This window comes from Frankia sp. AvcI1, assembly GCF_001420875.1.
Taxonomy (GTDB): Bacteria; Actinomycetota; Actinomycetes; order Frankiales; family Frankiaceae; genus Frankia; species Frankia alni.
Window position 1 is genome coordinate 1 of record NZ_LJFZ01000018.1, and the last position, 53,617, is coordinate 53,617.

General features: G+C 71.7%; 32 protein-coding genes, 1 tRNA gene and 47 pseudogenes. 44 read left to right on the top strand and 36 right to left on the bottom strand.

Annotated features, from left to right (window positions below; all coding sequences use genetic code 11):
* Positions 1-247 (top strand): transposase (locus UK94_RS18505; protein ID WP_235488586.1); only part of this gene is annotated, 247 nt, incomplete at both ends.
* A gap of 575 nt (positions 248-822) precedes the next feature.
* Here UK94_RS18505 and UK94_RS76225 read toward each other — a convergent pair.
* The 7 genes and pseudogenes from UK94_RS76225 to UK94_RS57165 form a co-directional block, all read right to left on the bottom strand.
* Positions 823-1,250: LLM class flavin-dependent oxidoreductase (locus UK94_RS76225; protein ID WP_313949544.1), on the bottom strand; the 428-nt coding region annotated here is incomplete at its 5' end.
* 1 nt (position 1,251) lies between these two features.
* Positions 1,252-1,403 (bottom strand): annotated as a pseudogene (locus UK94_RS76230) (LLM class flavin-dependent oxidoreductase); the annotation flags it as partial.
* Position 1,404: 1 nt separating this feature from the next.
* Positions 1,405-1,671, bottom strand: a pseudogene (locus UK94_RS76235) (LLM class flavin-dependent oxidoreductase); the annotation flags it as partial.
* A gap of 75 nt (positions 1,672-1,746) precedes the next feature.
* A partial coding sequence (locus UK94_RS57150) for an SDR family oxidoreductase (RefSeq protein ID WP_235488588.1) occupies positions 1,747-1,992 on the bottom strand: 246 nt, incomplete at its 5' end.
* A gap of 1 nt (position 1,993) precedes the next feature.
* Positions 1,994-2,229: pseudogene (locus UK94_RS57155) on the bottom strand (SDR family NAD(P)-dependent oxidoreductase); the annotation flags it as partial.
* 1 nt (position 2,230) lies between these two features.
* Positions 2,231-2,622, bottom strand: a pseudogene (locus UK94_RS57160) (SDR family NAD(P)-dependent oxidoreductase); the annotation flags it as partial.
* 1,630 nt (positions 2,623-4,252) lie between these two features.
* The coding region (locus UK94_RS57165; RefSeq protein ID WP_235488590.1) for a hypothetical protein at positions 4,253-4,438 on the bottom strand (186 nt) is incomplete at its 5' end.
* A gap of 1,335 nt (positions 4,439-5,773) precedes the next feature.
* Here UK94_RS57165 and UK94_RS18535 point away from each other — a divergent pair.
* Positions 5,774-6,019, top strand: a pseudogene (locus UK94_RS18535) (hypothetical protein); the annotation flags it as partial.
* A gap of 109 nt (positions 6,020-6,128) precedes the next feature.
* The gene (locus tag UK94_RS18540; RefSeq protein ID WP_011603653.1) at positions 6,129-6,806 is read left to right on the top strand and encodes an IS6-like element ISFal2 family transposase; all 678 of its coding nucleotides are present in this window, start codon (positions 6,129-6,131) and stop codon (positions 6,804-6,806) included.
* Between the two features lie 140 nt (positions 6,807-6,946).
* Here UK94_RS18540 and UK94_RS18545 read toward each other — a convergent pair.
* Together UK94_RS18545 and UK94_RS18550 are read right to left on the bottom strand one after the other, a co-directional pair.
* A tRNA-Leu gene (locus UK94_RS18545) sits at positions 6,947-7,031 on the bottom strand.
* Between the two features lie 88 nt (positions 7,032-7,119).
* Positions 7,120-7,686 (bottom strand): phosphatase PAP2 family protein, encoded by a 567-nt coding sequence (locus tag UK94_RS18550; RefSeq protein WP_083866758.1) that lies wholly within the window; start codon positions 7,684-7,686, stop codon positions 7,120-7,122.
* Positions 7,687-8,042: 356 nt separating this feature from the next.
* Between UK94_RS18550 and UK94_RS18560 the strand changes: the two genes are divergently transcribed.
* The 8 genes and pseudogenes from UK94_RS18560 (at position 8,043) to UK94_RS57200 (ending at position 12,766) form a co-directional block, all read left to right on the top strand.
* Complete coding sequence (locus UK94_RS18560; protein ID WP_041940395.1) at positions 8,043-8,684, top strand: TetR family transcriptional regulator; 642 nt, start codon at positions 8,043-8,045, stop codon at positions 8,682-8,684.
* Positions 8,685-8,808: 124 nt separating this feature from the next.
* Positions 8,809-9,038, top strand: a pseudogene (locus UK94_RS57170) (squalene--hopene cyclase); the annotation flags it as partial.
* A gap of 1 nt (position 9,039) precedes the next feature.
* Positions 9,040-9,352 (top strand): annotated as a pseudogene (locus UK94_RS57175) (squalene--hopene cyclase); the annotation flags it as partial.
* A 1-nt stretch (position 9,353) separates the two neighbouring features.
* Positions 9,354-10,402, top strand: a pseudogene (locus UK94_RS57180) (squalene--hopene cyclase); the annotation flags it as partial.
* Between the two features lies 1 nt (position 10,403).
* Positions 10,404-10,920, top strand: a pseudogene (locus tag UK94_RS57185) (prenyltransferase/squalene oxidase repeat-containing protein); the annotation flags it as partial.
* Positions 10,921-11,053: 133 nt separating this feature from the next.
* A partial coding sequence (locus tag UK94_RS57190) for a PAS domain-containing protein (RefSeq protein ID WP_235488655.1) occupies positions 11,054-11,215 on the top strand: 162 nt, incomplete at its 3' end.
* 1 nt (position 11,216) lies between these two features.
* A pseudogene (locus UK94_RS57195) lies at positions 11,217-11,608 on the top strand (sensor domain-containing diguanylate cyclase); the annotation flags it as partial.
* Positions 11,609-12,151: 543 nt separating this feature from the next.
* Positions 12,152-12,766 (top strand): GGDEF domain-containing protein, encoded by a 615-nt coding sequence (locus UK94_RS57200; protein ID WP_235488657.1) that lies wholly within the window; start codon positions 12,152-12,154, stop codon positions 12,764-12,766.
* Here UK94_RS57200 and UK94_RS57205 read toward each other — a convergent pair.
* The 7 genes and pseudogenes from UK94_RS57205 to UK94_RS74275 all read right to left on the bottom strand — a co-directional run.
* Positions 12,700-13,065, bottom strand: a pseudogene (locus tag UK94_RS57205) (hypothetical protein); the annotation flags it as partial. The gene UK94_RS57200 and the pseudogene UK94_RS57205 sit on opposite strands and share 67 nt — an antisense overlap.
* A 1,033-nt stretch (positions 13,066-14,098) precedes the next feature.
* Positions 14,099-14,666, bottom strand: a pseudogene (locus tag UK94_RS18580) (HD domain-containing protein); the annotation flags it as partial.
* A 125-nt stretch (positions 14,667-14,791) separates the two neighbouring features.
* On the bottom strand, positions 14,792-15,155 hold a 364-nt coding region (locus tag UK94_RS57210; protein ID WP_235488593.1), incomplete at its 5' end, for a zinc-binding dehydrogenase.
* A gap of 1 nt (position 15,156) precedes the next feature.
* A pseudogene (locus tag UK94_RS57215) lies at positions 15,157-15,204 on the bottom strand (hypothetical protein); the annotation flags it as partial.
* 1 nt (position 15,205) lies between these two features.
* A pseudogene (locus UK94_RS57220) lies at positions 15,206-15,877 on the bottom strand (alcohol dehydrogenase catalytic domain-containing protein); the annotation flags it as partial.
* A gap of 67 nt (positions 15,878-15,944) precedes the next feature.
* A partial coding sequence (locus UK94_RS18590; RefSeq protein WP_235488595.1) for a class I SAM-dependent methyltransferase occupies positions 15,945-16,492 on the bottom strand: 548 nt, incomplete at its 5' end.
* A 1-nt stretch (position 16,493) separates the two neighbouring features.
* A pseudogene (locus UK94_RS74275) lies at positions 16,494-16,778 on the bottom strand (class I SAM-dependent methyltransferase); the annotation flags it as partial.
* 130 nt (positions 16,779-16,908) lie between these two features.
* Here UK94_RS74275 and UK94_RS74280 point away from each other — a divergent pair.
* Both UK94_RS74280 and UK94_RS57230 read left to right on the top strand, forming a co-directional pair.
* Positions 16,909-16,991: pseudogene (locus UK94_RS74280) on the top strand (TetR/AcrR family transcriptional regulator); the annotation flags it as partial.
* A 1-nt stretch (position 16,992) separates the two neighbouring features.
* A pseudogene (locus UK94_RS57230) lies at positions 16,993-17,362 on the top strand (TetR/AcrR family transcriptional regulator); the annotation flags it as partial.
* A gap of 132 nt (positions 17,363-17,494) precedes the next feature.
* On the opposite strand, the gene UK94_RS18600 reads toward UK94_RS57230, so the two are convergent.
* Positions 17,495-18,052 carry an AAA family ATPase gene (locus UK94_RS18600; protein WP_055750849.1) on the bottom strand — a complete coding sequence of 186 codons (558 nt, stop codon included), beginning with the start codon at positions 18,050-18,052 and terminating at the stop codon, positions 17,495-17,497.
* Between the two features lie 1,160 nt (positions 18,053-19,212).
* Here UK94_RS18600 and UK94_RS57235 point away from each other — a divergent pair.
* From UK94_RS57235 to UK94_RS18625, 9 genes and pseudogenes are all read left to right on the top strand, one after another.
* On the top strand, positions 19,213-19,478 hold a 266-nt coding region (locus UK94_RS57235), incomplete at its 3' end, for an LLM class flavin-dependent oxidoreductase (RefSeq protein WP_235488597.1).
* Between the two features lies 1 nt (position 19,479).
* Positions 19,480-20,412, top strand: a pseudogene (locus UK94_RS18605) (LLM class flavin-dependent oxidoreductase); the annotation flags it as partial.
* Positions 20,413-20,622: 210 nt separating this feature from the next.
* Entirely contained in the window at positions 20,623-22,437 is a 1,815-nt protein-coding gene (locus tag UK94_RS18610) for an ABC transporter ATP-binding protein (RefSeq protein ID WP_050997079.1), read from the top strand.
* Positions 22,430-22,665 (top strand): annotated as a pseudogene (locus UK94_RS57240) (ABC transporter ATP-binding protein); the annotation flags it as partial. The gene UK94_RS18610 and the pseudogene UK94_RS57240, both read left to right, overlap by 8 nt.
* A gap of 1 nt (position 22,666) precedes the next feature.
* Positions 22,667-22,764: pseudogene (locus UK94_RS57245) on the top strand (hypothetical protein); the annotation flags it as partial.
* A gap of 1 nt (position 22,765) precedes the next feature.
* Positions 22,766-23,256 (top strand): annotated as a pseudogene (locus UK94_RS57250) (ABC transporter transmembrane domain-containing protein); the annotation flags it as partial.
* A gap of 1 nt (position 23,257) precedes the next feature.
* Positions 23,258-24,191 (top strand): annotated as a pseudogene (locus tag UK94_RS57255) (ABC transporter ATP-binding protein); the annotation flags it as partial.
* 178 nt (positions 24,192-24,369) lie between these two features.
* Positions 24,370-25,473 (top strand): LLM class flavin-dependent oxidoreductase, encoded by a 1,104-nt coding sequence (locus tag UK94_RS18620; RefSeq protein ID WP_011603636.1) that lies wholly within the window; start codon positions 24,370-24,372, stop codon positions 25,471-25,473.
* Between the two features lie 134 nt (positions 25,474-25,607).
* Positions 25,608-26,267 carry a class I SAM-dependent methyltransferase gene (locus UK94_RS18625; protein ID WP_235488659.1) on the top strand — a complete coding sequence of 220 codons (660 nt, stop codon included), beginning with the start codon at positions 25,608-25,610 and terminating at the stop codon, positions 26,265-26,267.
* A 57-nt stretch (positions 26,268-26,324) separates the two neighbouring features.
* Here the strand turns inward: UK94_RS18625 and UK94_RS18630 are convergent, their stop codons facing one another.
* The 6 genes and pseudogenes from UK94_RS18630 to UK94_RS76240 form a co-directional block, all read right to left on the bottom strand.
* A complete protein-coding gene (locus UK94_RS18630; protein WP_041939138.1) occupies positions 26,325-26,729 on the bottom strand; it encodes a PPOX class F420-dependent oxidoreductase in 405 nt (134 codons plus the stop codon).
* A 1,069-nt stretch (positions 26,730-27,798) separates the two neighbouring features.
* A pseudogene (locus UK94_RS57260) lies at positions 27,799-27,897 on the bottom strand (group 1 truncated hemoglobin); the annotation flags it as partial.
* Between the two features lies 1 nt (position 27,898).
* Positions 27,899-28,016, bottom strand: a pseudogene (locus UK94_RS57265) (group 1 truncated hemoglobin); the annotation flags it as partial.
* A 1-nt stretch (position 28,017) separates the two neighbouring features.
* A pseudogene (locus tag UK94_RS57270) lies at positions 28,018-28,155 on the bottom strand (group 1 truncated hemoglobin); the annotation flags it as partial.
* 241 nt (positions 28,156-28,396) lie between these two features.
* A partial coding sequence (locus UK94_RS57275) for a winged helix-turn-helix transcriptional regulator (protein WP_235488599.1) occupies positions 28,397-28,618 on the bottom strand: 222 nt, incomplete at its 5' end.
* 1 nt (position 28,619) lies between these two features.
* A pseudogene (locus UK94_RS76240) lies at positions 28,620-28,876 on the bottom strand (hypothetical protein); the annotation flags it as partial.
* Between UK94_RS76240 and UK94_RS74285 the strand changes: the two are divergent.
* On the top strand, positions 28,860-28,912 hold a 53-nt coding region (locus UK94_RS74285; protein ID WP_268761488.1), incomplete at its 3' end, for a hypothetical protein. The pseudogene UK94_RS76240 and the gene UK94_RS74285 sit on opposite strands and share 17 nt — an antisense overlap.
* A 1-nt stretch (position 28,913) precedes the next feature.
* Positions 28,914-29,630, top strand: a pseudogene (locus tag UK94_RS18650) (antibiotic biosynthesis monooxygenase); the annotation flags it as partial.
* Between the two features lie 128 nt (positions 29,631-29,758).
* Here UK94_RS18650 and UK94_RS18655 read toward each other — a convergent pair.
* Both UK94_RS18655 and UK94_RS74290 read right to left on the bottom strand, forming a co-directional pair.
* A pseudogene (locus UK94_RS18655) lies at positions 29,759-30,128 on the bottom strand (DUF488 domain-containing protein); the annotation flags it as partial.
* 1 nt (position 30,129) lies between these two features.
* A pseudogene (locus tag UK94_RS74290) lies at positions 30,130-30,242 on the bottom strand (DNA repair protein); the annotation flags it as partial.
* A 154-nt stretch (positions 30,243-30,396) separates the two neighbouring features.
* Between UK94_RS74290 and UK94_RS74295 the strand changes: the two are divergent.
* Both UK94_RS74295 and UK94_RS18660 read left to right on the top strand, forming a co-directional pair.
* Positions 30,397-30,500: pseudogene (locus UK94_RS74295) on the top strand (NAD(P)-dependent oxidoreductase); the annotation flags it as partial.
* A gap of 12 nt (positions 30,501-30,512) precedes the next feature.
* A pseudogene (locus UK94_RS18660) lies at positions 30,513-31,251 on the top strand (NAD(P)-binding domain-containing protein); the annotation flags it as partial.
* Positions 31,252-31,320: 69 nt separating this feature from the next.
* Here the strand turns inward: UK94_RS18660 and UK94_RS57285 are convergent.
* The 4 genes and pseudogenes from UK94_RS57285 to UK94_RS18680 all read right to left on the bottom strand — a co-directional run.
* Positions 31,321-31,743, bottom strand: a pseudogene (locus UK94_RS57285) (hypothetical protein); the annotation flags it as partial.
* 676 nt (positions 31,744-32,419) lie between these two features.
* Positions 32,420-33,526, bottom strand: coding sequence for a hypothetical protein (locus UK94_RS18670; RefSeq protein WP_011603626.1), 1,107 nt, complete (start codon positions 33,524-33,526; stop codon positions 32,420-32,422).
* 130 nt (positions 33,527-33,656) lie between these two features.
* Positions 33,657-34,685, bottom strand: a complete 1,029-nt coding sequence (locus UK94_RS18675; protein ID WP_055750858.1) for an alpha/beta hydrolase — start codon at positions 34,683-34,685, stop codon at positions 33,657-33,659.
* A 161-nt stretch (positions 34,686-34,846) separates the two neighbouring features.
* Entirely contained in the window at positions 34,847-35,275 is a 429-nt protein-coding gene (locus UK94_RS18680) for a MarR family transcriptional regulator (protein ID WP_011603624.1), read from the bottom strand.
* 232 nt (positions 35,276-35,507) lie between these two features.
* Here UK94_RS18680 and UK94_RS57290 point away from each other — a divergent pair.
* The 3 pseudogenes from UK94_RS57290 to UK94_RS74300 all read left to right on the top strand — a co-directional run.
* Positions 35,508-35,625, top strand: a pseudogene (locus UK94_RS57290) (short-chain dehydrogenase); the annotation flags it as partial.
* 1 nt (position 35,626) lies between these two features.
* Positions 35,627-35,985, top strand: a pseudogene (locus UK94_RS57295) (SDR family NAD(P)-dependent oxidoreductase); the annotation flags it as partial.
* A gap of 1 nt (position 35,986) precedes the next feature.
* Positions 35,987-36,182, top strand: a pseudogene (locus UK94_RS74300) (short-chain dehydrogenase); the annotation flags it as partial.
* Positions 36,183-36,881: 699 nt separating this feature from the next.
* Here the strand turns inward: UK94_RS74300 and UK94_RS57300 are convergent.
* On the bottom strand, positions 36,882-37,336 hold a 455-nt coding region (locus UK94_RS57300), incomplete at its 5' end, for an ABC transporter substrate-binding protein (RefSeq protein ID WP_235488601.1).
* 1 nt (position 37,337) lies between these two features.
* Positions 37,338-38,198 (bottom strand): annotated as a pseudogene (locus UK94_RS57305) (ABC transporter substrate-binding protein); the annotation flags it as partial.
* A gap of 316 nt (positions 38,199-38,514) precedes the next feature.
* Here UK94_RS57305 and UK94_RS18700 point away from each other — a divergent pair.
* Both UK94_RS18700 and UK94_RS18705 read left to right on the top strand, forming a co-directional pair.
* Positions 38,515-39,024 (top strand): NUDIX domain-containing protein, encoded by a 510-nt coding sequence (locus tag UK94_RS18700; protein WP_055750862.1) that lies wholly within the window; start codon positions 38,515-38,517, stop codon positions 39,022-39,024.
* An 85-nt stretch (positions 39,025-39,109) separates the two neighbouring features.
* Positions 39,110-39,634 (top strand): DUF1707 domain-containing protein, encoded by a 525-nt coding sequence (locus tag UK94_RS18705; protein WP_063822628.1) that lies wholly within the window; start codon positions 39,110-39,112, stop codon positions 39,632-39,634.
* Between the two features lie 83 nt (positions 39,635-39,717).
* On the opposite strand, the pseudogene UK94_RS74305 reads toward UK94_RS18705, so the two are convergent.
* From UK94_RS74305 to UK94_RS57315, 4 genes and pseudogenes are all read right to left on the bottom strand, one after another.
* Positions 39,718-39,843 (bottom strand): annotated as a pseudogene (locus UK94_RS74305) (GNAT family N-acetyltransferase); the annotation flags it as partial.
* 23 nt (positions 39,844-39,866) lie between these two features.
* A pseudogene (locus UK94_RS57310) lies at positions 39,867-40,254 on the bottom strand (GNAT family protein); the annotation flags it as partial.
* A 77-nt stretch (positions 40,255-40,331) separates the two neighbouring features.
* Positions 40,332-40,781 (bottom strand): TetR/AcrR family transcriptional regulator C-terminal domain-containing protein (locus tag UK94_RS18715; protein WP_235488603.1); only part of this gene is annotated, 450 nt, incomplete at its 5' end.
* A gap of 1 nt (position 40,782) precedes the next feature.
* Positions 40,783-40,928: pseudogene (locus UK94_RS57315) on the bottom strand (helix-turn-helix domain-containing protein); the annotation flags it as partial.
* 255 nt (positions 40,929-41,183) lie between these two features.
* Here UK94_RS57315 and UK94_RS57320 point away from each other — a divergent pair.
* From UK94_RS57320 to UK94_RS57355, 11 genes and pseudogenes are all read left to right on the top strand, one after another.
* Positions 41,184-42,007: pseudogene (locus UK94_RS57320) on the top strand (FAD-dependent oxidoreductase); the annotation flags it as partial.
* A gap of 1 nt (position 42,008) precedes the next feature.
* Positions 42,009-42,198, top strand: a pseudogene (locus UK94_RS57325) (FAD-dependent oxidoreductase); the annotation flags it as partial.
* A gap of 1 nt (position 42,199) precedes the next feature.
* A pseudogene (locus tag UK94_RS57330) lies at positions 42,200-42,246 on the top strand (hypothetical protein); the annotation flags it as partial.
* A 1-nt stretch (position 42,247) separates the two neighbouring features.
* A pseudogene (locus tag UK94_RS57335) lies at positions 42,248-42,474 on the top strand (FAD-dependent oxidoreductase); the annotation flags it as partial.
* Between the two features lies 1 nt (position 42,475).
* Positions 42,476-42,546, top strand: a pseudogene (locus UK94_RS57340) (hypothetical protein); the annotation flags it as partial.
* Between the two features lies 1 nt (position 42,547).
* A pseudogene (locus tag UK94_RS74310) lies at positions 42,548-42,598 on the top strand (hypothetical protein); the annotation flags it as partial.
* A gap of 246 nt (positions 42,599-42,844) precedes the next feature.
* A complete protein-coding gene (locus UK94_RS18725; protein WP_235488661.1) occupies positions 42,845-43,333 on the top strand; it encodes a TetR/AcrR family transcriptional regulator in 489 nt (162 codons plus the stop codon).
* Between the two features lie 84 nt (positions 43,334-43,417).
* A partial coding sequence (locus UK94_RS57345; protein WP_235488605.1) for an SDR family NAD(P)-dependent oxidoreductase occupies positions 43,418-43,777 on the top strand: 360 nt, incomplete at its 3' end.
* Position 43,778: 1 nt separating this feature from the next.
* Positions 43,779-44,164, top strand: a pseudogene (locus UK94_RS57350) (SDR family NAD(P)-dependent oxidoreductase); the annotation flags it as partial.
* Between the two features lies 1 nt (position 44,165).
* Positions 44,166-44,235, top strand: a pseudogene (locus UK94_RS74315) (hypothetical protein); the annotation flags it as partial.
* 193 nt (positions 44,236-44,428) lie between these two features.
* The coding region (locus tag UK94_RS57355) for a hypothetical protein (RefSeq protein WP_235488607.1) at positions 44,429-44,638 on the top strand (210 nt) is incomplete at its 3' end.
* A gap of 6,202 nt (positions 44,639-50,840) precedes the next feature.
* Here the strand turns inward: UK94_RS57355 and UK94_RS18750 are convergent.
* Positions 50,841-51,374, bottom strand: a 534-nt coding sequence (locus UK94_RS18750; protein WP_235488608.1) for a TetR/AcrR family transcriptional regulator, incomplete at its 5' end; no start/stop codon positions are given.
* A gap of 363 nt (positions 51,375-51,737) precedes the next feature.
* Here UK94_RS18750 and UK94_RS18755 point away from each other — a divergent pair.
* On the top strand, positions 51,738-52,481 hold a 744-nt coding region (locus UK94_RS18755; RefSeq protein WP_268761489.1), incomplete at its 3' end, for an alpha/beta hydrolase.
* A gap of 690 nt (positions 52,482-53,171) precedes the next feature.
* Entirely contained in the window at positions 53,172-53,402 is a 231-nt protein-coding gene (locus UK94_RS18760; RefSeq protein ID WP_011603608.1) for a hypothetical protein, read from the top strand.
* Positions 53,403-53,617: the final 215 nt, after the last annotated feature.

Here is a 53,617-nt window from a genome sequence, read left to right on the forward strand (position 1 = left end):
TCACTACTTCGATCACTGGCAGTGCCGTCATTTGTTCGCGGACGGTGGATTCGCCGGACGTTTCGTCGACTGGGCCGGTGAGGTCATGAAGACCAGCGTCGACATCGTCCGGAAGAACCCCGGGCAGCGCGGTTTCGAGGCTCTCCCGAAACGTTGGGTCGTGGAACGAACCTTCTCGTGGATCACCGCGCACCGCCGGCTCGCGCGCGACTATGAAAGAAAACCCGCCACCTCCGAGACCTTCATCNGCCTCGCCATGATCCGAACCATGGTGAGGCGTCTTCNGCGCCAGCTCGCGCACAGCGGCCAGACCACACCATCAACTACAGAGGGTAGCCTGAACAAGATCTAAAACAGCTTCTCAGACGTGAGGGAGTATTTTTACACAACCCCCAAGCTGGTACGGACAGATCGGCGGTAGGCAAATGAACTCACGTGATGAATCGAGCATGGTCGATGGGNACTGGTGGCTTCCTTCGACACCGCGATGGCGGGCGTTGGGCAGGGCCCTTGTTGGTCAGGGCGTGATTCGACTACTGCTGGATGGACCATTGCGAGAGTACGTAATTCCTGAACGCGGCTGGGACGCGGTCGCGTTGCAGACGACAGAGAGTTCTTTGGTTCATGGCCGTACCCACGACGGNCGGGACGCCCCGGTAGGNGTCGCCGCAGGTCACGGGCTCGCTGCGATGCCGTAGGGCTGGCGATTGCCGCACCGCGGTGAGCAGGTCATGTGCAGCAGCACGCGATCACACGATCGTCGGTCGACGGCGGCTACGCCGCCACGTGGCTTGCGTAGAGCGTCGTGAAGGAGTCGGGGGATCAGCTGACGAGGTCGGCGAGGCGGTCGATCTGGTCGGTATCGGGGGACCAGCAGTAGATGATCGTCTCGTCGGCGCCGAGGTCCTCGTAGCCCGTGAGGGCGTCGCGGATCTGCCGTGGGGTGGTGAGCCACGCATCCAGGACGTGCTCGGTGTACTGGCTGGTGCCGTAGTAGCGGGCGATGGCCGCGCGTCCTTCCGCAAGCACCGGATCCGGCCCGAGCGCGGCGTTGACCTGCCCGACCAGCCGGGGCCGCCCGGCGCGGCCGGCCTGTTCCCAATCCTTCTCCACGGTGCGCAGCAGGTCGTCGGCTGCGGCCGGCGGTGAGGCGCACAGGAAGCCGTCACCACAGCGGGCGACCCGCGCGAGCGCGACGGCGGTGAACCCGCCGAACAGCACCTGCGGGCCGCCACGGCGAGCCGGTGCCGNCCCGACCGCCCCCAGGCCCGGGCCCACGGGCTCGCCCGACCAGACAGCCCGCAGCATCGACATCTGCTCGTCGAGCCGCCGGCCGCGCCGGTGGATGTCCACCCCCACGGCCCGGTAGTCGTCCTCCCAGCCACCCAGCCCGATACCTAGGGNGAACCGGCCGTCGGAGAGGCGGTCCAGGGTCGCCGTCTGCTTCGCCAGCAGGATCGGTTCCCGCAAGGGCGCGATCAGCACCTCGGTCTGGACCCGGATCCGCACCGTCGCCCCGACGACCGCCGCGAGCGTGACCAGCGGCTCCGGGTTGTCGTACACCACCCGGTCGAGCAACCCTAGGGTGCTGAAGGGGCCAGCATCGGCGCGTCGAGCCCAGCCCACCAGCGACCCGGGATCCGCAATGGGTAGACCGAGACCTACGTACACGAGTGATACCTCCCGAAACGGCAGNGGCGACCCGCGGTGCGGCGAGGCAGGCGTGAGGTGGCCAGCGGTGGCCTGTCACAGACCGCCGGAGACGGTGATATCGGCACCCGTGACGTAGGACGCTGCCGGCGAGATCAACCACGACACGGTCGTCGCGACCTCCTGGGGTCGGCCCATGCGGCCCAGCGGGCTGTGCACGCCGGTCTCTTTCGCCTCCGGGAAGACCATGCCCGTGGCGATGACGCCTGGGGAGACGCTGTTAACCCGGATCCCTTCGGAAGCGACCTCGTTCGACAGGCCATGGGTAAACGTCACCAGGGCNCCCTTCGTCGCCGCGTAGGGCACGTCTCCTGCCAGGCTGCCGATCCGGGCGGCAACCGAGGCGACGTTGACGATGGATCCGCCCTTGCCGCCGTGCGTGGTCGACATCGTGTGCACGGCGTACTTGGCGCAGACCATGGGGCCCACGACGTTGACCCGCATCAGCCGGGTCAGCTCGTCGGCGTCCCGCTCGTCGATGCGCGCCCGCTCGCCGAGCGTCCCGGCGTTGTTGACCAGNGCGGCCAGCGGACCCATCTCCTGCCCCGCACGGTCGAACATGCCCGCGACCTCGCCCGCGTCTGCCACGTCAGCGCGCACGGCCATGGCTCGACCGCCACCGCGACGAATCGTGGAAACTACCGATTCGGCGCCGTCCGCGTCCGCCGTGTAGTTGACGACGACGCCGTATCCGTCCTCGGCCAGTTTCTCGGCGATCGCGGCGCCGATACCCCGACTGGCACCGGTAACGATCACAGTGCTCTGTCCCTGCTCAGCCATCGTCATGTCATCCAGCCTCGCCGTTAGATCGCATTTCGGGGCAGGCCCTAGGAGGTGACCTCGTCGCGCCACTCGACCAGGAACCGTCGCGTCGACCGATCGCATCACGATGACTACCCGTAGGTGTCGCATCGAACCCTACACAATCCATGCAGGAATCCGGCATCGCACCTCGGATGGAAACAGGCAAACCGCCCAAAGCAACGGCATTGAGGCTACCGGACCTCTTCATCGGTCTCATAAATCGGGCTTGGGGCGTTCGCCACCGGACCTGCGGCTCGCGGCGTTCTTCAACGCGTCGAGGACGGCGGGCGGGACNGGCGGCGTCGGCCTGTCGGCGGCATGGTCACGCTTTGGTCTCGCCCCTGCGGTCGACGCCGGCGTTCCCGGTCCTCTCAGGTTCGGTCCGCAACAGACCCTGGACCTCACCGATCACCAGATCGCGGTGCTGCTGACCGGACGTGACGATCAGCGGGGTACGGCTGCGGTAGGCCGCCGCGCGAGGATTCCGCAGGCCTCGTACCCGGCAGCGCATCAGGCGCACGACAGCCCTTACGGGCATCTCTCCCGGCTCAGGCATCACCTGCCTCCTGCCCGCACGGCCTGCCGGCAAACCGGGAAATACCGCTTCNGTGGACAGCGAACCTGGGTTTCCCTGGCCACGGGGATCAAACCGCCCGAAGATTTCTCGGGAGCACGAGGTCGGGGTGATAAGGGCGGCACGAGACCGGAGGTCGTTCGGTGTGCCACTCATTCATCCGCGGGTGGGTGGCGGATCTCCGGCCGGCATTTAGAGTCGGTTGAGGTCGATAGATGGCCCCATATCATGGTAATGGGGATGCTGGTGCGGCGGCCGCCGTCGTTGGTCAACCTGCGTGAGCCGAGAAGCCGNGTTAGCGTAACTGCCGTGTGATTGTGCAGGAAGACAGCGGAAGGGTGAGCACTATGGCCCGTTTGTCCGAGCAACTGGCCTACCTGTCAGGGCGCGCCAAGGCAGCCGAGGATGCCGCGGGCACGGCCGAGGCCGAGACCCGCGAGGAGTTGGNGGCCAAAGTCGAGCAGGCTCGTGCCAACGCCGAGCAGCGCGCGGGCGAGCTTCGTGAGAAGGCGGCGGACGTTACGCAGGAGGCTTCCAGTCGGTGGAGCGAGATCCAGGACCGCTGGAAGGACCATGTGAGCGAGGTGCGTGCCGAGGTCCAACAGAAGCAGGCGGAGCGCGACGCCAACCGTGCCGAGCGGCGTGCGGAGTACGCGGAGGACGACGCCGCCTGCGCGATCTCTTTCGCCATCTCCGCCGTGGAAGAAGCCGAGTACGCCGTCCTGGACGCCACCTTGGCCCGCGCCGACGCTGCGGCCGCCCGCGCCTGATCCTCCTCTCATTTCCCGGATCCGGTTGGTGACGTCGGGGTGAACGGAAGGGGCGACCCGGGCGTCGGAATAGCAGGACGGTGGATTCCTCAAAGGCGCCGGGGTTCGGCAGCCGTGGGAAAGACGCTTGCGTAACCTGTTCGTCGATGCGGCGTTGANATCATCCGGCGCCCGCCCAGCCGGTGTGGCCGGCCGGCCCGCTCGCTCGCCGACGCGGACGCGCACCGGAGTGCCCCGGCCAAGACTCCACGCTGGCCCGCTGGCTGGAGTCCGGCCGGGGCGGGATGCACCGGATTGGGAAGCCCAGTTCTCCCCGGGCATTCCCCAGATGCTCATCGTGGCCGCGCTGCGGACCGCCAGCGCCACCGTTCGCCTAACGAGGTGGGTGGCCGAGTCAGCGGCGGCGCCAGTGTTCCGGATGGACGTCTGATCCGGAGCCGCCACCCAAACAGGCGGTCCGCCAAACGAGCGGAGGTGCCTGCTCCGCGGGCCCGATGAGAACAACGTGAAGGATCAGCCCCTCGAAGAGGGACCAGCCCCGGTTCGGCTCATACCCAAACGCATCGCGCTGCGGATGTTCNCCGGGCTGGCAAGGCGTCGACNCCGGCTGATCGCCCGTCACGGCGACGACCGCGCCTACCGGCCGGCGTGTGCGCGCCGGCGGGCGTTGATCAATAGGAACGATGCGGGTATCCGTGGGAGGAACGATGACCGAGCAGAGCACAGTGCAGACGCAGGTGTGGCCGCGGTTGCGGCTGCGGGACTGGAGCGACACGAAGGACACGCTGCACATGTGGACCCAGATCGTCGGCAAGATCCGCATGGCGCATGCGCCGATGATCAACCACTGGTGGCATGTCACCCTATACGTCAACCCGCACGGGTTGACCACCTCGACCATCCCGTACCGCAATGGGGATTTCGACATCGAGTTCGACTTCCTCGACCATCAGCTACATATCCGTACCAGCGACGGCCNCCGCCAGCAGGTGGCACTGGCGCCTAAACCGGTGGCCCAGTTCTACACCGAAACCATGCAGGCTCTGGATGACCTGGGCATCCAAACCCATATCTATGCCAGGCCCAACGAGGTCGATCNGGCCATCCCGTTCGCCGACGACTACCAGCACGCCTCCTACGACCCGCACGCGGTCGAGCTATTCTGGCGCCAGCTCCTGCGGGCCAACCGGGTCATCACGGTGTTCCGGTCTCGGTTCATCGGCAAGGCCAGCCCGGTGCATTTCTTCTGGGGCGGCATGGACATGGCCTGCACCCGGTTCTCCGGACGCACCGCCCCACCCAACCCCGGCGGAGTCCCGAATCTCCCCGTGTGGGTGACGCGNGAGGGCTACTCCCACGAGTTGGCCAGTTGCGGATTCTGGCCCGGCGGCGAGGAAGGCGCGTTCTACGCCTACGCCTACCCCGAACCGGCCGGCTACGCCGTCCATCCGGTCCGCCCGGACGCCGCCTACTACGGCCCCAGCGGCGAGTTCCTGCTCCCGTATGAAGCCGTGGCCGCCGCCGCGAACCCCGACCAGGTCCTCGCCGACTTCCTGGACACCACCTACGCCGCAGCCGCCGACCTGGCCGGCTGGGATCGAGCCGCGCTGGAGGCCGACCTCCACCGTTGCGACCACCGGCGCCAGCAATGAACACCGCGCAGGCCGCCCTGGGCTGGCCCTGAAATCACTGTTCGGCCGGTCGCTACCCGGGCCTTGGCCAGGGATGATGTCCAGTGATGGCGCCGGTCGTTAGATCATCTGCCGAATCGAACGGGCGTTCCGTAGACCTGGTAGTCGGCACCGCGACCGCCCGCGGCTTGGTCACCCAGCTCAGGGGGGACTCGAACCATTACCCCACCACCGGTCACCCTCTCCGGTAACCTCATTCTCGCAGGCCACGCGGGAATTGACCAGTGAACGACGCACCCGCCACTCCACCCGCGAGGCAGGACGCGCGACCGTTCGCGCTTCGCGCGGTCACCACACTGATCGTAAGCGTCGTCGCACTGAGCTTCCTGTTCGGGCTCGGCAACGTCTGGGCACTGGGCATCCGCCTTGGCGTTCCCGCCTACATCGCCCCACTCGTCGCGCCCGCCGTTGATCTCTCTGTCGTTGCCCTGCTCGTCGCCACCCGCCAGCTGGCCCTTGCCGGCGCCAGCCGAGAGCAGATGCGACGGCTCTGTTGCATCGGCGGAGTCCGCTGTCCAGCGGCCGTCGATCGGTCATGATCGAGGGATGCGTCGACGTCGTGGCTGTCCGCCGGTTCCGGTGTCGGAGTTCGCGGGGTTCCGGTTCCCGCCGGAGGCGATCGTCCTGGCGGTGCGGTGGTATCTGCGGTTCGCGTTGTCGTACCGGGATGTCGAGGAGCTGCTCGCGGAACGCGGCCTCGAAGTTGATCACGTGACTGTCTACCGGTGGGTGCAGCGCTTCGTACCCCTGCTTGCCGAGGCGGCCAGGCCGTGTCGGCATCGGCCGGACGACAGGTGGTTCGTGGATGAGACGTATGTGAAGGTCGCCGGCCGCTGGACCTACCTGTACCGTGCCGTTGACCAGCACGGACAGGTCATCGACGTCTTCGCCAGCGAACGACGCGACCAAACCGCCGCCCGCCGCTTCTTCACCCGGGCGCTGTCTCATGGCCGTCGACCGGTCGAGGTCACCACCGACAAGGCCGCCGTTTACCCGCGGGTCCTCGACGAGCTGCTCCCGGAGGCCTGCCACGTCGACGCCGCCCGGGAGAACAACCGGATCGAAGCCGACCACGGCCGGTTGAAAGCACGGCTGCGGCCTATGCGCGGGCTGAAACGGCTGCGCTCGGTCCAGACCGTCAGCGCCGGACACGCCCTGATCCAGAACATCCGCCGCGGCCACTATGAACTCGCCATCGACGCCCACCCGCCGCTGCGACTGGCAGCCGCGTTCACCGAACTCGCCGCAGCCGTTTGACCGGCGCTCGCCCCAGCCGCTGGCATGTTCAGCTTCCCCGTAATGCAACAGTGTCGCTCGGACTCCAGCTCACCTACCAGCCAGGAGCCCACAGAGTGATCGCCGAGACCCAACCTCAAGCGATCATGTACGAACGAGAGTGTCCGAGGGGGGACTTGAACCCCCACGCCCGATAAAGGGCACTAGCACCTCAAGCTAGCGCGTCTGCCATTCCGCCACCCGGACAGGTGGTCGCGGGGTGTCTCACCCGCGCACGTCTGCGATGTTACACGGTCAGAGCGGGTGCCTGTCGCTACCCCCGACCACCGGCAGATCAAGGCAGCGGGGGACGCGGAACGCGCGACGCGGGAACGAGGCGCCGGGTCGCGAGACCACCGACGGCTCCGATCACGACGCTGCCGGCGATGTCGGTCGGCCAGTGGCGGACGGCCGCGACCCGGGCGAGTCCGATGGCGGCGGCCATGCTCGCGAGGGCGGCGGCGAGCAGGGGGTGGCGCAGCTCGTCGGTGACCGCGGCGGTGAAGGCGACCGCCGTGATGGTGTGGCCGGACGGGAACGAGGCGCTGTGGGGAGGGTCGCCGGACGGGGCGCGACCGGCGGAGTCCGACGTCTGGGGGCGGCGCCGGTCGACCAGGTTCTTGAGCACTCCGTTGACCGCCCCCGCGGCGGCGACGGCCATCAGCCCGCGCGCCGCGGCCCGACGTTCACCGAGCACCAGCAGGACCACGGTCGCGGCCAGCCACGGCTTCTGGTGGTTACTCAGGGAGCTGACCACGACCGGCGCGCGCCTGCCGGTGGAAGCGACCACGGCGCGCAGCACGCCGCGGTCGATCAGGGTCGGCACACCATCGGGCGGGTTCCTGGTGGAGGTGCATGACACTGGGGCTCGTCCTCTCGACGCGGGTACAGGTGATCGGCGCGGACAGCGCGCAGGAAGCGGCCTATGCCAGGAGGCCCGGCCACGGCGCCCGACTCCGGTCCGATCGGGCCTTGAGCGGCGAAATACCCCAGGTCAGCATGCATGACGGCGTACCCGATCCGCCTGCGCACATGCCTGCCCGCCGGCTCGCCGGGGCGTAGGGCGCCCGCTGCCGGCCGCGCCTCGCGGCGCCGAGGGAGCGCCGACAGCCGGCAACTGTCACACGGACGCAGTAGGCACCCTTTGCCAAGTGACAGTTCGTGCCATAAGTTCCGGATGTCGCTTTAGTCCAGCAAGGTCTTCGGGTGGTGCGCGGGATGTCCGAGAAGCAGGCAGAGAGCCTGCGGGAACGCAAGAAGCGCCGCACGCGCCAGTCGATCATCGACGTGGCGCACGCCCTGTTCCACGAGGACGGCTACGACACGACCACGGTCGAGGCGATCGCGGCCGGCGCCGACGTGTCCGTCCGCACCTTCTTCCGCTACTTCGCGAACAAGGAAGAGGTGGCCCTCGCGCCGTTGGACGAGATGGGCGAGCTCACCCTGACGGCCCTGCGCCGGCGTCCGGCCGACGAGCCGCCGCTCACCGCCCTGCGCGCCGCGGTCCTCGACGCCTGGACGATCATGAGCCCGGACGGCGAGTCGCTGCGGCACTACACCGATCATCTGCTGCCGATCGGCAACGCCTCCGCGCTCGCCGGGGCGGTCCAGAACCGGATCGTCGCCCTGGGCGACCGGTTCGCGCTGGAGTTCGTCGAGGGCGACGACCACGACGGCCCACAGCCGCGACGCACGGACCTCGACGCCTCGCTGGCCGCGTTCGCGTTCCTCGCCGCCGTGCAGGTCGCCGTGCGCGCCTGGTGCGCCTCGGCCAGCACCGATCCCGCGGATCTCGTCGCCACCGCCCTGATCTGCCTGGACAGCCTCGTCATCGAAAGGAACCCCGCACACCGTGCCTGACCTCGAGCTTCGCGATGTCGACCGCGCGGATGGCAGGCACCACGCCCCGAACCTCGGGCGCACGGACACCCTGTCGCCCAGCGCGCCCACCGGTGAGCCCGCACCGGCCTCCACCCCCGCAGCGGTGGCGACCCCGACCCCGACCCCGACTACGGCACCGGCACCGGCACTGGCACCGGAGAATGCACTGCGGGAGACGGTCCAGCGGGCCGCCGAGCACCTGCTGCGACTGCAGGACCCGCGCGGCTGGTGGAAGTTCGACCTCGAGACCAATCCGACGATGGACGCCGAGGACCTCCTCCTGCGGGAGTACCTCGGCATCCGCACCGTCGAGCAGACCGAGGCCACCGCGAANCACATCCGTTCCCGGCGCCTCGACGACGGCTCCTGGCCGACCTATTTCGGCGGCCCCGGGGAACTGTCCACCACGGTCGAGTGCTACATCGCCCTACGGCTCGCCGGTGACTCACCCGACGACGAACCGCTGCGACGCAGCGCCGCGTGGATTCGCGAGCGCGGCGGCATCCCGGCGACCAGGGTGTTCACCCGGATCTGGCTGGCGCTGTTCGGCTGGTGGCGCTGGGAGGACCTGCCGGTCCTGCCGCCCGAGATCATGTTCCTTCCCCCGCGGGCGCCGCTGAGCATCTACTCGTTCGCCTCCTGGGCCCNCCAGACCATCGTCCCCCTGACGATCGTCTCGGCCGCCCGCCCCCAGTGCCCGGCGCCGTTCGACCTGGCCGAGTTGGACCCCGACGAGGTCCCCGCCGCCCAGTCCCACGGCGCCGCCCAGTCCCCCGACACTCGGTCCCCCGCCGGCGGACGGACGCTGCGGGGCGCGATGCGGCGGCTGGGGGGCGACCGGCCGAACACGGCCAAGGTCTTCTTCCGGGGGCTCGACGCGGCGCTGCACCGCTACCACCGCCACCCGATCGGGCCCCTGCGCCGCCACGCGCTGCGCACCGCGGAACGCTGGATCATCGCCCGGCAGGAGGCGGACGGCTGCTTCGGCGGGATCCAGCCGCCCGCCGTCTACTCGATCATCGCGCTGCGCCTGCTCGGTTACGACCTCGACCACCCGGTCCTCGCCGCCGCGCTGCGCTCGCTGGACGCGTACACCCTGCACCGCGAGGACGGCTCGCGCATGATCGAGGCCTCCCAGTCGCCGATCTGGGACACGGCGCTGGCCGTCCTCGCCCTGGCCGACGCGGGGATCGACGCCCCTGCCGACGTCGACGTGGCGCCCGCGCTGCCCACCCAGCGGGTCGCGACCGGCGCCCCGGCGCCATCCGCGCCGGTTCCGACGGCGCTGGAACGGGCTGCCGACTGGCTGCTCGGCCAGGAGATCCAGCACCGCAGGGGTGACTGGGCCATCACCCACCCGGGCGTGGCGCCGGGCGGCTGGGCCTTCGAGTTCGACAACGACACCTACCCCGACACCGACGACACCGCCGAGGTCGTGCTGGCGCTGCACCGGCTGAACCGGCTTCGCCGGCTGCGCCACCCCACGAACACCCGGATCGACGCCGCCCTCGAACGGTCGACGGCCTGGCTGTTCGCCCTGCAGTCCCGCGACGGCGGATGGGGGGCCTACGACTCCGACAACGCCAGCACCCTCGTCTACCAGATTCCGTTCGCGGACTTCGGCGCGCTCACCGACCCGTCGTCCGCCGACGTCACCGCGCACGTCGTCGAACTGCTCTGCGAGACGGGACGGATCCNCGACCCGCGTACCCTGCGCGGCGTCGACTGGCTGCTGCGCAACCAGGAGGCCGACGGATCCTGGTACGGCCGCTGGGGCGTCAACTACGTCTACGGCACCGGCTCGGTGCTGCCCGCCCTGCAGGCGGCGGGGCTCCCGCCGACCCACCCGGCGATGGTGGCGGGCGCGCGGTGGCTGCTGTCGCGGCAGAACTCCGACGGCGGCTGGGGTGAGGACATCCGCTCCTACGGCGACCCGGCGTGGTCCGGCCGCGGACTCTCCACCCCCTCGCAGACGGCCTGGGCGATGCTCGGCCTGCTCGCCACCGATCACGGCGGCGTCCACGCCGACGCCCTGGCCGCCGCGGCTCGCTGGCTCACCGAGCAGCAGCGGCCGGACGGCGGCTGGGACGAGGAGATGTTCACCGGCACCGGCTTCCCGGGCTTCTTCTACCTCAACTACCACGGCTATCGGCTGGTCTGGCCCGTCATGGCCCTCGGCCGCTACCTGCACAGCCGCCAGCATCCGTCCGACTGACTCGCCGGACCGCCGGGCGACCATCTCCACCCACAGCACCAAGTCATCACTGAATGCATACATCTGCTTACCGGTCGGGCGCCCGGGTAGGACGAAGCCCGATGGCAACGTGCTGGTAGGCGGGTGAACAGTCATGCCCCTGGGGGTGCAGCCGGATCTCATCGAGATTCTGGACATCGCGGTCGTCGAGGCAACCGTGCGGAATCACCGCATCCGCCGGGCCAACCCGGCCGCCTGCGCCCTGTTCGGCCGGCCCGAGGCCGAGGTCGTCGGCCTCGACTGGGAGAAGATCNCCNCCCCGGCGGACCACGCCCGCCTGCATGCGCAGATCCGCTTCCGCCAGGCCAGCGGCCGACGCCGGGAACGGATGATGGTCCGGCTGCTGCAGCCGGACGGCGACCTGCGCCACGCCCTGGCCACCATCGTGCTGCGCGCCGATCCGGATGGCGAGGAGTACTTCGTCGTCCACCTCCAGGACGTGTCCGAGGAGATCGCCGCCCAGGACCGGCTGCGGCTCATCGTGGAGAACACGCCGGTGTCCATGTTCCTGATCGATCGCAGCGGGCGGGTCCTCGTCAGCGAGGGCACCGCCAGTCCGGAGGCTGCCGCCGGGCTGGCGGAGGCGCGAGCGTCGTCCATCTTCACCACGTTCGCGTACCTGCCGCAGGCGACGTCGATCATGCGGCGGNCACTCGACGGGGAGCGCGTCCACCAGATCCTCGAGGCGTTCGGCCGCCGCCTCGACGTGCACCTCGTGCCCATCCCCGGGCCCGGCGGCCAGGTGGACACCGTCGCCGCGGTGGCCAGCGACGTCACCGACCTGCACCTCGCGCTGGCCAGCCTGCGGGCCCGCTCCGCCGAGCAGGCGGTCGTCGCCGACCTGGGCCGCCGGGCCCTGGAGGCGCGCGAGCCGGCCGAGCTGTGGCAACGGGCGGTCACGGCGCTGGCCGACCATCTCGGCGCCGACCTGGTGCGGGCCTACGGTCTCGACGCGGACGGGAAGCGGGTCGGCCCGCTCGCCCACGAGGATCGGCGCGCACCGCAGGTCCCGACCGGGACGCAGCGGGATCCGCCGCGCCGCACCGCCGCGTGGGTGACGACGGTGCCGGTCGGCCGCCCCGACCGACCGCTGGCCGTGATCGAACTGCACCGGGCGCCGCTGGAGGACCAGGAGCGCGAGTTCGTCCACGCGGTCACCGCGGTGCTCGGCTCGGCCGCCCTGCGCTTCCAGATGGAAGCCGAGATCCGCCACCGCTCGCTGCACGACGGGCTCACCGGCCTGCCCAACCGCACCGCGCTGCTCGACCGCCTCCACCGGGCCCTGCACCGCGCCGGCCACGACGGACGGCGGGTCGGAGTCCTCTTCGTCGACCTCGACGGCTTCAAGGCCGTCAACGACACCCTCGGCCACCAGGCCGGCGACGACCTGCTGCGCACCACCGCCGCCCGGCTGTCCCACGCCGTGCGGCCCGGTGACGTGGCCGGACGCCTCGCCGGCGACGAGTTCGCCGTCCTCTGCGAGGACGTCGACGGCGTCGCCGACCTCGAGGCGATCGCCGACCGGGTGGTAACCGCGCTGGCGGCACCGGTCCGGCTGCTCGACCGCCCCGTCACGCTGACCGGGAGCGTCGGACTGGCCCTGTCAAACCCGGACCTTGCCGACGCCGAGACCCTGCTGAACGCCGCCGACATCGCCATGTACACGGCGAAGCGCAACGGTCCCGGCCAGCGCCTGGCCTATGCCACCGAGATGCGGACCCCGGTGGCGGCGAACACGCGTCAGAAGTTGACGCGTGACCAGCTGAAGACGGCCGGGGCCGACGGGTCGATGCTGAGCTTGAGATAGTCGTTCGCCTGGCCGCTGCCGTCGACGACGATCCGCGTCACGTTCGGGACCTCAAGGTCCTTCGGTGCCAGCGGATGGATGCCGTAGAGCGGATCCGTGCGGGTGAACGGATGGTCGACCCGGAAGACGTGCGAGTCGCCCTCCAGGAGGAGCACCGGCTTGCCGAAGTGGCCGGCGAGGGTGCCGATCCGCTTCACGATGGCGTCGTAGCCGGTCAGGCCGTCCCCGCCCGCGGCCAGCGCGCTGGTGTCCCACATGTCCGCCTGCAGGAGCAGCGCGACGCCGGGCGCGCCGGTCTGNCGGGCGGAGTTGAACGCCGTGTTGATCCACGACAGCGTGGCATCGAGCCGGGTCGAGTACTCGTTCTGCTGCTCCGCGGACAGCGGGGTCACGCCGAACCAGGGACCGAGATCGTTGTTGCTGCCAGGGATGTTCAGGGTCGCGAACACCACGCCGGACTGGGTCCACCTGGTGTTCTCGACGAAGGCGGCGTACGCCGGGTCCGAAGCCTGGGTGATCACCTGCTTCGGGTTCACCCCGAGCGTCCGGCCGGGCACCGGGAAGAAGAGTCGGCGTAGCGCGGCGAGACGTTCCGTGGGAACGTAACCGCCGTTGTTCGCCCGGTGGCAGTCAGTCCATTCGTTGTCGCCCGGCGTGTAGACGAGCGGATCCTGGAACTGATCGAAATCTGCCTTGATCGTCGCGAAGTAGGAGTCCGAGCAGAGACTGCTGCCGTTCTTGATGTCGCCGAGATGCGCGACGAGAGACACGTCGGGATCGGCATTGATCTTGGCGATGTCCGCCGGGAACGCGGCGATCTTCTCCGCACCATAAGGGATGTCACCGATGACGGCGATCGTCGACGGGGCGGCGCCGGCGCTGGTCGGGGGCGTCGCGCTGGCCGACATCGACGTCGTCACGGTGAGGGCACCCGCCGCGACAATGGTTAAAGCAATCCTGCGGTAACGCAACGGTTAGGCTCCTTCACACAAAGGGCGGCGCGGTTCATGCTTCGGGGTCGGGTCAATTCGAGGCGATCGCCCCGCTGTCCTTCTTCCGAGCCTCGGCAAGCTATCGAGCCAGCCGGAACGTACCCGGAATTACGGGTTAACGTNTCCGCACAGGCAACGAAACGCGGCGCGCCGCGACCGAGGAGACTGCCTGGTCCGCGGCGCGCCGGCAGCGGAGCGGGGTGCCATCACCGGCGTTATTCGGGCCACGGGGAGTCGAGGATGGTGTCGACGAAGTCGCGGCGGCGGAAGCCGGGCAGGTAGTGCGCGAGGACGTCCGCCTTGACATTGCCAAAGGTGGTGTCCGGCCTGGGCGCGATGNCGTCGGTGAAGGCACGCAGGATACGACGTTTGAAGTCCGGCCGGGGGTGCAGCTCGGTGATCGCGTCCCGGTCGGCCTCGCTGACGTCGTCGTAGCCGATTCCGAGCACGTCGTACTCCACCCCGGCGGTGAGCAGGGCGACCTCGGGCTCCATGAACTCCGGGATGCCTGGGGTGGTGTGCAGGGCGATGGCCGTCCACACCCGCCGGATGCTGTCCTCGGGCATCCCGTGCCCGTGCAGGAAACGGCGTGCCTCGTCGGCACTGTCCACCTCGAAACGCCGGCCGCTGCGGCGGAACTCCTCGTTGAGACCGAGATCGTGGAACATCGCCGCGACGTAGAGCAGCTCCGGGTCGAAGCTCAACCCGCGGCGGCGGCCCTGCAGGCCGGCGAAGCAGTAGACCCGCCGCGAATGGTGGTAGATCAGGTCGTCGGTGGCGTCGCGCACCAGCTCGGTGGCCTGGGCGGCCAGGCTCGTGTCGGGTATGGCAACGCCGGCGAGCGGCACGGTGCTGCTGGTCATGGTGACTCCCCCCGGGTCGATGGCTGACCGTTGTCGGTCGAGCATCGTGGAGGTACCCGGGACAACGGCCGCAGGAACGGCCGGGGAACGCGGCCGACGACCGCCGGGACACCAGCGGCGTCGACCTCTCCCCGCGTAGCCGGGTCAGCCCGCCGGGTCAGCCCNCCGGGTCAGCTCGCCGGGTCAGCCAGGACGATGACCGCGCGACCGAAGATCTTGCCGGCCTCGAGGTCGTCGAACGCCTGCAGGCCGTCGTCGAAGCTGTACCGGGTGAGGTCGGCGGTGATCCGGCCGGTGCGGGCCAGCGCCACCAGGTCGTGGAGATCCTGGTGGTTCCCGCTGTAGGGGCGGGTGAGCGACGCGCCCCACGGCAGGGACACCGACGTCTGCGAGGTCTCGAACGCGAAGACCCCGTCGCCGAGCCCCGGCACCCGCACGGCGCCGTAGGGCGCGACGACGGCGCCCGACAGCGCGAGGGTCTGGTTGTTGCCGACCAGATCCAGGACGACGTCGGCACCATAGCCACCGGTGACCNCCAGGACCTTCGCGGCGACCTCGGGATCGTCGGAGCGCAGCGCGTGGTNGACCTTCCCCCGGACGGCGGCGAGCGACGCGTCCCTGATGTCGAGCGCGATGACCTGCGCCGCGGTGAGTTCCCGCAGCAGCTCGACCGCGAACTGCCCGAGGCCGCCGATCCCGATGACCACCGCCGTCGAACCGGGGCGCAGGAGGTCCAGGGTGGCGCGGATGGAGTGGTAGGGCACGAGGCCCGCGTCGGCGAGCACGGCGGCGAAGGCCGGGTCCAGACCGTCGGCCGGGACCAGCGCGGCGGCGTTCACGGCGACGTAGTCGGCCATTCCGCCGTTCACGGACACCCCGGGCGTCGGGGCCGGGTAGAGTCGGTTCCCCGTGTTGCGGCAGGCGTTTTCCTGGCCGGCGACACACAGCCGGCACACGCCGCAGGACCAGACCGGATGCACGATCACCTGGGAACCCGGCGAGAAGTGCGGAAAGCCGTCGGCGATGTCGACGATCTCACCGGCGATCTCGTGGCCCAGGATCGTCCCGGCGGGAATCATCTCCTCGGCCGAGCCGCGAATGTGGATGTCGGTCTGACACACCCCGGCGGCCGTGACCTTGACGAGAGCCTGACCGGCACCGATGGTGGGCTTGGGGACCTCCACCTGGCGGACGTCCCGCACTCCGGCAAACTGGATTGCACGCACGCGCTTCTCCCTGACGTATTTCGGCCCCATTTCCGGCCGCCGCGTGGACGCCGGAGAAAACGAGCCGACACACTGATTCTGCGCAGTCAGGAGGACTCTACTCGCCTGGTCGGGTGCCGGCGCGCGCCGCGGTGATCACCACGGCGGTGTAGCGCACGGTGAAGGCACCGCCCGCCGTGTCGACGGCGGCGCCGAGGCCCGCCAGCAGCCGCGCGAGGGTGGCCGGCGGGAACCGGCTGTGGCCGCCGAAGGTGGGCACCTGGTCCAGCCACTCGTCCCGGGTGTAGGACTGCTGCCGATGGAACCGCCACCGCTGCGGGTCGCCGAACGCGCCCGTCTGACGGATGCCGTCGGCGGCCCTGGCGAGCACCGTCGAGTGCCCGTCCGGGCCGGTCATCGTCCGGTGGAAGAGCGGCGCGTCGGGCAGCACCCGGCGGTAGACCGCGGAGAAGGCCGCCGCCAGGCCGGGTGGCGGCTGGCCCGCGTTCCAGAACACGGCCAGCCGGCCGCCGGGCCGCAGCACCTGCGCCGCCTTGCTTGCGCCCGCGACCGGATCCACCCAGTGCCAGGTCTGCCCGGCGATCACCGCGTCGAAGGTGCGCCCGGCGGGATCCCAGGTCTCGAACGCCGCCACCTCGGCCTCGANCCCACTGCGCCGCGCCCACCCGGCCATCCGCGCGTCCACGTCGACCCCGAGCACCCGACAGCCGGCCGCGTGGAACTGCCGGGCGGCGATACCGGTCCCGCAGCCGACGTCGAGCAGGTCGGGCCCGGGACTGGCCGCCGCGATCCGGCCCACCATGGCCTCGGGGTAGCGGGGACGGGTCCGGTCGTAGCGATCGGGGTCGGCGCCGAACGACTCCGCCAGCTGCCGGTGGCGGTGCGGCTCCTGGTCGCAGGGAGACGCCGAGCCCGAAGATGGAGTGGGCATGCGCCCACCCTAGTGGGCACTTGCCCACTAGGCAATCGCGCCAGGCCTCGCCACGAGCGACCCGCCACCCCCGGCAGGCCGCACCAGCAGCCCTCGACGTGCGGCCGGCCGCAAGCAGGAGGATGGAACGATGCCGACCGGGGTGGCCCTGCGCGACGTACGTGAGCAGCTCTTCGCCGCAGCCGAACGCGTCCTGCTGCGCGACGGACCGAGNGCGCTGACGAGCCGGGCGGTCACCACCGAGGCGGGCTGCGCCAAGGGCGTCCTGCATCGGCACTTCGCCGACTTCGACGAGTTCCTCGCCGAACTCGTGCGCGACCGCACCGCCCGGATCACCGGCCAGGGCGCCGGCCTGCGCGCACGGGCCGGGACCGGCACCGTCGCCGACAACCTCACGGCCGCGCTGTCGGACCTGTTCGGCTCGGTGGCGCTGGCCGTCGTCAGCCTCGTCACCGCCCGCGACGAGCTGCGCGCCGCCCTGCGCCGGACCGGAACGGTCGGCGTCCCCGTCCTGACGGAGGCCACCGCGACGGTCGCCGCCTACCTCGCCGCCGAGCGCGACCTCGGCCGCCTCGCCGCGGATGNCGACACCGACACGCTTGCGCTCATGCTGATCGGCGGCGGGCACCTGCTCTTCGCCGGCCGGGACGGCACCGCCCCGGATGCCGACGCCGTCCGCTCGGTCGTGAGCACGGCCATCGCCGGCGCCATCCGGTTCAGCTCTCCGGCTGGGGAGACAGACGCCGGAGGATGAACGCGGCGCGGGACTCGGGGTCGGTCCTGGGCAGGTTGATCAGCTGGTACCCGTGGCGGGTATAGGCCTCGGCCATCGCATCGTGGGTGCGGACGGCCTCGTCGAGGTCCTGGGTGCGTTCGCGGTCGTGGGTGTAGATCTCGGGCCAGGGCGGCGCGAGAAAGACCCGCTGGTGGTAGCGAAACGTCCGCGCGGCGGCGGTGACGTGCGCCGGAATCGGCCGGCCGAGCAGCAGAAAGTAGCCGACGACGTCGGGTATGCCCCGGTCGAAGAAGACCGTCCCCGCCCGTCGGGTGGCGTCGTGGTGAGAGCGCATGTCCCAGGACAGCATGATCTCGGCGAAGAGCAGGGAATCCCTTTCGTGGCGGGCCCTGCCGCCGATGACGATCTGATCCTGAAGAATGCGCCTGCCGGCTTCCGGGATGCAGGGAAATCCCTGCCGGTGAAGCTCCTCGACAAGCGTGGACTTACCGGCCCCGGGGCCGCCGGTGATGACGACAAAATCGTCGGATGTGCTCACGGTGCCAGACTCTCCTTCGGCGGCTGCTCACAAAGGCGGCGAGTCCCCCGCCGTGATGCGAAGGGACGCGCCGCATCAGGAAATGGACCTGGCCGGTTCGGCACGTCGACGCCGTTACCACGCGGAGCATCGGCCCGGCGATGAGAATGGTGATGGTGGACGTGGCCCACGGCGCCGCGCCGCCTGCGGGCGGTATCGGTCAGCCGGCGGAGCGCCTCGCCGACCTCGTGCCCGGTGCCCGGTGAGNGGTGGGCGGCGTCCCGACGTCATCGGCGACGACCAGGCTCCCGGGAGCAGATCCGGCAGGCGGGGACGCGCGACCCGGTTCCGCGGAACCCCGTGGTCGGTGAAGGCGACACCGGTGGTCGGCAGCCGGTCCGGGCACTCGTCCCGGGTGTCGCCCTGATCACGCCGGCGTCCCGTCCGATTCGATCGATGACGAAACCCGATCAGTGCGATCGCGGATAGGCGTTGGACAGCCCAACAAGTTCCCATCATCCTGACAAACATGTCTGGGATTCTGGGTGGGAACGCGGGCGGGCTGGTTCCCGCGCGTGTCCGCCGCCCGGCGCGTGTGACCGCCCCGAGGCGAGTGCTCACCCGCCGGCGGTTCGTCGACTACGGGATCCTCGCCTCCGCCTGCTGTCGTCCCTGCTGATCGGGTCCTCTTCCGCTCCTGCCCGTCCGGCCGTCCCGGCCCGCCTGCCGGACCCGGTGTCCCCCGCCCGGTCCTGGCCCGCACGTCAGCCACGCCACCGACCTCAGCCGCTCCCACACCTGGGCGATGTCCGACCGTGCGCTCGGCGCGGGGGCGAGGGCCCGGGCCGGCCGCTCCCCCGCAGCACCGCCGCCCTGACCGGGAAAGGACCGGGCCACGGCGCCCCGGCCGCCTGGTCGGACCTGTTCCCGCGCTCCCTGCGGCGCGAGCGCGCCCCGATCCGCACACGACGGCCTTCCGCGTGCCCGGAAGCGATGCAGACGGACGACCACGACGGCAACCGCCGAGGGACGGCCGCGCCCCTGGCACCGGCCCGACCTCCATGCGCCGGCCCGACCCCCGAACGCCGGCTCGACTCCCGAACGCCGGCTCGACTCCCGAACGCCCGCTCGACTCCCGTACNCCGGCTCGACTCCTACGACAGCTTCGAAAGGACTCCGGCATGACCAATCCCACCGCGATCCCCGAGACCGCGTCCCCGCAGGTCGAGTTCATCAGCCTGTCGCACCTCAACCCGTCGACCGAACTCAACCCGGTACCCAGCCGCGGCATCGACCTGCCGTACTTCAAGAAGTACGTGCGCGCCCTGGAGGAGTCCGGCTACGACTACACCCTGCTGCCCTACGGCTCGAACAGCGCCGACTCCTTCGTTCTCGCCTCGGCCGTCGGCCAGCTCACCGAGCGCCTACGCCCCATCGTCGCGCTGCGNCCGAACACGACGTTCCCGCTGGTGGCGGCGCAGAAGCTCGCCACCCTCGACCAGCTGACCGAGGGCCGCGCCGTCGTCCACCTCATCTCCGGGGGCAACGACGCCGAGCAGGCCCGTCAGGGCGACTACCTGCCCAAGGACCGCCGCTACGCGCGCACGTCGGAGTTCATCGACCTGCTGCGCCGCGCCTGGACGGAGACCAGCCCGTTCAGCCACGAGGGCGAGTTCTACAAGTTCGACGAGTTCGGCCCCGGCTTCGCGCCGTACGGCAGCACCATCCCGATCTCGATCGGCGGGCAGTCCGACGCCGCGTTCGGCGTCGGCGGCGCCAAGGCGGACATCTTCAGCTTCTGGGGCGAGCCGCTGGCCGACCTGCGCAAGGAGATCGACCGGGTCAACGGCATCGCCGCCGCGGCCGGCCGTACCGACCGCCCGCGCATCTGGGTGACCTTCCGTCCGATCATCGCCAGGACCGACGAGCTGGCCTGGCGCAAGGCGTTCGACTACGCCGCTCGTATCGAGCAGACCTTCAACGCCGGCCCGGCCCGCGCCTTCCTCAAGGGTGCCCCGCAGAACGTCGGCTCGCAGCGCGCCCTCGCGTTCGCCGCGAAGTCCGAGGTCTACGACCGCGCGCTGTGGACCCGCACGGCGGCCGCGACCGGCGGGCTGGGTGCGTCGACCGCGCTGGTGGGCAGCCCGGAGACCGTCGCCGCCGCGATCCTCGACTACGTCGACCAGGGCGCGAGCCTGGTGTCGATCCGCGGCTACGACACCCTCGCGGACGCCGTCGACTACGGCCGACACGTCCTGCCGCTGGTCCGCCAGGAGATCGCGCACCGGGCGGCCACCGGGCAGCGCGGCGCCCTTCAGGACGCCCACCCCGGCGCCCTCGCCCCGGGCTTCGACCCCGCCACGCTCGCCGGCGCCCGCTGAGGACGACCAGCACGACCGCAGACCGCACGACAGCAGACCGCACGACGGCGGACGGCACTGCAGCGGCCCGGCACGACGACGGCCGGCACGACGAGCGGCGACGAGCGGCGACGACGATGACGATGACGATGATGGGAGTGGACGAAGCATGACGGCGGCGGTGGCGGTCATCCCGTGGCGGGTCGACCGCCACCACGCGCCGAGACCACGGTGACGCGGGGACACGACGGGCGGGAGCGGGTTCGCGGCGGGGCCGGGACGTTCTGGGTGGGGCTGCGCACGATGCTGGACGGCTCCCTCGCCCATCCGAAGGCGGCCGTGGTCGGCGCCGTCACCGGTGTCGTCAACGGGGTCACCATGATCTTCTCCGCGGCGGCGATCGGCTGGGCGACGGACCATCTGATCGTCCCCGCCCTCGCCGGCGGCCACGTCGCCCGCGCCACCTGGTGGCTGGCCGCGGGCGCGATCCTCGGCGTGTCCACCGTGCGTTGGACGACGATCCTCGTGCGGGGCATCGCCACCGGCCACGTCCAGTACGGCTCGCAGGCCCGCATCCGCCGCGCCGTCGTCCGCCGCTACCTCGAGCTGGACCTGTCGTGGCACCGTCGGCACGCGCCCGGCCGCCTGCTGTCGACCGCCGTCTCCGACGTGGACGCCCTGTGGTCACCGATGGTCGTCTGGTACTTCGCCCTCGGCATGGTCGTCATGCTGGTCGTCGCGATCGGCCAGATGTTCCGTCACGACCTGGCACTCGGGCTCGTCGGCGTCGCCCTCGTCGGGTCCGTCCTCGGCCTGAATCTGCTCTACCAGCGCCTGCTCGCCGCCCGCGCCCGGGCCGTGCAGGACAGCCGCGGCGAGTTCGCCACCCTCGCCCTGGAAAGCATCGAGGGCGCCCAGGTCGTGCGGACGCTGGGCCTCGCCGACCGCGAACGCGCCCGCGTCGGCGCCGCCGCGGATCGGCTGCGCCGCGCCACCACCTCGATGGGCGCCGTCAGCTCGCTGTTCGACCCGATCCTGGAGCTGCTGCCGACCGGCGCGATCCTCGCCGTCCTCGTCGTCGGATCCCGGCGGGTCGAAAGCGGCGACCTCAGCGTCGGCGTGCTCGTCGAGATCGTCTACCTGCTGCTCACCATCTCCATCCCGCTCGCCGTCATCAGCCGTTTCCTGGGCATGCTGCCCCTGTCGGCGGCCGGACGGTCCCGGATCGCCGCCGTCCTCGGGTCCACCGAGACCACCGACTACGGCACCCGTGCCCTGGCCGGCGCGGGCCCGCTGAGCCTGGCCGCGCGGGGCGTCGGGCACGTCCAGGGCGGGCGGCACCTGCTCGCCGACATCGATCTGGAGATCACCCCCGGCGAGATCGTCGCGCTGGTGGGGGCGACCGGCGCCGGTAAGTCGACCCTGCTGGACCTGCTCGGTCGGCTCGTCGACCCGGCCGAGGGGGTCGTCGAGATCGGCGGGATCCGCGCTCCCGAGCTCGCCCGCGGGCAGATCCGCGCGCACCTCGCCGTGGTGTCGCAGACCCCGTGGATGGCCGGCGGCAGCATCCGCGCGAACCTGCACCTCGACGGCCACCCCCGCGAGCGTCGCCCCTACTCCGACGCCGAGCTCTGGCGGGCACTCGCCGCCGCCGGTGCCGACACGCTGGTGCGCGACCTGCCCGACGGGCTGGACACCCGGGTCGGCGAGCGCGGCACCCGGCTGTCCGGCGGGCAGCGCCAGCGCCTGTGCCTGGCCCGCGCCCTGCTGCGCGCGCCGCGCGCCATCCTGCTCGACGACGCCACCTCCGCCCTCGACCCGGCCGTGGAACGCGAGGTGCTCGCCGCGGTGGCGGCCCTGCGCGGGCACACCACCGTGCTCATCGTCGGCGGACGCCCCAGCTCGGTGCTGGTCGCCGACCGGGTCGCCTTCCTGCGCGCGGGCCGGCTCGTCGCCGTGGGTACCCACGCCGAGCTGCTCGACACCGAGCCCGACTACCGGCGAATCCTGCAGGCCTACGGAACGGCGGAGGCGATCCATGACTGACCGCGGCCGCGACGGCCGGCAGCCCGCCGAGCCCGGGCTCGCCGAACCTGGGCTCGCCGAACCTGGGCTTGCCGACCTGGGCTCGGTCGGGGCGCGCGAACTCGCCCGCCTGGTCCGGTCGACCACCCCCGTGGTGACGGCCGGCCTGCCGCTGACCCTGCTGTTGGCGGTCGTCGCCGGCGCCGGGCGCATCGTGACGGCGTTGACCGTCCAGTACGCCCTCGACCANGGACTGCTCAGCCCGGACCGCGGCGCGAGCGACGTCGTCGCCCACGCCGTGCTCGTCGGCGCGGCGGCCACCGTCGCGGCGATCCTCGCCTCCTGGTGNCTCAACCAGCGGCTCTACCGGCGCACGGAGGCCGCCCTCGCCGAGCTGCGCACGGACGGCATCGCCCGCATCCACGAGATCGCCCCGGAGACGTTCGCGGGACTCTCCGGTGCCGATCTCGTCACCCGCCTGACCAGCGACCCCGAGGCGGTCACGACCTTCGTGCAGAACGGCGGCGTCCTGCTGCTCGTCAACGTCACCCAGATGATCATTGCTGGCGCCCTCGTGACGCTCTACTCCTGGCAGCTGGCGCTGCCCGTGCTGGGCCTGGCCGCCCTGCTGTTCGTCGGCATGCGTCGCCTGCAGATGCTCGTCGCCCGTCGCTACGCCGCCGTGCGCACGAGCGTCTCGGCCCTGCAGTCCACCGTCGGCGAGGCCGTCACCGGCATCGGGATCGTTCGCTCGACCGGCACCGAGCAGCGGACCCGGCTCGGCCTCGACCGGGCCGTCGAGAACACCGTGGCGGCCCAGCGCCGCACCCTCGTGCCGCTNCACACCAACACCGCCCTCGGCGAAGTCGCCATCTCGGTCATGACCGTGTTCGTCGTCGTCGCCGGGACCCGCTGGTCGACCGCGCACACCCGGTGGGAACCGGCGCTGCACCTGTCCGCGGGCGAGCTGGTCGCCATGCTCCTGCTCGTCACCTTCTTCGTCCGCCCTTTGCAGGCCCTCGTACAGAACCTGGGAGAGATCCAGAACGCGGTCGTGGGCTGGCGCCGCGCGCTGGAGATCCTCGCGACGCCGTCGGGCGTGGTCGACGGCGCCGACGCCCGCGAGCTGCCACCGGGGCCGATCGCGGTCGAGCTGGCCGACGTCGCGGCCGCGTACGGGGCGGGCCCGCTGGTCGTGGAGCATCTGACCGTCGCCGTCTCCCCCGGCGAGCACGTCGCCGTGGTCGGCGAGACCGGCTCCGGCAAGAGCACGTTCGCCAAGCTGCTGACCCGCCAGATCCCGGCGAGCCGCGGCCGCGTCCTGCTCGGCGGCGTCCCGGTCGGCCGGGTGACGGAGGCGTCGTTCCAGCGTCGCGTCGCCATCGTCCCGCAGGACCCGTTCCTGTTCGACGCCACGATCGCCGAGAACATCGGCGTCGGGCTGCGCGGCAGCCCCGACCTGCTCGACGACTCCGACGTGCTCGACGACTCCGACGTGCTCGACGAGATCGTCTCCTCGCTCGGCCTGCGCCCCTGGCTCGACACGCTGCCGGACGGGCTCGACACCCGCGTCGGGGTGCGGGGGGAACGCCTGTCGGCCGGCGAGCGCCAGCTCGTCGCCCTCGCCCGCACCGCGCTGGTCGACCCCGACCTGCTCGTGCTCGACGAGGCGACCAGCGGCGTCGACCCCGCCACCGACGTCCGGATCCAGCGTGCGCTCGGCGCGCTCACGGTCGGGCGCACCACCGTCTCGATCGCCCACCGCATGGTGACGGNCGAACACGCCGACCGCGTCCTCGTCCTCGACCACGGACGCCTGGTCCAGAGCGGACGCCACGCCGACCTCGTCGCCGTCCCCGGCCGCTACGCCGAGCTGCACGCCGCCTGGGTCGAGCACACCGCCGCCGGCGCCGAACCCCACGAGACCGTCCACCGGCAGAAGGAGCACACCCCATGACAGCCCCCGCGACCGTCACCGCCGCCGTCGCCCCGGCGCACCGCGCGAGCCCGGCGGAGCCACCTGCGCCGCGCCGGCTCCGGCTCGGCTTCAACGCGCGGATCGCCTTCCCGACCGGGCAGGCCGGTGCCGCGCTGCGCGACGGCATCGAGCTGTTCCGCGTCGCCGAGCAGCTCGGCTACGACGCCGGATGGGTCTACCAGCGGCACTTCGACAACTACCTCGCCGCTCCGATGGTGTTCCACGCCGCCGTCGCGCAGCACACCGAGCGCATCGGGCTCGGCACGGCCATCATCGGCGTCCGCTACGAGGACCCGGTGCTGCTGGCCGAGGCCGCCGGCACGGCCGACCTGCTCAGCGGCGGGCGGTTGCAGCTCGGCCTCGGCACCGGCCAGGGCGGCTTCGACGCCGTCTTCGGCCAGGCGCCGAACGACGGGCGCGCGCAGTCCCAGGACCGGCTCGCGGCGTTCCTGCGCGCCGTGCGCGGCGAACGGGTCGGCGAGATCACCGACCCCGAGGGGCTGCTGCCCGTCGGCACCGAGCTGTTCGTCCGCCCGACGAGCCCGACGCTGCCCGAGCGGATCTGGTACGGCGGCGGCTCGGTCGCCTCCGCCGAACGAGTCGGGCGGCAGGGGCTGCGGCTGCTGCTGAGCACCATCCTCAGCGGGCAGATCGACGACTACGGCGCGGAGCTCGCCCGGGCCATCGAGGCCTACCGCGGCGCTCATCCCGGGACGTCGCCGTCGCGGGTCGCCGTCGCTCGCTCCGTGCTGCCCGCCACCACCCCCGAGCTCGCCCGCGTCTACGCGGCCTACGACGCCGAGCGGCGCACCCAGGGGCCCGCCGCCTCCCGGCCGGCCGGGGCGCTGGCGCCCGTCGCGGCCCCCACCGCCCGGTTCACGATGAGCCCCGTGCACCACGGGGACCCCGCCGCCGTCGTCGACGAGCTGCTCGCGGATCCCAGCGTCCCGCTCGCCGACGAGCTCATCGCGTTCCTGCCGCCCGCGTTCGGACTGCGGGAGAACCTGCGGCTGCTCGAGGACCTCGCCGAGACCGTCGCCCCTCACCTCGGCTGGACCCCGGCAACCTCCGCTCCATGACCGGCTCGGACCGTGAACGGCTGCGGGCCANCTTCACCGAGGACGCCGAGCTCTACGACCGGGCGCNGCCGGGATATCCACCCGAGATGTTCGACGATCTCGCCGGGATGGTNGGGCTCGGGCCGGGATGCCGGGTGCTGGAGATCGGCTGCGGGACCGGGAAGGCCACGGTGCCGATCGCGCGGCGCGGAGCTTGGATCGTGGCGGTCGAGCTGGGTCCGGAGATGGCCGCCGTGGCCCGCCGCCATCTCGCCGGTCACGAGGACGTGCATGTTCTCGAGGCCGTGTTCGAGGACTGGCCGCTGCCGCCGGAGCCGTTCGACGTGGTGCTCGCCGCGACCGCGTTCCACTGGATCGACCCGGCCGTGCGGGTCGAGAAGGCCGCGGCGGCGCTGCGTCCCGGCGGCGCCCTGGCCACCGTCGCGACCCACCATGTCGCCGGTGGCACCGAACGGTTCTTCGCCGAGGTGCAGAACTGCTACGAGCACTTCGATCCGAAGACCCCGCCGAGTCTCCGGCTGCAGGCCGCCCGCGACATCGCCGAGGACGACGAGGAGATCGCCCGATCCGGCCGTTTCGACAAGGCAGTCTTCCTGCGTTACGAATGGGAGCTGCCCTACACGAGCGCGGAGTATCTCGACGTCCTGCGCACCTATTCCGGGCACCGCGCGCTGGAGCCCGCCGCCCGACGCGGCCTGCTCCGCTGCATCGAGAGCCTGATCGACCACGACTACGGCGGTGCCATCACCAAGCGCTACCTCACCGAGCTGCGCGTGGCGCGCCGCAGGAAGTGAGGCGAGCGGCGGCCGACCGGGCGCGGGGCCGCCGCACGATGGAGGGTGACCGGCCGCTCAGCCGAGGACGACGACGCGCCGCGGGTGCAGCACGGCGGTGGTCCGCTCGGAGTCCAGGGCGCTGAACCGGGCGAAGTCGACGTTGTACCGGTCGGTGATGCGGTGCAGGACGGTCTTGTCCGGGTCGGGTACGAGCTCGACGTCGGCGCGGATCTCCAGGGTGCGTCCCGGGTTGGCGGGGTCGACCAGGAACAGGGTGGCCACCGGATTCCGGCGAAGGTTCACCAGCTTCCGCCGCGTACTGATCATCGATACCTTGACCGTCGGTCCGTCGGGCAGGTACCAGACCGCGGTCGCCTGCGGCCGACCGTCGGCGCCGATCGTGACGAACACGGCGGTCAGCGCGGAGTCGAGCAGGTCGCGGTGGGAGGCCGGGAACTCGGCCGTCTCGGGTGTGCTCACCCCTGTATACCTACTCGCTCGGCCCGCCACGCGTGACGACCGGGGTCTGGCATCACTGGCGGGCACGCGCCGACCGGGACGCCGACCCGGGCCTCCGACGCCCTGGTGACCGGTGCTCTCGCGGTCGGATTCCCACGACAGGATCGCGTCGCCCGACAGGAAGTCGCCGGGCAGGGTGCCACCGAAAGCGAGTGTGATCCGAGGAAAGTCAATCGGGTACCGGTCGGCCGGCCGCAACCATGGTGAACTGTCACGACTGTCGGTGGCCCCGCTCGAATCCGGTCGGCCCGGTCCGTGACGCCACGGAAATACTTGATTTGNCAGGCGTCTGCGGTCCCACTAAGCTGGCATCAAAGCCCGAATAGTGGGCGTCCGGACACGGAATGAGGCAACCTGGATGGCGCGCGAGGTCATTTCGCTCATAAATGTGTGGTGCGACAATGTCGGTCGCCACGCCAAGGACAGGGTCGCCGCGACGCATACGGCGGCGCTGGCATACGACGGAAGACTGGTCAAGCTGGATCTGTGCGATGAATGCCGGGACGAGGTGGCGTCCGTGCTCGGCGAGTACGCGGAATACGGTGAGACGGTGGACGTCGCCCGCAACGCCAGGATCGATACGGCGTGGACGGCGGTCGAGCAGAACGACGCGATCACGACGCCCGAGGTCCGCAGCGAGGCGAGCCGCCCGGCGCCCGCCCGGGCCAAGGTCCGTCNCCCCCACCAGAGCACCTCCGTCAGCGAGGTCCGCGCGTGGCTGCGGGACCACGCCGACGAGCACGGACTGACCGTGCCGGAGCGGGGGCCGCGGCTGTCCAGCGAACTCAAGGCCGCCTACGACCGGGGCCACGGCTGGGACCAGGCCGACGGCGTCTGGCGCCCGGTACCGGCCGCCTCCGACCCACAGCCCCCGGCCGAGACGGACACCACGGCCGGCGCCTGAGCCGCGCCCGGCGGGGGCTCCGCGGGCGCGGGTACTCCGGCCGGCGCTGACCGGCGGTGGTGCGGGCCGGACGGTGGGCGCGCCGCCCCTGCCCGCGGCACCCCCTGTTCCGCCCAGGACCGGCCGCTACGAGGCGGTCACGATCTCGCCACGCAGCGGGCCGAGCACCGCGGCGATCTGGCCGGCGGCCTCGGCCGGGACGCCGGCGCTGGCGAAGGCCGCGAGNAGGTGGCCCACCACCCCGTCGAACTGCGCGTTGCCGACCCCGAGGGAGGCGTGGACCTGGGACATCGCGTCGCCCTGGTAGATCTCGGGACCGCCGAGCGCCGCGCCGATGAACTCCCNCTGGCTCGCCTTGAGGCTGGCCAGGTCCCGGCCCTCGAAGAACCGGACGAGGTCCGGGTCGGCCAGCACCCGGACGTAGAACTCGTCGACCGCGGCCTTCACGGCCTTCGCGCCACCAATATCCTGGTAGATACTCATCAGAGATCTCCCTTTCGCAAGAGTGGCCCGATGCGAGATCGGTGACCACCATTTTCCGCATGGCTGCGCCGCTTACGATCCGATGGGTTCACTGAACCCCAGGAGAATCGTTCGGCCCCAGGGCCGGATGGTCACGCGGCGAAGAAGGACGGCAGGCCGGGACAGNCCGCCTGGCTCCTTCCACGGGTGCGTCAGGAGAAGCCTCGCCTGCTGGCCGGTGGCGGCGGCCGGCGATCGAAGCTCAGTCCAGGACGGGGGCGACCGCGAGTCGCCGAGTGGTTGCCCACTGTCGACCCCAGTCGTACATCGCCTGGAGTACGGGCGTGAGGGACCGGCCCTCCGCGGTGAGGCGGTACTCCACGTGCGGAGGCGTGGAGCTCACCAGGGTGCGGTCGACGATCCTGATGCTTTCCAGTTCCCGTAGCCGCTGCGTCAGCATCTTCTCGGTGATGCCGGGCACCAGNCGACGGATCTGCGCGAAGCGGAGATGATCGTTTTCCTTGAGATGAGCCAGGATCACCGGCACCCACTTGGCGCCGACGACCTCCATGGTCACCTCCACCGGGCAGTGATAGATGCGTTCCGCCATCGGATCCCCTCTCGCGGCACCGGACGGCACCGGACGGTGCCGTCGGTACGCACCAAATAGTGCGTACCAACGATACGGCAAGTTCCTGGTAGCGTTGCCCTGGGAGGTCCGAGAAATGATCCTTGAGTACATCCGCTACAGGATTCCAGAATCCCAGGAGGGCGAGTTNCGAGCAGCCTACGAGCGGGCGGCGGACTCGTTGCGGGAGTCGCCGAACTGCCTCGATTTCGAGCTCTCCCGCGGCGTTGAAAGTACCGATCAGTACACCCTGAGGATACGCTGGGATTCCCTCGAGGGACACCTGGAAGGATTCCGGAGGGGCGAACTGTTCCAGGCGTTCTTCGCCCAGGTCGGACCCTACGTCGACGCTGTCGAGGAGATGCGTCACTACCAGCCGACCGCCGTCGTCGGTGTCGGCGCCGGAACGGCACGGCCACCCAGTCTCTACGACTGGGCCGGCGGTGAGGAGGCCTTCGAGCGGCTTTTCACCCGGTTCTACGAGACGGTGCCCGACGACGAACTGCTCGCGCCGCTCTTCGCCGGCATGAATCCGGCCCACGCACATCACGTCGCCATGTGGCTGGGTGAGGTCTTCGGCGGCCCGGCCGTCTACACCGAGCTCCGTGGGGGCTACGAGAACATGCTCGCCCACCACCTCGGCAAGGCCATCACCGAACAGCAGCGCCGGCGCTGGGTCAGCCTCCTGGTCGATGCCGCCGACGAGGTCGGGCTGCCCGGCGATCCGGAGTTCCGGGCGGCGTTCATGAGCTACGTCGAGTGGGGAACCCGCATCGCCGTCGAGAACTCGAGACCCGACGCCACTCCGATGCCGCACGCCCCGGTGCCCCGATGGGGATGGGGCGTCGCACCGCCCTGGCGACCCTGACCACGGCGAAGAACCCGGTCACGGCAGGGAACCCGGTCACGGCAGAAGACTCGGTCATGGCAGGGGACTCGGTCATGGCGCGAACAGGGTGCCGGCGTCGTAGACGAGCAGACCGTCGTCGCGGCGGNGGACGCCGGCGGTCGGGCGATGCGGGTCGAGGCGACCGTCGTGGTACAGGTGGGACACCGTGCCGCCGCGGGCAAGGGTGACGAAATCGGCGATCATCCGGCGGTGGCAGCGCCACCACAGCGTCTCGGCGCACATCACCGCCGTGCGGGCCGCCGCCGCCTCGGCCAGCAGTTCGTCGATCGCCCCGGCGAACTCGGCGCAGCGCATCCACGCCGCGTAACCGGCGAACGACCGGTTGACCAGCGCGACATCCGGGGAGTCCGCCGGGGCCCGGCGCCGGCCGCCCAGCCGCGGCTCCCAGCGGTACCGCACCCCGGCCACGGGCAGCCATCGCTCGATGCTGCTGCGCGCCACCTGCGGGTTGTGCCGNCTCCCCGGCGCCGACCGCACATCCACCAGCAGGGCGACCTCGGCGTCGCGCAGCAGCCCGGCCAGCCGGTCCGCAGCCAGCGTGCCGTGCCCGACGGTGAGCAGCACCGGCATCGGATCCACCCTCCCGGTGTACCCGCGCAAGGCGGACCTGACGGGCGCCGAGGGCGGATGATGACGTCGGCGCCCCCTCGATGCGAGCCGAGCCTGCCGACGGGGGCGGCTGAGCCCGTNGACGACGAGAGGTGCAGAGGACATGGTCGAACAGATGCCGCCAGCGGACGCAGCGGGGTCGGGGACCTTACCCCCCGTCGGGTTCGTCGGGGCCGGTTCCATGGGGGCGCCGATGGTCGAGCGCCTGCTGGCGGCCGGNGTTCCCGTGCNCCTGTATGCCCGCCGGGCCGAGGTCCGGGCCAGGTTCGCCGGGCTGGGCGCGATCGTCGAGCCCTCGCTGGAGGCGGTGGCCGCCGCGGCCGGGGTGCTGATCGTGTGCCCCTTCTCCGCGGCCCAGCTCGCCGAGATCACCGGCGGGCCGGGCGGTCTGCTCGCTCACGCCACGCCCGGGTCCGTCGTCGTGCAGCACGCCACCGTGGCGACCGAGGCCATCCGGCGGCTCGCCGCGGACGCGGCCGCGCAGGACGTCACCGTGCTCGACGCCCCGATCAGCGGAACATCCGCGACCATCCTGGCCGGCCGGCTCACCGTACTGATCGGCGGGGCCGCCGCGGCGGCCGACCGCGTCGAGCCGCTGCTGGCCGCCTACGCCTCGACGATCGTGCGAACCGGCGACGTCGGCTCCGCCACGACCGTGAAACTGATCAACAACCTGACCTTCGCGGCGCACGTCCAGACCGCGGTCGCCGCCGTCCAGCTCGGCGAGAAGCTCGGCATCCGCAGCGGCGACCTGCTCACCGCCATCACCGCCTGTAGTGCCGACAGCGCGGTGTTCCGTCACCTGCAGGCCATCGGGGGCGTCGAGGAGCTCTTCGCCATGGCCGGCCCCTACCTGCGCAAGGACGTGGCCGCGGTCGAGGAGGTCACCGCCGCGCTCGGCCTCGACACCGGCATCCTCGGCGAGGTCGTGCAGTCCGGCCCGCTTCCCCTGACCACCTCCCGACGGTAGGCCGACCGGCCGGCCATCCCCCTGTGCTCACTGGGCGCGCCGCCGGTCGCGGCGACGATGACGGTCGGCTCAGGCCGGGCGGAACGGCACGGTGACGCCACGGGCGCCGCGGGGGTCGTCGGTGGGGCGGGCGAGGTCCCGGTCGAAGAGGCGGCCGAGGGAGTTGCCGGCCAGGTCCTCCAGGACGGGGTCGACGACGAGGCGGTGCGGCCCGGGCGCCCAGCCGTGCCGCGGGGTCAGCCGCCACGACCGTTCCTCGGCGCCGACGTCCGCGACGCCGTCGACGGGCCGGTCCTCGGGCCCGACGACGCGCAGGCAGCGGGCGATCAGGCCGTGGTCGAGCGGGCGGTCGAACCCGACCCGAAGCGGTGCGGTCGTGCCGGCGGGCGGGACGCGCAGGGTCCAGGCCTGCGGGTCGACGTGCCGGCGCTCGTCGTCGGCGACCTGGTAGTGCCGCTCGGCCCCGGCCCGCAGGCGGCGACCGCGGGCATCNCGGAACCCGCCGTCGACCACCAGCCGGAACGGTGCGCCGGACCGCAGGGGGTAGCCGGCCTCGCGGTGTGGGGCGAGACCCCGCTTGATCCGCGCCGGGTCGAGCAGGACGGTGAGCCGGCGCCGGGCGGCGTCCCACAGCTCCTGGTCGGTCGCCAGCAGCGCCCCGGCCAGGACGTCGCCGGCGTCGTCGACGAGCCGCACGTGGCCCGCCGCCTGGCCCTCGCTCATCGGCGCGCTGAACCAGACATAGGCGCGCAGCAGGTTGCGGGGCACGGTCGCCGCGCTCGGGTGGATCGCGAGCACCTCGGTGGTGGCCGCCGCGTCGCTGCCGGCGCGGGTCAGCTCGGCCACGGCGGCGCCGTCGACGGTGACGACGTAGGCGGTGCCGTCGAGGAAGGGGAAGCGCGGCAGGAAGCAGAGGTCGGGGCCGTCGCGCAGCAGCCGCCCGGCCGTCGGCGGGGCGGTGCCGAGCGCCACGGCGGTGGCCGGCCGGATCCGCACCCGCGCCTCCAGCTCCGGCCCGGCCAGCCCCGCCAGCCGGAGGCAGTCCGCCCCGCCGTGCCGCGACCACGACACGGCGACCCCGCTGCGGTCGACCACGTCCGCCCTCCTACAACCGCCCGCCGTCAGCCCGACCGCCCACAGCTCACTCGATGTACGCCCCCGCCCACCCCTACAGGGAGGCGGACTTCAGCGAGCGCAGGTGCCGGCGCCCGTCGGGGTCGGTCTGCAGGGCCAGCACGTGCTCGTCGTCGAGGTTCGCGAGCCTGGTGATGCCCTGGAGGTCCGCGGTCTCCCGCGGCACCCCGACCGGCTCGGTGGGCTCGGTCAGCGGGGCCTGGGCGTCGATGTCGCTGCGCGCGATCTTGATCAGGCCGTGCGAGGTGTTCGCGACAAGCAGGTACTCCTCGCCACCCTGGACGAAGGAGACCATGTCCAGCGGCTGGTTCATCGCGCCGAGCTCGGCCACGGTGCGCCCGACCACCTTGGTGCCCGGGGCCAGCTCGGCCAGCGGGAAGTGCACGACCGGCGTGCAGGTGTAGCTGGCCAGGATGGCGCGGCCGCCGTCGAAGGGCACGAACGTACGGATCGGCGCCGCCGTCTCCCACTTGCCGTGCGAGACGTGGAAGATCTCCAGGTTGTTGCCCGCCGCGTCGGCGGCGTCGGTGAACGGGAACGGGATCCGCCGCAGCTTCGAGGAGAACTCCTCGTTGGACAGCCCGGCGACCAGCAGCGACCCGTCCACGTAGGCGAGGTCGGTGACCGTCGAGGTGCGGATCGGGCGGCGCAGGATGCGGATCGTGCGCGAGCCGACCGTGATCTCCTCCCCCTCGTCGCCGAGGGGCAGGACGACGTCGACGCGCTCGTCGTCGGGGGCCGGGGCGTCGGCGATCGCCACCGACGCGACCGGGACGTCGGTGAGCGGCACGTCGCCGATCGAGGCGTCCGCCGGGTCGATGCGCACCAGCACCGCCTGGGCCTGCTCGCCGTGGCCGCGCTGGACCGACAGGTAGATGGTGCCCGCGTCGGGGTGGACGGCGAGGTCGCGGATGGCGACGTCGGCCGCGTCGACGCCCAGCAGCGAGCCGACCCGCGCGTCGACGTCGGCCAGGTCGAACGGCCCCGAGCCGGCCGGGCGGCCACCCGGGTCGGCGACGTCGACCGCGAAGACGGTCGCCGCGGCGTTGTCGGCGAGGAACAGGATCCCCGCCGGGCCGAAGGTGATCGGGCCCGCCGAGCCGAGCTCCGCCCGGCCGACCCGCAGTCCGTACTCGGTCACGTTGATCTCCTCGATCTCCTCGGTCAGGCTGAGACGCCGGCGCGACCTTCACAACCTTGTTCACCGGCGAACTCTTCCAACGGCGTCCTACGGGCGCGCTGTGGGCGTGACGGCGGGTGGGCGGCGGGCGTCAGGCGGCGGTCAGCAGGCGCCGAAGCCAGTTCAGGCGGGCGGCGGCGCACTCCTGGGAGATCCGTGCCTGCGGCGCGAACAGGGTGAAGCCGTGGAAGCCGCCGGGCCAGACGTGCAGCTCCGTCTGCACCCCGGCCCGCAGCAGGCGGGTGGCGTAGTCGATGTCCTCGTCGCGGAACGTCTCGGCGGAGCCGACGTCGACGAACGCCGGGGGCAGGCCGGTCAGGTCGCCGGCGCGCGCCGGCGCCGCGTAGGGGGAGACGTCCGGTCCGCCGACGTCGTCGCCGAGAAGGGCCGCCCAGCCCGTCCGGTTCGACGTGTCGTCCCAGACGCCGAGCCCGGCCATCTGCGCGGTGGACGCCGTGCCGCCGCGGTCGTCGAGCATCGGGCACATCAGAAGCTGGCCGGCCAGCGCCGGGCCGCCGCGGTCGCGGGCGAGCAGCGCGATCGCCGCCGCGAGGCCGCCACCGGCGCTGGTGCCCGCGAGGACGACGCGCCCGGAGTCCACGCCCAGCTCGCCGGCATGCGCGGCCGTCCACAGCAGGCCCGCGTAGCAGTCCTCCACCGGCGCCGGGTGCGGGTGCTCCGGAGCCAGCCGGTACTCGACCGAGACGACGACCAGGTGCAGGGCCTCGGCCCAGTCGAGGATCTCCGTCACCCCGGCCCGATTGTCGCCCATGATCATGCCGCCGCCGTGGACGTGGTAGACGACCGCCGCCGGCGTGCCGGCCGCCGTCGGCCGGCAGACCAGCAACCCGACCTCGGGCGCTCCGGGCGGGCCGGGCACCGAGAGCTCCTGCACCGTGAACGCGCCGTCGCGGTGGAGCTGCTCGTCGGGAACGGACGGCGCCACCGAGGCGGCCCGTAACCCCGGCAGCATCTCGGGGGTGATCGACGGGGTGAGGAACTTCGCGAGCGGCTCGAGGGCCGCGGCCAGCTCCGGGTCGAACGGCGGCGGCGGCCCGACGGCGGTGGCGGTGGCGGTGGCAGCGGCGGGTAACGAGACGGACGGATTGCTGACGGTCAACTGTCCTCCTGCTTACCGGACGGGATGCCGGCAGCCGAGCCGGCGGCAACAGACGGTCAGGACCACCGTACGCAGCAGGCGCTGCAGGCGCGGCACTTCGCCTGCCGAACAGCCGCCCGCCGAACAGCCACCCACCAAACCGCCACCCGGAGTCCGGGCCCTCACAGGCAGGGGCCGGACGCGGCCGTGGAGTCCGCGAGCCGGGTGAGCAACGCGCGCAGCAGGCTCTGCTCGTCCGGGCTGAACGCGGCGAGCAGCCGGGTCTCGGCCTCGTCGCGGGCCGCGGCGATGCGCGCCTGCAGCCGCCGGCCCGCCGCGGTGACCTCGGGGATGCGGGCGCGCCGATCGCGCGGGTCGAGGCGGCGGATGACGAGCTCGTCGCCTTCGAGCCGGTCCAACAGCGACGTCAGCGTGGTCTTGTCGACGCCGAGCTCCCGGCCGAGCTGGAGCTGGGTGCGGCCGGCCTCGACGCCGAGCGCGGTCAGCACGATCCAGTCGCGCACGCCGGCCAGGCCGTGCCCGCGGGCGACCGTGTCGAGCTCCCCCCGCATGCGCGCGGCCGCCCGGTTCAGCAGCCAGGTGAGATCCACGGGCTGCGAACCGCTGGGCGGCGACTCGGCAACCCGGCCCGCAGCAGGCCCTGCCGACGGTTCCACCCGCGGTTTCGCGGAGGAAGGCGATGGCGTGGGCATGACGGTGATCCTATCGGAGACCGTCCAGGGCAAGACGTTCCCATCTCGGACGTTCCGAGCTCGGAGCATCCGCTACAGTGACCCGCGGCTCCCTCGCCGCACCGCTTACCACGACGCAAGGAGAAGGCACATGCCGACCATCGCCATCGTCGGGGCCGGGCCCGGGCTCGGGCTGTCCATCGCGCGCCGCTTCGGCCGGGAGGGCTTCGCCGTCGCGCTGCTGTCCCGCAACCAGACGACGCTCGACGNCCTCGCCGCCCAGCTCGCCCAGGACGGGATCACGGCGGCCGGGTTCGCCGCCGACGTCCTCGACCGGCCGTCCCTCGTCGACGCGCTCACCCGCGCCGAGACGCAGCTCGGCCCGATCGACGTGCTGGAGTACTCCCCCGCGCCGGCCGGGCGGCAGAACGCCCTGAACCCGATCGTCGAGGCGCTCGACGTGACGGTGGAGAGCATCCAGCCGGAGATCGAGTACTACGTGTACGGGGCGGTCACCGCGGTCCAGCACGTGCTGCCCGGCATGATCGAGCGCGGCACCGGAACGCTGCTGGTCACCACCGGGGCGTCGTCCGCGCTGGTCTTCCCCCGGATGGGCAACGTCGGCCTGGNGACCGCCGGGCTGCGCAACTGGGTGCTGGCGCTCAACGCCGCCCTCGCCGACAAGGGCGTGTACGCCGCCCACGTGCCGCTCGCGACGTTCATCGGCCGCGGCGGCCCCGAGACCCAGCCGGACACGATCGCCGAAATCTACTGGGAGCTCTACACCAAGCGCGACCAGGCCGAGCGGCTCTACTCGACCCTCTGAGCCCGGACACCCCCTGAGCCNGGACACCCTCTGAGCCCCGACACCCCCTGGGCCCGGATCGGCGCCGAAGCGCCGGGATGCCGAGGCGCCNCGGCCCCGCGGTCAGCAGCAGGGCCGCCGCGACTCAGACGAGGGTCCAGCCCGGGGAGCCGAAGTAGCGCTCGCCCCTGGTGATGAGGTACGACGCGTAGAGACGCCCGATGGCCGGCCGGCCGCGGTAGAAGCCCACCCGGCGCTGCGCCGCGTCGGCGACCACGGGACGCGCCATGCAGGCGAACCGGACTCGCTGACGGTCCGCGGCCCAGGCCGCGGCAGCCGGGTCGACCCGGTCGCTGACCAGGAGGGGAAACACCGCGACCCCGGTCTGCAACCCCACCGGCAGCCCACCCTTGTTCGCCTTGGCATAGTCCAGCGCCTGGGCGGTGAAGGTGTCGATGGTGGCCACGGTGATCTCGGGAACGGCCGCGGCGATGGTGAACAGGTGCANCCTGGTTGCCGCCCACTGCAGCCGGAAGTCCGCGCGTCGTCCGACGAGAACCGGCGTCCCGGCCCAGTCCTCCCAGCGCGGACCGCAGGCGTCGGCCGCCAGCCGGGCCTCCACCGACGCCAGATACTCCCGAGCGACCTGTTCGTCCACCATGGCGACGACCCTTTCGCACCACAGCCGGNGCCATCAGGCAGATGTCGCGAAGGCGACGGTCAGGGGCTGAGCTCGTGGCCGCAGAGGTTCGGCTCCACCACGACGAATCCGCTGCCGGCCGTGTTGGCCTGGACGAAGGAATAGCACGTGGTGGAGCGGGCGGTGCCGGGGCGGAAACTGATGGTGCTGATCAGTCCGTCGGCGTCGTAACTGTTCACCGCGCGCAGGCCGTCGATGAATCCCTGCCGGGTCGGGCAGCTCCCGGCCAGTTGCAGACCGCGCAGGAAGATGTCGGCGCTGATGTAGGAGATCACCGCGATGTCCTGCTCGGGCTGGGCGACCTGCGGGGCGAACTGACGCATCGCCGCGAGATAGGCGTTGATCCCCGGTCCGCCGATCTCGAAAGGCTTGTAGAACACCGGCACGGAGACTCCCGCCGCCTGCGGACCGACGGAACGCAGCAATGCGTGGTCGTACCCGTTGGCGGACAGGACGACCTTCGGGTTGTGGCCCGNGCCTCGCAGCACGGTCAGGACGGCGACGAGGTCCTTCGGCTCGATGACGCCGACGATGGTGTCCGCGCGGGCGGCGACGATCCGCCGGGCGACCGCCACCGGATCGTCGACGCCCGTGGTGAAGGTGACCGTGCCCAGGACCTGGACGCCGGCCGCCGCCAGGCTGCGCGCGTACGTCAAGGCGGTGGTGGAGATACCCGCCGACAGCGCAGTCTGCAGGATCACCGCGCGGCTGCCCCCCTGGTCCCGGACGAACCGGCCCTGGGTGTCGACGGCCGAGTCGGCGGCCGTGGTGGCGGCGAACATGTTCCGGTCCTGCGCCCAGACCCGTTCCGAGGCCAGCCCCGTCACGGGGACGCCCTGCTGGGCGAGGTAGCCGGCGCTGCCCGACGCCGCGACGGACAGCTCGACGACGCCGAAGACCCGCCGCTGCTCGACGAGGTCACGCGCGGCGATGCCGTTCGCCATCGGCGAGCCCTGATCGTCGCGCCACTGGTAGACGACGCGGCGCCCGTGCACACCGCCCGCGGCGTTCACCGCCCCGAGGCGCGCGTCGATCCCCGCCCGAACCGCTTCGAAGATCGGCGAGACCGGCCCCGAGTCGGGGTACAGCACGCCGAGATCGATCCGGTCGTCGCTCACCCCCGGGCTGGCACAGGCCGCGACCGACGACGTGTCGCCCGGCCCGCATCCCACGAGCGTGACCCCCGCGACGGCAAGCGCGGTGACGACCGCCCAGGCGCGCGGGCAGCGGCGAGCGGACGTCCGGCGAGGCGAGAACACGGGACCCCCTGAGCGGTCGTCGTGACAGGAGAGAACGCGACCCGAGAACGGGCGCTGGAAGATATGGCATCGCCACATGCATCACGGGTGACGGTCCGCGGGTCGAACAGAAAGGCAGAGACCGGAGCGAACCATACCAAGTAGCCGTCATCAGGATGTCNCCGCCCACACGCGACGGACACCAGCCCAGCAAACGGGAAGAGGATTCACCGGAGACGTNGAATTCCGGTTCCCTGCCATTCATCCGCCGGCCATCTGCCGGTTTAGCCGTCAGCCATCCCGGCAGTGTTGGCGCGAAATTCAACCAGCCGGGATCCGCAACGTCCCGACTTTCCCAGGACACGTGATCAGCGTTACACGATTCCCGGCCGCTGACGGCGGATAGCGTCGACGGGTGAGCCCAGACGGCGGGCATGCTGCCCGCGACGAGCACCGGACGCCGGTGGACGTGCTGCTGGTGGTGGTCCGCGAGGGGCGGCTGCTGCTGACCCGGCGGGCCGGCGACGTCTACGGCAGTGGGTGGTGGGCGCTGCCCAGCGGGCGTCTCGAGCCGGACGAGGACGTGGTGACCGCAGCCGTCCGCGAGCTGGACGAGGAGCTGGGGCTGCGGGTCGAGCAGGACGACGTCGTCTTCGTCGGCGTCACCCACGCCCTGCCGCCGGACAGCGGCGCCCGGATCGGCTTCGGCTTCCTCGTCTCCCGCTGGACGGGCGAACCGACCATCCGGGAGCCCGAACTCTGCTCGGCGCTGCAGTGGTGCGCACCCGACGGGCTGCCGGAGCGGACACTGCCCTACACCAGAGAGATCGTCCGCCTGCATGTGCAGGGCGAGCACTTCTCCCGCCCCGGCTGGCCGCCGAGCATCCCGCCCCACCCGGCGGTCCGAGCATCGGGCGCTCGGTAACCCGGTTGGCTACACCCGCGGCGAAGCCGCGGCATCCGACATAACGTGGGGTGTGGGTGGTGCAACCTCCGGCGGAGGAGCGGCGATGACGGACGACACACGGGATCTCGGCACCTCGAAGAACGGACCGGACGGCGCAGTAAGGGCCACCGGAGCTGTGCCGGCCAACGGCGCCGCACCGGCCCCCGGGCCGGTACGGGCCAGCGACGCGGACCGGACGCGCACCGCCGACTGGCTTGCCTGGGCGGCCGGCACCGGGCAGCTCACCCTGGACGAGGCGGACGAGCGCCTGGCCCGCGCCTACGCCGCCCGCACCCTCGACGAGCTGGCCACGCTCACGACGGACCTGCAGCCCAGGCCGCAGGCCGCCGCCCCGCCACCGCCGGAAAAGCGTGCCGGCCTGCATGATCGGCTGCACGGGCGCGACCTGGTGGGCTCGCCGTACGCCGTGATCCCGGTCGCGATCCTCGCCCTCTTCCTGACCTTGTCGGTCGTGACGCACGGCGCCCTGTGGTTCCCCTGGCCCCTCGTCGTCGTCGGGATGATCGCCGGCAAGGCGCACCACCGCCATCACCACGCCACGGGACCCCACCGGCATCGGCACCACTGACCTCCCGTCGGCCCGGCAGTCCGGCCGTCGGGTTCGCCGCGGGGTGCGGGGCGGTGGGGGTTGCCGTCCCCGGTGCGGTGTCGTCAGGTGGTGGCCGGATCGGGCCGCAGGTCCTCGCGGAGAAGATCCATGAGTAGCCCGTCGTGGAAGGTGCCGTCGGGCCCGCGTTCGTACCGGCGCAGAATTCCGACCGGACGGAAACCGACCTTNTCGTAGCAGCGGATCGCCCGGNCGTTTGCCGCCGCCGGGTCGATGGTGAGCCGGTGATGCTCCCGCGGGCCGCACAGGAAGCGTGCCAGCAGGCGCACGGCCGTCGTCCCCACGCCGCGCCCCTGGACGCGCCCGCCGAGAAAGATGTCGATGCCCGCGTGCCGGTACTGCGGGTCCTGTTCCTCGTCGTACTGGATGCCGCCCGCGACCTCGCCGGCGACCTCCACGACGAGCAGGACCGCACCGCCCTCGCCCGCCAGGTCCACGGCGAGTTCCGCCGCCGGGGCCGGCTCGCCCCACCACCGGGCCACCGACGGCTCGCCGAGGATCTCCCGCAGCGGGGCGACCTCCTCGGGCCGACCCGGGCGCACCGTGACCTCCCCGCTCACCAGCCGCGGACGCAGTTCCACTCGTCTCCCCTTCCCGTCGGACCAGCCCCCGCCCGCGACGGCGGAGCCCCGACATGCGGACCTACCAGAATGCGCGATCAGGGCTGGCCGTAGCCGCGGACGAAGAGGCGGACACAGGATCTCAGCGCGACATCGAGTTCACGCTCGTTTGGGTCGGCCGAGGCGGCGCCGGCGACGGTGCCGAGCGAGGTGAGCTGCCAGCCGGTCCCCCACACCAGCGCGATGAACTGGCCCGCGGCGCGGACGGGATCGTCGAGGTGGAGCGCACCGCCGTGCGCCAGACGGGCGAGCAGGCCGGTCACCTCGGCGAAGACGGGCGCCGCGACCTGGTCGCGCCAGAGCGCGAGCAGCTCCGGCTGGCGCTCGCCCTCCGCCTGCAGCAGGCGGCGCAGCGACGCAGCGCGCGGGTTGCCGGCGATCGCGATCAGCCGGCGGGCGAGGTCGTGGAGGCACGTCTCGGCGTCGGGCAGGGGCCCGTGCAAGCCCGAGCTCGCCTCGCGCAGCACGTCGAGGGTGGCCGCCAGATGNGCGTCGACGACGGCGCGGAACAGCGTCTCCTTGTCCCCGAAGTGGTTGTAGACGGTCTGCCGCGACACCGGAGTCGCGGTGGCGATCTCGTCGAGGGTCGTGGCCGCGTATCCCTGCCGGACGAACAGGCCGAGCGCCGCATCCATGATCGCCTCCCGCTTGGCGGGAAGCCCGCGCCGGGACGGCCGGGAGGACCTGGTGGCATCGGCTGACACCCACCCAGGCTATCTTTGGACGGTCATGTCCAACTCTCTAGACGGCATCGTCCATCCTCCAGGGCTGGACCTCGCGGGTCGACGCAGTCGTCGATCAAGGAGATCACGTGCCCACACCCGAAGCGCCCCACACTGTGGTCATCGNAGCCGGTCCAGCCGGACTGACGGCCGCCTACCAGCTCGCGNGTCGCGGCGCGCCCGTCACGGTGTTCGAGGCCGACGATGTGGTCGGCGGGATCAGCCGGACCGTCGTGCGCGACGGTTGGCGTTTCGACATCGGCGGGCACCGGTTCTTCACCAAGGTGGCCCGCGTCGACGCGCTCTGGCATGAGATCCTGCCCGGGGAGGACTTCCTGCTCCGTCCCCGGATGAGCCGGATCTACTACCAGGGAAAGCTCTACGACTACCCGTTGAAGCCCCTGAACGCGTTGCGTAACCTGGGCCCCGGGGAGGCCGGGCTCGCCATCGGCTCCTATCTGCGGGCGCGCATCCGGCCACCGCGGGACCAGGACGCCAACTACGAATCCTGGCTGGTGGCCCGGTTCGGCTGGCGGCTGTATCGCACCTTCTTCAAGACGTACACCGAGAAGGTATGGGGGATTCCGGTCAGCCAGATGCCCGCCGACTGGGCGGCGCAGCGGGTCAAGAACCTTTCCCTTGCGGCGGCGATCCTGGACGCGGTTCGTCCCGGCCGGGGCCGGAAGGAGATCACGAGCCTCATCGAGGAGTTCCACTATCCCAAGTACGGACCGGGGATGATGTGGGAGGAGGCCGCCCGCAGGGTCGAGAAGATGGGCGGGGCGTTGGCGATGAAGACCGCGGTCACCGCGGTGCACCGGGAGAACGGTCGCGCGGTCGCCGTGACCGTCACCTCCGGGCCTGGGGAGCAGCGCCGGCTGGCCGCCGACCACGTGATCTCTTCGATGCCACTGTCAACCCTCGTCACCAGCATGGACCCGCCCGCACCCCCGGCGGTCCTCGCAGCAGCCCGGGACCTGCACTATCGCGACNACCTGACCGTCGCCCTCGTCGTCCCCGGCGACTTCAGCTTCCCGGACAACTGGATCTACATCCACGACCCGGGTGTGCGGGTCGGCCGGATCCAGAACTACGGCTCGTGGTCACCCTTCCTCGTGAAGGAGGGACGGACCTGCCTGGGTCTGGAGTTCTTCGTCTTCGAGGGCGACGACATGTGGACGAANCCAGATGACCAGCTCATCGCCCAGGCGACCGCCGAACTGGAGTCCCTNCGCCTGATTCGCCCGGGCGCCGTCGAGGCCGGCTACGTCGTGCGGGTCCCCAAGGCGTATCCGACCTACGATCAGCACTATCGACGCAATGTAGAGATCATGCGGAAATGGCTCGCCGAGCATGCACCCAACGTGCATCCCGTCGGCCGCAACGGTATGCACCGGTACAACAACGCCGACCACTCGATGCTGACGGCGATGCTCACCGTCGAGAACATCCTCGACGGNGCGAAGCACGACGTCTGGACCGTCAACGTCGAACAGGAGTACCACGAGGAAAGGCCCGCGAGCCGCACCAGNAGGATGATCACGGGGACCGGCCGCGACGCTCCGGTGGTTCCCCGCGGCTGACCGCAGGCCTCGGCGGACCGATCTGCCCACGGACGACCGGTACCGACCAGCATTGGTCCAGTACGGACCGGTAGACGACAGGTGTCCGTTAGGGCTAGCGTCGGGCGGGTGAGCCCGGAAAGCGACCTCGGCCGCGACGCACGCCNGCGTCCGATGATCGACAACACGGACCCGAGGGCGGTGCGCACGCGGGAGCGGCTGGTGGCCGCCTTCCACGAGGCGGTCCGGGTGGCGGACCCGAGCGAGATGTCGGTCAGCGCCCTCGCCCGCGCGGCCGGGATCAACCGCACGTCGTTCTACACGCACTTCGCCTCGCCGGAGGATCTGGCGATCTACGCGCTCGGCGAGGTGTTCGACGTGGTCCAGGGCGCCGACATCGCACTGCGCACGCGGCACGGCGTCAGCGCCGCCGAGGCGAGCCGGCGCGCGCTGCGGGACATCGTCCGCTTCGTCGACTCCCATCGCGTCGTCTATGCCCGCCTGCTGGGGCCCGGGGCGGCGCCCCGGCTGGTGCAGGCGATCGCCGACGCGTTCACCGAGCACACCGTCGAGACGCTCGGGCGGATGGACAACCGCCCGCCGGGGGTCGACATCACCCTCACCGCGCGCTTTCTCGCGGGCGGGGTGCTCGGCGTCATCGGCTGCTGGCTCGCCGATCCACCGCAACGCTGGCCGCCCGAGCGCCTGATCGACGCGCTCGTGCTCTGCCTGCCGGGCTGGTTGACCGCCGGCTGACCCAGGTCGGGCCGCGGCGCGGACGCCGAGCCCGCACATCCGAACAACAGACCAACGCCGATGAAGACGCAAGGAGTGGCCGAGATGGGAATGCTCGAGGGCAAGGTCGCCCTGATCACCGGTGGTGCCCGCGGGCAGGGCCGGGCGCACGCGGTCACCTGTGCACGCGAGGGCGCCGACGTCGTCATCGTCGACATCACCGAGCAGCTCTCGACGGTGGCGTACAAGATGGCGGTCCAGGCCGACGTCGACGAGACCGTGGCCCAGGTCGAGGCCCTCGGCCGGCGGGCGCTGGCCATCGAGGCGGACGTCCGGTCGCAGTCGGAACTCGATGACGCGGTCGCGCAGGGCATCGCCGAATTCGGCAAGATTGACATCCTGATCGCCAACGCCGGCATCTGGACGCAGGCACCCTTCTGGAAACTCACCGAGGACCAGTGGGACNAGATGATCGGTGTCAACCTGACCGGAGTGTGGAAGTCCGCCAAGGCGGTCACCCCGCACATGATCGAGCGCCGCAGCGGCTCGATCGTCATCACCTCGTCGGTCAACGGCCTGGAACCCGGCCAGAACTACGCCCACTACGTCTCCGCGAAGCACGGCGTCATCGGCCTGATGAAGAACATCGCGTTGGAGCTGGCCCGCTACGGGATTCGCTGCAACTCCATCAACCCGGGCGCGATCCTGACCCCGATGACCGACCACCAGGCCGCCTGGGACATGTTCGCCGGCCACCCCGGCGGCACCGAGGCCGACATGATCGAGGGCGGCTATCACTACGGCGCGCTGAAGGGCACGACGTTCCTGGACCCGCAGGCCATCGCCGACACCNCGCTCTACCTGAACTCCGACCTGGCCGCGAACGTCACCGGTGTGACCATCCCCGTCGACGCCGGCCACCTNCTCATCCCCGGCGTCAACGCGAACCCGGCGCGGTAGGAGAAGACTTCTTCGCAGCAAGCGTCGGAAGACCTGCCGACGGTTCTCGGTATGCTCGCCATCAGTTGTCACTCGAGCCGGCATCCNCTTTCGAGCTGACCAGTAACACTCCATCGATCTTCCTGCGGACTGATCCTTCGACTGGGAGGAGTGTAGGTGGCCGACGCATTTTCGACAGCATCTTCCGCGCAGCCCATACTCAAGATCGAGATTCCCGACGACGGCGACGTGTTCCGGTCCGAACGGCTGGCCCGGTCGCTGCGTGCGGACCTTGCCCCGGTTCCGGGCCTGATCCTCGGGCCCGGACCGGCCGGCACTCCCCCGGCGCAGGCAAAGGCGCAGACCAAGGGGCCCGCGGTCCCCACCNACCCCACTTTGTGGATCTTCGGCGCCACCGCTGTAGGCACGTTGTCGCGCATGGTGGTCGACGTTGTGAAGGCGTGGTGTGCCCGGGATCGACATCGCACGGTCCGCCTGGTGAACGGGGAAAAGTCGGTCGAGGTCACCGGACGGCCGGANGCCGCGCAGGAAAGGATCATCGAGGACTTTCTGCGGGACACCGGATCGTGAATCGGCCGAGTCGCCGCCGCGCCCTGCTCATCGGTGTGNCCGACTACATCGACGGTCACTTCGGCCCCCTGCCCTGCGTTCACGAGGACCTCCGACAGCTCGCCGACGTGCTGGAACACCGCACGATCGGCGGCTTCGAACCGGTCCAGGTGATCACCGACCCGACCGCGGACGAGATGCGGCTGGCCATCGACGACTTTCTCGGCTCGGCCGGCCCGGACGACCTCGCCCTGCTCTATGTCAGCGGGCACGGGGTCCGGGACGTGGCCGNCACCGGCGAGTTCTTCTTCATCACGCACGACTCCGACCATGCGANCGTCGGTGCGCAGACGACCGTGTCCGCGACCTTCGTCAACGACCAGCTCGAATCGTGCCGGGCACCGCAGAAGATCGCGATTCTCGACTGCTGCCTCAGTGGTGGCTTCGCGATGGGTTTCCNCACCCAGGAGGCGAAGTCCGGCGGGTCGGCCTCGGCCGCCCCGCTGACCAGTCGCGGAGTCTACGTACTGTCTTCCTCCGGCCCCGGCGAGAACTCCTACGCGGGCCCGGTCGGGGCACACGGCCAGGCCCCTTCGGTCTTCACCGGGGAACTGGTCGAGGCGCTGCGGACCGGTGCTGCCGATCACGACGGTGACGGCAGGATCTCCGTGGACGAGTTGTTCGACCACGTGAACAGCCGGCTGNGGCTGCGCGACGAGGCGACCCGCCAGATCCCGGTCAAGTCGGCCATCGGGGTGAACGGTCGCATCGTTGTCGCGGACAACCCGCGAACCAGCGCCGCACGGTCCCGGCAACCGGGCCCGGCGACGGCTCCGACGGCAGACCGGGCAGCGAACTCGGGCGGCGATCCGCGCCGGCAGCCCGACGGCTGGGTCCGGCTGCTGAACTACTACCGGGCATGCCTGCGCGGGGAGTCCGCCGGGGGCATCTACGAGCTGCGCGCCGCCAGCCCCGACTACGTCTGCCTGCGTGGGCGGGAGCGTTTCCTGTCCGGGGACGCGGACGACGAGGGCTACCTCCCCGTGCCCCCCGAGGCCGCCGAGCTCGTGGCCCGCGTCCATGCCGAGGGCGGCGAGCTGGTCGCCGGCTACCCGATGGTCGTGCTGGCTCCCGCGTCGGGCGCCCGAGGGCGGNGGAAGCCACAGGTCGCGCCGTTGCTGACCCGCCGCGTCGAGATCGTCCAGGACGGCTCCGGATGGCGCCTGAAGCTGGATTCGGTCGCGAGCCCCGACCCGACGCTCGCGCGGGAGGTTCTCGGCGAACAGGAGGCCGCCGACCTGCTGACGACCTACCAGGCCACCTGGCACGCGGGCCAACCCGAGAGGCTGGCGGCCGAGGCGCGCCACCTGCTGCTGAACGACTACGCACTTGCGGTGGTCCAGGAACTGCAGCCGCTCGCGCTCGAGGAGCACATTGACGTGCGGACGCCGGTGGTGGGCGCACGGAACGTCGCGGCGCTTCTCCGCGCCCCGCAGGACACCGCCACCCGGAAACTGCTCGATGACCTGCAGTACATCTCCGCGCACTCGTCACAGATCGCGGAGACTGCCCTCGACGCCCTGCGGCCCGACTCGGCTCCCGCGCCGCCTGCGGGGTCGGCCGGTGCAGCCCCGGCCGTGCGCCTCGTGACGCCGTGGCAGTCGAACGACGCCCAGCGCAGCGTGCTCCATTCCGCGATGACCAGCCGGGTCACCGTCGCCACCGGACCACCCGGGACCGGCAAGAGCCAGCTGGTCGCCAATCTCGTCGCCACCGCGGTCGCGAACGGACAGCGCGTGCTTGTCGCCTCGACCAACAACCGCGCCGTGGACGAGGTGTGGGAACGCTGCGAGAACGAGCTTCCGGGCCTGCTGGTTCGCACCGGCAGCGCCTCCGGCCCGACGAACAACCGACAGCGTGAGCTCCAGTCGCTGAAAGAACTCAGGAACCGGGCAACGCCGCACCAGACCCCGACCACCTGCGCCATCCGATTGGACCTGGCCCGGTCGGCCGAGACCACACTGCATGATCAGCTGGCGGGGAAGGCTCGGCTGGAGCAGGACCTGCTCGACCTCACCGAGGAGCAGGGACGCGTTGCGGGCCAGCTGCACGTGGACTCGGCGGGACTGGCGCAGCGGCTCGGCAGCGAGGCGGCGCGGTGGGCGGCGCAGGCCGCCCGGACGGCGAAGGCCTGGTTTTTCGGCAAGCCTCGACGCTCCCGACTCCTGACGAAGCTCGGCGTCGACGGTGAACCGACCGCCGAGCGCTGCGCACTCGTGGCGCAGTTCGCCGACCTCGAATCCAGGCGGGCAGGACTTCTGGCGAGCCTGGAGGGCATGCCGGTCGATTCCGGACTCCTCACCGATCTGCGCCAGCGCGAACACGACGTGCTCGCCGCCTCACGAGAGCTGGTGGAGGTCGATCTCGGACACGCGTCCGCCGCGGGTCAACGCGCGATCGACGCGCTTCTGCATACCGCGCCGGGCCGGCCTGACTGGTCCGAACTGCGGGCCGTTCTGCCCTATGTGCGGGGCTGGGCGGTCACCGCACTGTCGGCGCGCCGTTTCCCAACGGCTCCGGGACTGTTCGACCTGGTCATCGTCGACGAGGCCAGCCAGTGCTCCATCCCGGCCGTCCTGCCGCTGCTGTTCCGCGCCAGGCGCGCACNGATCATCGGCGATGCGATGCAGCTTCCCCACATCGCCACCCTCCCGCCCGCGAAGGAGGGGAAGATCCGGGCCGAAGCCGGCCTGGACGCGGACTGGCTGGCCGACCGCTGCCTGTCCTATCTGCGGTATTCGAGCTTCCACGCCTTCGACCGCACCGTCGAGGGCGCGAGCCTGCTGCTCGACGAGCACTATCGGTGCCACCCGGCCATCGCAGGTCTGGCGAACCGGCTCTTCTACGCCGACCGGCTCACGGTGCTCACCAACGTCCGTGCCCAGCGGTCCGCTGACATGGATCCGCTGTGCTGGGTCGACGTCGCAGGTCGGGCCGAGAATCCGGCCGACGGCTCCTGGCTCAACCGGGCGGAGATCGACGCGGTCAACGACCAGATCGCGCTGCTGCTCGGCAAGCTGNCGCCGACGGGGACCATCGGGGTGGTCACCCCGTTCAGGGCGCAGAGCGCGGCCATCTCCACGATCTGGGCCGCCCGCGAGCCCGAGCGGGTCAAGGTCGGCACGGTGCACACCTTCCAGGGCGGTGAACGTGACGCCATGGTTTTCTCGCTCGTCGCCGCCGACGGCATCAGACCGGGTACTGCGTCCTGGCTCGAGCAGCAGGCCAACCTCTGGAACGTCGCCATCACCCGGGCTCGTTCGCATCTGATCGTCGTCGGCGACAGCCACTACTGGCACTCGCGCGGTGGACTCGGCGGCAGTCTGCTGGCTGCGGCCCAGCAGGGCCCCGGGACCACGCAACGCGACGCGGTCGCAGACGCGCAGTACGAGTACCGGCTGCGACTGGCCGAGCTGCTGGCCGTGACCTACCCGCAGACGGCTGCCCAGTTCGGTCAGACCGTCGGCGGCTATCCGGCCGATGCGGTGGTGACCACGAGTACCGGCCAGACCGCCATGCTTCTCGACCGCGGGCACGGCACAGCCGATCCCGCGAGGCATCTGCGCGTGCAGCTCGCCCGCACCGCCCTGCTCAGTGACCCGAACGCCGGCCGATCGGGCCTCCGGGTGGCCGCGTGGCAGCTGCCGATCAACGAAGGCCGGCTGACCGGGGCGCCGTGACCCCCCGTCCTGCGATGGTCCCGCGAACCGCCGGTAGTCCCCGCAACCGCCGGCAAGGCGCCGGGGACCGCCCGGGACCGACGGGTCCGCGCCCGGCGATCGCGGCCAGGATCGCCTACTGGCCGCGATCGCCGTCAGGGATCAGGCGGAGCAGCGCCAGTTCTCAGCGTCGAGGGCGTTGAGGTGGCGGGGGTTGTCGGCGCCGCCGAGGAAGATCGGGTGGGCGGGGTACGGGCAGAGCAGGAAGTCGGCCTTCGGCTGGTCGGCGGCCGAGTGCACGACGATCGTCCGTGGGACCTGGCCGTGCTCGACCCAGTCGGCGAGGGCGGCGAGACCCTGCGCCGGGGTGTCCTGGGCGCCGGGGCCACCGAAGCAGTGGAACAGGCCGGGGACCGTGAACAGCCTGGCCCAGCGCTGGGTGTCGGCGTAGCCGTGCTGGTGGGCGGCCACCTTGCCGTACAGGCCGATCGTGTCGAACACGGAGATGCCGTTGTCGCTGGCGCCGTGCCAGATCAGCAGCTTGCCCCCGGCGTCACGGAACCGGNCGTAGGAGTCGGCGGCGGCGTTCTGGCCGGGGAAGACCTGGTCGAACGTCGTCGCCCAGGACTGCGGGTCGGCCGGGTCGGCGAAGTCGAACTGGGTGCGGAAGTCGTAGTCGGCACCGAACAGCGCCCGGGTCACGGTGTCGAAGAGGATCAGGGCGGGCGGCGGCTGCGTCCCCCACGTCGAGGGCGGCTGCGTGNCGGTCAGGAACGCCGACCAACCGGTGACGTTGGACGCGGAGAAGCCGGGGTAGGAACGGTCGCCGACCTTCAACTCACCGGTGATCAGGCGCAGCAGGTCGAGCTGTGCCGGGGTGAACAGGCCGTACGGCGCGAAGTCGGTGTCGACGACGCCGGGATCCCGGATGAAGCCGTCGGCGGCACCGTCACGGGCGTCGTACTTCGCGATCAGCGCCTTCTCGAGCTGCCCGAGCTGGTCGGGCGACACCCACGCGTCGGGATGGGCCAGCAGGTACGAGACGATCTGGCCGAACTTGAGGATGTTGAGGCTGTTCGAGCCGGGGGCACCGGCCAGCACGCCGTCGTACTCNGTCGGATACAGCGACGCCTCGACCAGGCCCATCCGCCCGCCCCCGGAGCAGCCGCTGATGTAGCGGTGCAGGGCCCCGGCCTGGGTGGGCAGGCCGTAGTAGGCGCGGGTGACCGCCTGGGTGGNGACGGTCGTGACGTGCACGCCGCGGCTGGCCCAGTCGAGGGCCTTCGTCCGGTCGACGGCGAAGCGGTAGTCGAGGACCGAGCCCTGGTTGCCGGCGTCGGTTCCGGCCTGGGCCCAGCCGGCGGCAAGCTGCGCCTCGTCGATCGGCGGGATGGAGCCGGCGGCGCCGCCGATGCCGTTGAACAGGTACCGGCCGACGAACCTGTCCGGCAGCGCCGCGGAGAAGTTGACGTGGTTGCTGCCCGCGGGGCCGGAGGTGGCGACGTAGCCGTCCACCTTGCAGTAGCGGGTGGCGGTGTTCGGCGTGGTCGCGGACGCGGCCGCCGTGATCGTCGTGTCGGCGCCGACCGTGCGTTGCAGCGCCGCGGCGTCGCAGCCCGGCCGTGCCACCGCTGCCGGGACCGCCGCTGCCGGGACCGCCGCGGACGTTGCGGGTTCCGCGGCGAGCGCCGGCGCGACGCCCGCGCCCACGCCGAGGACGAGGGTTGCTCCGACTGTCAGCAGGGTGCGGACCGCGCGGGAGGGCGGGGGTGGGGGCGGCGCGGCCGGGGGTAAGTCGACGGGTGCACGCGGAGGTGAACCCGCGGCCGGTGCGGCCGGTGACAGGCGGTGTTCGCGAGGGTGAAAGGACCGGGCGAGGAGGTGGCTCCGGCCACGTCTCGTCCAGCGCATCGGGTGTCGTCTCGACACGGTGCATCTCCCTGGGGTCGGGGGACGATTCCCAGCCGGGACGCCCGCAGGCGGCGTCCGGCTCGGACTCCCTCCGCACGCAGACGCCGGAAAGCCAGAACGAACGTCCCGTACACGGCCGGAAATCCACATGCGGAGAACCACAAGCGCGGGAGACCGGTCGTCCCGAACGTTGATCGCCGCCGCGCGGGCACAGCGTATGGCGCCCCGAAACGTCGGTCAACGACGTTCACTGAGATCTCACCCAAAAGAGCAGGGCCCGCGGATTCCCCGATGTGCGGAGACGACACCCACGATGGTTCGGGCTTCAGTAGCGAGAGGCCCTGNTGCGCATCACTGCGCACGCGGACGGGATGCGGCCGAAGGCCGGATCAGGATGCCGGGTCGCCTTCGGCGGGGAGGGCGTGGGCGACGCCGTCGAGCACCATGTCGAGGCCGGCGGCGAAGTCGGCGGCGGCGCGCTCGCGGGCCGGGTCCGATGCGGGCGTCAGCAGCGCGCCGGAGGTGTAGAAGAACAGCGTTCGTAGCACCCGATCGGCGCCGGCGGGGGTGAAGCCCGCCTGGGTGAGCGCCGCGTGCAACGGGTAGTACAGGCGGGCGGTGACGGGGTCGTCGGCGTGGGCGGCGAGATGGGCCGCGAGACCGCGGCAGGTGCCGACCACCTCGTGCATCCGGAGCAGGAACGAGCGCAGCCGGGGGCGCCAGTCCGCGTCGGGCGTGTCGGCGGCGAGGACCCGCGTGTACAGCTCGGCGGTGACCAGGCGGAGCAGATCGTCCTTGGTCGCGACGTGCTTGTAGGTCGCGCCGAGGGACACCCCGAGTGACTGGGAGAGGCGGCGCATCGTCAGCCCCTCGACGCCGTCCCGCTCGATGATCGACAGCGCGGACGCAACGATCTCGGCCTCNTGCAGGACGCCCTGGCGGGGGGTTCGAGTCTCGACGGTGCGGGCGCCCCGCGCGCCGGGCGGGTCGCGGTCCATCCGCCCAGCCTACGAGGCGCCCGCCAGGCCCGAACGGATCCACCCGGCCAGCCACCCGGCCAACTGTCCGAGCAGTGATCCCAGCATCGGGTCCCGACGCGGATGCGATCCGTGCTGGACGTACGGCGAGGCGCGTGGTTCTCTTCTACAAGACGTAGAAGCTGTGGCTCCGGACACAGGCTCGGGGCGCAGGCTCCGGACACGCGGAAGGCGGCCGGCATGGCGGAGATCGAGCTGTCCACCGGAACGATTGACTACGAGGACACCGGCGGNCCCGGGCCCGTCCTGGTGCTGCTGCACGGCCTGCTGATGGATGCGTCCCTGTGGGCCGGCCCGGTCGCGGCGCTCGCCGCCGACCATCGCTGCGTGGTCCCGACCCTGCCCATGGGGGCGCACCGCCATCCCGTGCATCCCGACGCCGACCTCTCGCTGCCCGGACTCGCCCGCCTCGTCGTGGACCTGCTCGACCGGCTGGACCTGCACGACGTCACCCTGGTCGGCAACGACACCGGCGGGGCGCTGGTGCAGCTCGTCGTACGGGACGGCGCCGCGCGGGACGGCGCCGCGCGGGACGGCGCCGCGCGGGTCGGCCGGATCGCGCTCGTCTCCTGCGAGGCGTTCGACAACATGCCGCCGAGCCTGACGGGGCGGACGCTGGCCCTGGCCGGCGCGCTGCCACCGGCGCTGCTCGGCCTGGTCATGCAGCAGATGCGGCTGCGGCCGATGCGCCGCGCGCCGATCGCCTTCGGCTGGCTGACGGCCCGCGGGGACGCCGCGACCGCCCGGTGGATGCAACCGCTGCTGCGCCGCGGCGAGAACCGTGGCGGGATCCGCCGCGACACCGTGCGGGTGCTGCGCTCACTGCGCCCGGCGCGGGAGCTCCTGCTCGACGCGCCCGCCTACCTGCCGAGCTTCACCGGCCCCGCGCTGGTGGTCTGGGCCGCCGAGGACCGGGTGATGCCCCCCGAGCACGGCCGCCGCCTCGCCGAACTCCTCCCCCGCGGACGGCTGGTCGAGGTGGCCGACACCCGCNCCCTCATCCCCCTGGATCAGCCCGCCGAGCTCGCCAGGATCCTCCGTGACTTCGTCGGCGCCGACCCCGCGAACACGGCCAATACCGACAACACGGCCGAGACCGGCGACACGGCCGGCGCCGGCGACGGCGGCTGACGACAGAGGACGGTGACGAGGGCGACTGGCACAGCGACAGCGGCCACAGCGGCTGCCGACCGATCCTTGTCGCCGCGCCGCGCGCCGTCAGCCGAGCGTCCGCGGCGCCCGATCCCCCGCCGATCCGGGCTCGTCGGCGCAGCGGACTGCGGACCGCCGCCGCGCGTCGGTCACGGTCAGCGCTCCGGGGTGGCGCGACGGCCGCCCCCACTGGTCGCGCCCGCCGGCGCGGTTCCGCGGAACCGCGCCGCACCGCGCCGCCCGACCCGGTCTCAGCCCCCGGCACGACGCTGCGCGATCAGGGTGTTCGTCGCGGACAGGGCGGGAATGTCCCCTGCCACATCAGTCGCGTTGGGCGGGCGGTCGAGCATGGGAAGACGCCGGGTGGCCGGTGGGGACGGCGAGAGCGCGGACGGCGGACGAAGGCGGCATGGACTGGGCTGGCGGGGACTGGGCTGGCGTGGTGGTGCGCAGCGGGCGGCCTCGCCGCCCGGGCAGCCGGGGGGAGGAGCACGCTCCCGCGGGGCCAGGGCGCCACGCCGGCGGCTGATCGTGCTGCTGATCCTGCTGATCGCGGCAGGGGAGGTGCCACTCATGGCGCTCGTGTTCGGCGACTCATGGGGCGACGCGATCGCCGACGGCATCATCGTGCTCTTCTCCGCCCCGTTCGGGTGGCTGGGCGGCTGCCTGCACCGGAAGGCCACGGAGGGGACCGCCGCCGCCAAGGCGCGCCGCCTTCGCGCGTCGGCGGGCTCCGGGGAAGCGTCGAGCGGCGACCGCTGACGGCGCCGCTCGCCCCAGGTCCAGCATCTTCCCCGTGGGTAGGCCCCCGTCCGGGCCGTCCGGGACGGGTCCGCCACGGTGGGCGATTCGATAGCATCGGGCGTCCCGAACCCCTTCCGACGAGCGCCGACGGTCCCCAGCAGGAGGCAGGGCTGCCATGCCCCGTGCGCAGAACCTGACGGCGACCGACGAAGATGCGCGTGTAGACGGGGATG

Coding starts and splice junctions, on each gene's coding strand:
- UK94_RS57200 (WP_235488657.1), top strand. CDS start 12,152: ATGGAAGCCGAGATCCGCCACCGCTCGCTGCACGACGGGCTCACCGGC.
- UK94_RS18725 (WP_235488661.1), top strand. CDS start 42,845: ATGTCGGTCAGCGCCCTCGCCCGCGCGGCCGGGATCAACCGCACGTCG.
- UK94_RS18560 (WP_041940395.1), top strand. CDS start 8,043: ATGTCCGAGAAGCAGGCAGAGAGCCTGCGGGAACGCAAGAAGCGCCGC.
- UK94_RS18705 (WP_063822628.1), top strand. CDS start 39,110: ATGACGGACGACACACGGGATCTCGGCACCTCGAAGAACGGACCGGAC.
- UK94_RS18620 (WP_011603636.1), top strand. CDS start 24,370: ATGACAGCCCCCGCGACCGTCACCGCCGCCGTCGCCCCGGCGCACCGC.